Below are 55,720 nucleotides of genomic sequence, written 5' to 3' on the forward strand. Positions count from 1 at the left end.
CCCGCGCCGGCCTCGGCGCGGCCCTTGTCCTGCTCGCGCTCGTCTCCGCCGTGGAACTGGCCGACGGCCGGTCGGCGAACTACATCGCGCTGATGGTGGCCGCTCCGTTCCTGGCCGCCGCGCTGGCGTCCTGGCGGATCGTGCTCGGTGTCGGTGCCGCCGCCTCCGTGCTCGGCGCCTCGTTCGCGTTGGCCGAGGAGAACGTCTCGCTCTCCACCGCCGTCGCGGTGGCGGGCATCGCGCTGGGCACCGGGATCGCGGCGGCGGTGGCGGCGGTACGTCAACGACAGGCCGAGCAGATCGCCGAGTTGTCCAAGCTCGCCGCAGTGGCCCAGCAGGCGGTGCTGCGTCCGCTCGGTCCCCGGGTGGGCACGCTCGCGGTGGCCGGACGATACATCTCCTCCACCGCCAAGGCGGAGATCGGCGGCGACCTCTACGAGGCGATCGACACCCCGTACGGCGTACGCATGATCATCGGTGACGTACGCGGCAAGGGCCTGGAGGCGGTCCGGCTGGCCAGCATCGTGCTGGGCTCCTACCGGCACGTGGCGTACGAGCGGTCGGACCTGCGCGGGGTGGTCGCGGACCTGGACCGGGCGGTGGCCCGCAGCGTGGGTGACGAGGACTTCGTCACCGCCGCGCTGGTGGAGGAGCGGGGCGGCACGCTCACCATCGTCAACTGTGGACATCCGGCACCGCTGCTGCTGCGCCGGGGCGCGGTGATCCCGCTCGAACCGCCCGCGCCGGCACCGCCGCTGGGCTTCATGCCGGTGGTCCGGCCTCGCGTGGAGCGACTGGAGCCTGGTGACCGCCTGCTGCTGTTCACCGACGGGCTCGGCGAGGCCCGTCGGGACGGCGAGTTCTTCCCCACCGCCGACCGGGCCTGGCGGCTGCTCGGGCACGGCACGGTCGGCGACGGTCTGGCCTCGCTGGAGACCGCCCTGGTGGAGTGGGTGCACGGCCGGCTGGACGACGACATCGCGCTGGTCCTGATGGAGTACACGGGCTCGCCGGGTGGGGCGACTGCCGCGGTGCCGAGCTGGGAGGTCGGGGCGGCCGAGGGCTGACCCGAGCTGACCCGGAGACCGGTCGGTGGCGGCTGACCGGAACCTGAACGGCAAGTGTGTAATCCCTGTCACTTAGGTATGTGGGTTGTCGCTGCCTACCCGTCAGTAATAGAGTCTGGGGTTACTGATCGGTAACACGTCCGGAAGCGGGGCCAGCGACATGACCCACTACAAGAGCAACCTTCGGGACCTCGAGTTCAACCTGTTCGAGGTGTTCGGGGCGGACCGGTCGTTCGGCCAGGAGCCGTACTCCGAGCTCGACGTCGACACGGCGCGGAGCTTCCTCGCCGAGATGGACCGCCTGGCCCGCGAAGACCTTGCCGCCAGCTACACCGACGGTGACCGCAACCCGCCGGTCTTCGACCCGGCCAGCCACACCGCGCCGCTGCCGGAGTCGTTCAAGAAGTCGTACCAGGCGTTCATGGACTCCGAGTTCTGGCGGCTGGACCTCCCCCCGGAGCTGGGCGGCACCAACGCCCCCCGGGCGCTGTGGTGGGCGCTCGCCGAGCTGGTGCTCGGCTCGAACGCCCCGGTCTGGATGTACGCCTCCGGCCCGTCCTTCGCGCACGTGCTGCACGTCGAGGGCACCGAGCAGCAGAAGAAGTGGGCCAAGCTCTTCATCGACCGTCAGTGGGGCTCCACGATGGTGCTCACCGAGCCGGACGCCGGCTCGGACGTGGGCGCCGGTCGCGCGCGGGCCATCCCCCAGCCGGACGGCTCGTGGCACATCGAAGGCGTCAAGCGCTTCATCACCTCTGGTGAGCACGACCTGAGCGACAACATCGTCCACTACGTCCTGGCCCGCCCGGTCGGCGTGGAGGGCGTGGGTGGCCCCGGCACCAAGGGCCTGTCGCTGTTCGTCGTCCCGAACTATTTCTTCGACGAGGACAGCGGCGAGCTGGGCGAGCGCAACGGCGTCTTCGCCACCAACGTCGAGCACAAGATGGGCCTCAAGGTCTCCAACACCTGCGAGCTGACCTTCGGCGAGCACGGCGTACCGGCCAAGGGCTGGCTGCTGGGCGAGAAGCACGACGGCATCCGGCAGATGTTCATGATCATCGAGTACGCCCGGATGCTGGTCGGCACCAAGGCGATCGCCACCCTCTCCACCGGCTACCTGAACGCCCTGGAGTACGCCAAGAACCGGGTGCAGGGCGCCGACCTGGTCCAGCAGACCGACAAGAGCGCTCCCCGCGTCACCATCACCCACCACCCGGACGTCCGCCGGTCGCTGCTGCTGCAGAAGTCGTACGCCGAGGGTCTGCGCGCCCTGGTGCTCTACACCGCCTCCTGGCAGGACAAGATCGCCCTCGCCGAGGCGGCCGGTGACGAGAAGGCCACCAAGCTGGCGAAGCGGGTCAACGACCTGCTGCTGCCGCTGGTCAAGGGCGTCGGCTCGGAGCGGGCGTACGAGATGCTCGGGCACGAGTCGTTGCAGACCTTCGGTGGCTCCGGCTTCCTCCAGGACTACCCGCTGGAGCAGTACGTCCGGGACGCCAAGATCGACACCCTGTACGAGGGCACCACCGCCATCCAGAGCCTCGACCTGATCTTCCGGAAGATCGTCCGGGACAACGGCAAGGCGCTGATGGCGGTCGCCGGGGAGATCCAGGAGTTCATCACCACCGAGGCCGGCAACGGTCAGCTCAAGGAGGAGCGGCAGGCGCTCGGCAAGGCGCTCGCCGAGATCCAGAACATGATCGGTGTGATGACCGGCTGGCTGGGCGAGGCGCAGGGCGGCGACGCCCGGTCCCTCTACAAGGTGGGGCTGAGCAGCCGCCGGTTCCTGCTGGCGCTCGGCGACGTGGTGGTCGGCTGGCTGCTGCAGAAGCAGGCGGACGTGGCGCTGAAGGCGCTGGCCGGCGAGGTCTCCGCGACCGACAAGGCGTTCTACACCGGCAAGGTGGCCGCCGCCCGGTTCTTCGCCCGCGAGGTGCTGCCCCGCGTCGGCGCGGACCGGCGCATCGTCGAGGGCACCGACCTGGACATCATGGACATCCCGGAGGAGGCGTTCTGATCGGCCTGGTCGACACCGCGCGGTGACGTCGTCCGCGCTGTCTGGTGCAGCCGGTGGGGCATATGCCCCACCGGCTGTTGCTTTTTCGCGGTGGGGGCCCTTCGCGGTGTCAGGTTTCAGGTGTCCCGGGCCGATGACTTGGTCACAGCGGATAAAAGCCCCACATGTTCGGTGGGCGGCATGGGTTTCGATGGACTTGCCAGGGAGGTGGGGGGGGGGGGGGGGGGGGGGGGGGGGGGGGGGGGGGGGGGGGGGGGGGGGGGGGGGGGCGGCCGCCCGCCCCCCCCCCCCGGGCCGGGCGCCCTGCCCCGGCACGACCTGGGGGGGGGCCCCCCCCCCCCCCCCCCCCCCCCCCCCCCCCCCCCCCCCCCCCCCCCCCCGGCCCCCCCCCCCCCCCCCCCCCCCCCCCCCCCCCCCCCCCCCCCCCCCCACCTCCTATACCGGAAGCTTCGGAACGGGCCGGGATCACCGGACCACCGCGTCGTGTTCGCCGGTCGACGGCGCGGGTAACCCCGCGCCGGACGGGTAACCGTCGCTCACCAGTCCGAGTACGCCCAGAGCAACCGCACGGGGGAGTGCCGCGCACATGGGCATTGGTAGTGGAATCTTCCTGATCGCGATCGGCGCGATCCTGACGTTCGCCATCAGGGCCAACGTCTGGTGGGTCGACCTGCGGGCGGTCGGCTGGGTCTTCATCCTGGCCGGGCTGACCGTACTGCTCACCACGCTCTGGTTCTGGCAGGACCGCCGCAAGCGGGCCCGGACCCTGATCGTGGAGGAGAACCGGCTCTCCCATCCGACCGCGATGATGCCGCCGCCTCCCGATCCGCCACCGCCGACCGCGCCGCCGAGCTGATCCGTCCGCCGCCGACCGCGCCGCCAGCGTCGACGTCGCCGAGCTGATCTGCTCCGGGGCGGTGTCGCCGCGCTGGTTCGGCCCGGTCGGTGTCGTTGTGCCCGATCCGGCTCGGAGCGGTGTCGTTGTGCCTGATCCGGTCCAGGGCGGTGTCGTTGTGCCTGATCCGGTCCAGGGCGGTGTCGTTGTGCCCGACCCGGTCCAAGGCGGTGTCGCCGCGCTGATCCGGACCGTCGGCGGCACCTCGGTAGTGATGGGGCCGGTGTCGCCCCGGCCCGGTCAGCCGCGTGCGGTGTGTCGGACGTCGATCGGGGCCGTACCGCGTCCCAGCTCCGCCCAGGGCACCGTGGGCCGGTGCCGCACCAGGTCACTGGTGCGCAGCCCGTCCGGGTCGGCACCCTGTGGATCGAGCGACTCGGACAGCAGCGAGATGCCGGGGTTGTGGGCGATCAGCAGGACCGTGCCGATGGCCGGCTCGACCCGGCGCAGCAGCGTCAGCAAGTCCTCCGGGTGTGCCTCGTACGCGTCGGGTTCGTAGCGGACGATCGGGAACGGTCCGGCCGGTCCGCCCTCCGGCGGCGAGCCGGTCATGCCCATCTCGACGTGGTGCCAGGTCTGCCGCGTCCGCAGCGCGGCGGAGCAGATCACCAACTCCGGCAGCAGCCCGTGCCGGGCGAGCCAGAAGCCGGCGGCCGCCGCGTCGGCACGTCCTCGCGCACTCAGCGGCCGCTCGATGTCCGGGCCGTCCGCCGTGGGCTGTTCGGCCTTGGCGTGCCGTAGCAGCACGAGCGTGCGTGGCTGTCCCGAGGCGTCCGTCATGCCACCAGCTTGCCCGATTGGCGATCTCCGTGCCGGGGTATGTCCCTCGATGCCGCAACCTCATCCATGGCCGCGGCGGAGTGGAATGCAGCTTCGAGCCGAGGAGACGACGACATGGGCATCGGTGGCAGTATCTTCCTGATCGCGCTGGGCGCGATCTTCGCGTTCGCCGTGGAGGCGGACCTCGGTTGGCTCAACCTGAGCGTCGTCGGCTGGGTGCTGATGCTCGCCGGTGTGGCCGGGCTGCTCGTCACCCTCTATTTCTGGAACTCGCGGCGTCGTCCGGTCGTCGCTCCCGTGCGCGAGGAGCGGGTGGTCGCCGAGCGCGCCGTTCCCGTGCAGGACAACCGGGTGGTGCAGGAGTACCGCGAGGTGCGCCGACCCGACCCGATGGTCTGACCCCTCCGAGACGCAACCGGGGTGGCGGGAACGATCCGCCACCCCGTTGTCGTGCCACCCGCGTCCGCTCTGCTGTCCGCGTTCGTCGTGCCAGCCGCGTCCGTCGTGCCGCCCGCGTCTGCTCAGGCGAACAGCGCGAAGTAGATCGCGATGTGGTGACAGATCGCCGCGACCAGCGTGCAGGCGTGAAAGAACTCGTGATGACCGAAGACCGTGGGCCACGGGTTCGGCCGGCGCAGCGCGTAGAAGACCGCGCCGACGGTGTAGATGCCACCGCCCACGGCCAGCAGCACCAGGGCGGTGACCCCGCCGTGGCGCAGGATGTCCGGCAGCATTCCCACGGACACCCAGCCGAGTGCCAGATAGAGCGGAGCGGAGAGCCACCGTGACGCGTGCGGCCAGATCAGCTTCAGCGCCACCCCGCCCAGGGCCCCGCCCCAGACCAGCGAGAGCATGATCACGGAGGCGCGGGTCTCCAGCAACAAAACGCAGAACGGTGTGTACGTACCGGCGATGAACAAGAAGATCATCGAGTGGTCCATCCGGCGCATCACCTGGTACCCGCGTGTCGACCACACTCGACGGTGATAGAGCGCGCTGGTGCCGAAGAGGCCGCAGATGGTGAGGCTGTAGACGGCGGTGCTGATCAGGGGTGTCCAGCCGGGGCGGGCGGCGGCGATCGAGCAGAGCACGATGCCGCAGATCAGTGCGACGAAGAACGCGTACGTGTGCAGCCAGCCGCGCATCCGGGGTTTCCCGATGTCGACCGGCTTGAGCCGGGGCCGTGCTGAGGTGGTCACGGAATCAGGTTACGACACCGTAGGTTACCTTCGGGTAGTGCAACGCGTCACGCCGTCCGACCAGCAGTCGACGCACCGGTGGGCGGCCGTCGGCCAGGATGGCGACATGCGGATCAGACCGGTCGGCGCGCACGCCCTCCTGCTCGACCTCACCCCACCGCCGACACCCCGACCCGACGTCACCCCGGCCCCGAGCAGCGATGCCGACAACGGTTCCCCGGCCGGTGGCTTGCCTTCCGGCGGTTCCCCGACCGACGGCTCTCCGAGGGCCGCTTCCCCGGCTGGCGGTTCTCCGGCGGACAATTCCCCGAGGAGGGCTTTGAACGACGGCTCTCCGACGGGCAGTTCCCCGAGGGGCGGTTCTTCGGCGGAGGGTTCCCCGACGGGCGGTTCCCCGATGGGCGGTTCCCTGAGTGGCGGTTCTTCGGCGGAGGGCTCCCCGGCGGGCGGCTCACCGACCGGTGGCGGGACGGTCGCCGGGCTGGTCGAGGCGTGGCGAGCCGAGCTGTGGCGTCGCCGCGAGGAGGGTGACCTGGTCGCCGACGAGATCGTCCCGGCCGCCACAACCGTCCTGCTCGACGGCGTGCCGGACCTGGCGGCAACCGCCACCCGCATAGCCGACTGGACCCCCACCCTCCGACCCGCGCCCGAGCCTGACCCCGAGCCCAGCGCGGACTGCCCCACTTCACCCCGTCGATCATGGAGTTGTGGCTGCGACAAAGGGCCACACAACGACACAAATTCCCGACCACAACTCCATGATCGACGCGATGAACCCGCGACGGAGCACGAGCCCGCGACGGAGCACGAGACCGCGACGGAGGCTGCGGCGCTGGGGTCTTCGGTGGGGGCCGGGACAGGGGCCGGGACAAGAGGAAGGGCGGGGTGGGGCGGTGGTGGTGGGCTGGTCGAGGTGCCGGTCAGCTTCGACGGGGAGGATCTGCCGCGAGTCGCCGAACTCTGGCGGGTGGACGTACCGGCGGTGGTGCGTCGGCTGCGGGACACCGAGTTCCGGGTGGCGTTCTGCGGCTTCGCGCCCGGCTTCGGGTACCTGACCGGGCTGCCCGCTGAACTGGCGGTGCCCCGGCTGGCCACTCCCCGTGCCCGGGTGCCGGCTGGCTCGGTCGGGTTGGCCGGGCCGTACGCCGGGATCTATCCGACCGCCTCGCCCGGCGGCTGGCTGCTGGTCGGACGGACCGGGCTGACCCTGTTCGACGTGACGGCGGAGCCGCCCGCGCTGCTCACGCCCGGTACCCGCGTCCGGCTGGTGCCGGCGTGACCGGCGGAACGGCCCGTGGTCCGCAGCGCGCCGGGGCGGCGACCGTCGAGGTGCTGCGGGCTGGGGCGTTGACCACGGTGCAGGACCAGGGACGCGTCGGCTGGGCGCATCTCGGGGTGCCGCGTGCCGGTGCGCTCGACCCGGCGGCGTTGCGGCTGGCCAACCGCCTGGTCGGCAATCCGGAGTCGGCGGCCGGACTGGAGATCACCCTGACCGGCTGCGACCTGCGGATGAACCGGGCCGCCACGGTCGCGGTGGTGGGCGCCGAGGCCGACGTGTGGATCGGTACGCGGCCCGGCGACACCGGTCGTCCGCTGGCCGTACCGGGCGGGACGGTGCTCCGGATAGGTCCCGCCCGACGGGGTCTGCGCTGCTGGTTGGCGGTGGCTGGCGGCATCGCGGTGGACCCGGTGCTGGGCAGCCGGTCCACGGACACACTCGCCGGGCTCGGACCGGCACCGCTGCGCGACGGCGATCTGCTGCCGCTCGGTGTCGTGCCCGGTCCGCCCGCGCCCGTCGACCTCACCGTGCCGCCGCCGTTCCCGGCGGAGGTGCACCTGACGGTGCGGCTCGGTCCACGGCAGGACTGGTTCACTCCGGCCGCGCTGGACCGGCTGCTCGGCACGGCGTACCAGGTGAGTCCGTTGAGCAACCGGGTCGGCGCGCGACTGTCCGGCGCGCCGCTGCCCCGCGCGGTGGCCGGTGAACTGCCCAGCGAGGGCATCGTTCTCGGCGCGGTGCAGGTGCCGGCGGACGGCCAACCGCTGGTCTTTCTCGCCGACCATCCCACCACCGGCGGCTATCCGGTCATCGCGGTGGTGGACGACGTGACCCCGCTCGCGCAGGCCCGTCCAGGCACTACGGTCAGATTTCATGGACCTGAACGCTGACCTCGGTGAGGGATTCGGTATCTGGCCGCTCGGCGACGACGAGGCCCTGCTTGATTTGATCACCTCCGCCAACGTCGCCTGCGGCTTTCACGCCGGGGACGCGCCCACGATGCGTCGGGTCTGTGCCACGGCGGCGCAGCGGGGAGTGGCGATCGGTGCGCAGGTCGGCTACCGGGACCTCGCCGGATTCGGCCGGCGGGCCATCGCGTACGAATTCGCCGAGCTGCGGGACGAAGTGCTCTATCAGCTCGGCGCGCTCAACGCGTTCTGCCGGGCGTACCGCACCCGGGTCCGCTACCTCAAGCCGCACGGGGCGCTCTATCACGCGGCGGCGTGCGAGGAGATGCCGGCGGCGGCGATCGTCGCGGCGGTCGACGACTTCGACCGGGACCTACCGCTGCTCTGCCCGCCCGGTTCGGTGCTGGCCCAGCTCGCCCAGGGTGCCGGGATGCGCGTGGTGGCCGAGGGGTTCGCCGACCGCAACTATCTTCCCAACGGTCGGCTGGTGCCGCGTACCTCGCCCGACGCGCTGGTCAGCGGCCCTCAGGAGGTGGCGAACCGGGCGGTGCGGATGGCCACCGAGCGGGCGGTGACGGCCGTCGACGGGAGCGTGATCCCGTGTGTCGTCGAGTCGATCTGCCTGCACGGCGACAGCCCCGGCGCGGTGGCCGCCGCAGAACTCGTCCGCGCCGCCCTGATCGACGCCGGAGTGACGCCGACCGCGTTCAGCTGAGTAGATGTTAGGAGGGGTCCCCTGCTATACCGCAGGCGTTAGCAGGGGACCCCTCCTTTCACTTACACCGGTCAGCCGGCGTCCATGCCGCGCAGCACCAGCGGGAGGCGGGTCCCACCGTCGGCGACCACGCGTACCGGCACTCCCCAGTCCTGCCGGGTCAGGTGACAGGCAGCGTGCTCGACGTCCGCGTCACAGGTGGCCGCCTGGGCGGTCACCTGGAGCACGCCGTCGGTCACCGAACCGTCGATCACCAGTCGGCGGGACAGGTCGGTGCCGGTGCCCGCCCCCTCCAGCAGCAGCTCCGGCGGGGACGCGGAGACCACCAGGCGGGTCGACGGGCCGTACGTCTCGTCCAGCTTCTGCCCCGGCGCGGGAGTGAAGACGACGTCCAGCACGACCTCCCCGGCGGCCAGGTCGGTGGGCTTGCGCTCGGTGCGGTGCCGGGGGCCGTCGACGGTGTCCGCGCCGGCCGCCGAGAGCGCACCGGGGGCCAACCGGGTGATCCGGTGCGCGGACGACTCCACCACCAGCACCGCACCGTCGGGCGTGAGCACCAGGTCGCTCGGTTCGCCGAGTTCGGTGGCCACCGTGGAGACCCGCTCGGTCGCGGGGTCGTAGCGGCGTACCGCGCCGTTGTAGGTGTCGGCGATCAGCACCGACCCGTCGGGCAGCGCGCAGACGCCGAGCGGGTGCTGGAGCAGCGCCTGCGCCGCCGGCCCGTCCACGTGACCGAAGTCGAACAACCCCTGACCCACGGCGGTACGCAGGACGCCGTTCTCGACGTACCGGACGGCGCTGGTCTCGCTGTCGGCCACCCAGAGGCGGGTGCCGTCGGCGGAGACCGAGAGCCCGGACGGCTGGGCCAGCCACGCCTCGTCCAGCGGCCCGTCCCGCAGCGCCTCCACGGTGGTGCCGGCGTACATCCCGGCGGTGCGCTTGATCGGGTCGAACCACCAGAGCTGGTGGATGCCGGCCATCGCGATGACGATGCGGTCGTCGTACCAGGCGAGGTCCCAGGGAGAGGAGAGGTCGATCGAGAGGGCGTCGTGCGCGTGGTCGTCGACCGTGGAACGCCACTGACGGCCGGCGCCGGCCACGGTGACCACCTCGCCGGTGGCCAGCCGTACGCCGCGCAGCAGGTGGTTGACGGTGTCGGCGACGACCAGGTCGTAACCGGCGACCTCGGCGACGTGCTCGGGCAGCAGGCACAGGCCCTGCGGCTCGGAGAAGGTGGCGGCCTCGGCCGGTCCGTCGCCCCGGCCCCGGCTGCCGGTGCCGATGGTGCGGACCACCGTCTCGCCGTCGTCGGCCAGCTCGACCACCCGGTGCCGGGCCGAGTCCGACACCAGCAGGCCGCCGTCGGGCAGGGCCACCGCCTTGCCGGGGAAGCGCAGTGTCGTCCGTGGCTCGGCCGGCGGCACGTACGGGCCGTCGCCCCGCCGCAGGGTGCCCTTGGCCTCGTGGGTGGTGACCAGCTCGTCGATCAGTCGGGCCAGCCCTTCGGCGTGACCCTCACCGGCCATCGTGGCCACCACGTACCCCTCCGGGTCGACCACGGCGAGGGTCGGCCAGGCGCGGGCCGCGTACTGCTGCCACATGTCCAGCTCGGGGTCGTCGAGCACCGGGTGGTGCACGCCGTACCGCTCGACGGCGGCGGCCAGAGCGTCCGGGTCCTTCTCGTGCTCGAACTTGGGCGAGTGCACGCCGATCACGACGAGGACGTCGGCGTACTTCTCTTCGAGCGGCCGCAGCTCGTCGAGCACGTGCAGGCAGTTGATGCAGCAGAAGGTCCAGAAGTCCAGGACGGTGATGCGACCCCGCAGATCCGCCAGACGCAGGTCCTTGCCACCGGTGTTCAACCAGGCCCGACCCCGGAGCTCGGGTGCTCGTACGCGTGCACTCATGCACCCCATCGTGCCCTACCGGCGGGCACCGACCGGCCGGACCTCGATGCCCGTGTGCTGCGGGTACGAACACCGAGGGCGGGACACGGTGACCGTGCCCCGCCCTCGGTGTGACGTGATCAGCTCTCGGTTGCCGGCTTCAGGCAGAGGAACGGGTTCGACGAGACGCCCCGGAGCTCCACCAGCGGCATCGCCGGGTCGGGGCAGCTGTCCCGGGTCTCGACCTTGGACACCACGGTGAAGGCGTCGGCCTCGTCACAGTTGGCGGACACCGCACTGTTGCCGGACCGCTTGACGCAGGAGCCGACCGCCGGGTCGAAGGCACCTGCCTCGTTCGATCCACCGATCTTGCCGAGGAGCAGCAGCAGACCGAGCGGGATGGCCAGGATGAGCACTGCGGCGACCAGCACCGCGGCGAGGACCCGACCGTTGCGGACCTTCGGCGCCGGAGCCTCCGGAGCCGGTTCGGCCACCGGCTTGAAGGAGTCGAAGCGACCCTGCTCCGGATCGGACGGCCCGGAGCCGGTGCCGGCGTTCGCGCCCCACGCCGGCGGCGACTGCCCCGGCGGCGGGAACGCCGCGGTGTGGTCGGCGCCCGGCTCGGGACGCTTGGCACCGTAGGTGCCGCCCGGACGCTCGGACGGCCCACCGAAGGGCTCACCACCCGGAGCTCCGAAGCGGTCACCGCCGGGCGGAGCGCCGAACGGGTCGTTGCTGGGCGGAGCGCCGAAAGGGTCGTTGCCGGGGCCACCGAAGCGGTCACCGGGTGCGCCACCGAAGGAGGGGGCAGCACCCGGACCGCCGAACGGGTCGCCACCGGGGTGCCCGCCGAAGCGGTCGCCGCCGGGCGGGCCACCGAAGCCGTCGCCACCCGGAGGGCCGCCGAAGCCGTCACCGCCGTGCGGGCCGCCGAACGGGTCGGCGGGACGCTCGGGCTCCGGGTGCGGCTTGGTGCCGTTGACCGGGCGGTTGGTCGGCGGCGAGTCGGCGAAGGAAGGCATCCCGGCCGGGAAGGCCGGCGGTGCCACCGGGGAGCCGGGAGCAGCCGACCCGGAGTAGACGCCCGGCCCGCCGGCCGGCGGCTCGCGGTCGGTGAAGTGCGGCTCCGGGCTCTGGTCGAACCGGGGTACCGGCGGCTCGTCCCGCTCCGGAGTCGACTCGCCGGACTCGGGGCGGGCGGGGCGGCCGTACACCCGCGACTGCGCAGCGGGCGGCCCGGCGGGGTGTGCCGAGTGGTCGGCGGGCGGCGTCACCCGGCTGGCCAGCGGCACCGACGCGCTCGCGGAGACCCCGCCGGCGGCGGCCGTCGGCGGGACGGCCCGGCCGGCCTCGGGGCTGGTGCGGGGCGCGGGGATGACCGGGGCGGCCGAGGCCTGCGGGTCGTCGTGCCGTGGCTCGGGCTGTCCCCAGGCCATGCCACCGCCCGGCTGGTCGCCGGGGTGGTTGGCGGGCCCGGACTGGTCGGTGCCGTACGCCGGTGGCTGGCCGTAGTCGGCGGGCGGCCCGGCGGCCAGGCTGGCACCGGGCACCCGCTGCTCCTGCGGCGGCAACGGCACCTTGTTGCTCGGCGAGATGCCGGGGGCCGGCGCGGGCTGGTAGATCGGGGTGTCCCCGGACCGACCCGCTGCGGGGTCGACGTCGGCCCGACCGGAGTCCGCAGCGCCGCTGCTGCCCCACGCCTCACCGGGCGCCCACGGCTCCACGTCGGTCAGTCCGGGCCGGTCGGCGGCGGTACGCGAGGGCAGCGGCTCTCCGCCGGGTGCCCAGGTCGGGGGCGGACCGGCGTCGGCGGGTCGGGCCGATCCGGTGGCGGGCTCGGACGGGGCCCACGCCGGGGCGGACTGCTCCTGGGACGGCGTCGACCACTGCGGCCGCTCCTCGGCCGCCGCACGGGCGCTCGCCCAGTCGGCCGGTGCGTCCGGCTGCGGGGTGGCCCAGTCGGGCTGCGGCGGGCGGTCACCGCTCTGCTGCCAGCTCTCGGCCTGCTGGTCGCCGGGCCAGCCGGGGGCGGGCTCGCGCTGCTGGCCAGTGGCCCAGGCGGGCTGGTCCTGCTGCTCGGGCTGCCACGCGCCGGGTCGGCCCGGCTCGTCGACGCCGGGCTGGTGCGGTGCCGGGGGCGGCGGCACCTGCGCGGTGGCCCGTGCCGGCGGCTCGGCGCGTACCGGTGCCGGCGGGTCGGCCGGCGCCCACTCGGGCTGGGCCGGCTCGGGCGGGGACGCCGTGGCGGCCCAGCCAGGGGTGTGATCGTCGTCTCGTGGTGCGGTGGCCCACTCCGGCTGCTGTCCGCCACCCCAGCCGTTGGTCGGGCCGGACGTCGGCTGACCGGAGGTCGGTTGCGCGGTGGCCCAGTCGGGCTGCCCGGACGTGGGCTGGTGGGGCGTCCACTCCGGCTGCTGCGGAGCGTCCGATGTGGTGGGGGTGCCCCAGGTCGGGTTCTGCTGTCCGCCGGTGGCCCAGGCGGGCTGGTCCGGAGTGGACTGCGCGGGGGGCGTCGCCCAGGCCGGTGGGGCCTGGTCGGCCTGGCCCGGCCACTGCTGCGCAGGAGACTGGTCCCAATTGCCGGGGGGCGGGGCGTCCGCCTGTCGGGTCGCCTGCGCGCTGCCCCACTGGGCACCCTGCTGGTTCGCCCAGGAGGGTGCGGGTGCGTCGGGTCGCGCGGGCGGTGGGGGAGCCCAGCCGAGGTCGGGGGCGGTTGCGGTGTACCCGCCGTCCGGCTGAGCCGATCGGTCGCCGTATGGCGCCGGTCCGCCGCCCGGCGGCACCTCGTCCGGCTCCTGGCCGGGGCGGTGCGGGCCCTCGGACGTCATGTGTACGCCTCCTCCATCACATGTCGGCCGCCGTCGCCGATGGTCTCGGCAGGGCAGCCGGCGGTGCCGGCGTACCGGCCGTGCCGGCTCCCCGCACCGTATACCGGTGGCCGCCGATGGGCTCCCGGGGAGCGTCAGTCGTCACCGTCCGTCGCCGATCGGTGTCGAGGTGCTTCTATCGCCTCGACCACTCTCGGCCGTGGACGACGACCGTGCCCCACCGTACCGGGCGCTGCGGCGGGGCGGTATCCCGGTGTCAATGGCCGGTGGAACGCCGACGCCCCGCCCGGGGTGCCCGGGCGGGGCGTCGATCTGGAGGAGGTGATTAACGTCGTGTGGCGTCAGTGCATGTGACGCTGGGCGATGACGAGGATCTCGTCACGGACCGCCGGCGAGTTGGCGGAGCGCAGGGCCCGCTCGATGGCGCGGGCGCGGCGGCTGGCGTCGCGGCGGCTACGGATTCGCTCGATCATGCTCATGGGGGTTCTCCTCCTGCTATTCGGTTGTCGGCCCCTCGATGTCTCTATTCAACCGCAAGCAGGGCGGAACATCCAGCGATTATTAGGTGAGCTGAGCCACCAGCCTACGAATCATAGGTCGACTGCCTCCTGTGAAGAGGGTTTCGTCAACCAACGGCAACGGCCGGTGTGCCGGGCGTTCACCCGTGGCACACCGGCCGTCGTGGAGCGGATCAGGTCCAGGCGAGCAGCGCCGCCTCCGGGTCGGCGAGGAAGTCGCCGATGTCGCGCAGGAACTTCGAGCCCAGCTCACCGTCGATGATGCGGTGGTCGAAGGAGAGGCCGAGCGTGGTGACCAGGCGTGGCTTGACCTTGCCCTTGTGCACCCAGGGCATCTCCCGGACCGCGCCGAAGGCCAGGATCGCCGACTCGCCCGGCGGCAGGATCGGCGTACCGGTGTCCACCCCGAACACTCCGACGTTGGTGATGGTCAGGGTGCCGCCGGACATGTCGGCCGGCGAGGTCTTCCCGGCCTTGGCGGTCTGCACCAGGTCGGTCAACGCGTCGGCCAGCTCGCGCAGCGTGAGTCGACCGGCGTCCTTGACGTTCGGCACGATCAGGCCCCGCTCGGTGGCCGCCGCGATACCGAGGTTGACGTACTCCTTGACGACGATCTCGTCACCGGCCCACGTCGAGTTGACCATCGGGTGACGCTTGACCGCCAGCAGCATCGCCTTGGCGACCAGCAGCAACGGCGAGACGCGTACGTCCCGCCACTCCCGCCGACCGCGCAGCCGTTCCAGCGCCTTCATCGCCCGGGTCACGTCCACGGTCAGGAACTCCGTGACGTGCGGGGCGGTGAAAGCGGACCGGGACATGTTCTCGGCGGTGAGCTTGCGTACCCCCTTGACCGGGATGCGCTGCTCGCGGTCGGCGCCGAAGCTCGCCGCCGCCGGAGTCGAGGCGGTGACCGTGAGCGGCTCCGCCGCCGGGGTCGCCGCCCGCTGCACGTCCTCCCGGGTGATCGAGCCCGACGGCCCGGACCCGGTCAGCGTGCCCAGGTCCACGCCGAGATCCTTGGCGAGCTTGCGTACCGGCGGCTTGGCCAGCACCGCGCCCGCGAGTCGGCCGTTGCCGTTGACCGCCGGGGCGGGCGCGACCGGTGCGACCGGAGCCGCAGCGGGCGTGACCGGAGCCGGGGCGGGCGTGACTGCGGCGGTGGCCTGGGCCGGGACGGCGCCCTTGCGGGGACGGCGCTTCGCCGTGGTGGTCCGTGGGCCGTAGCCGACCAGGACAGCGGTCCGGCCACCCGGTGCCGGGCCGCCGATCAGGCCCGGCTCCACCGCACCCTCGGCCGGCGCCACCTCGACGGCGGCCAACGAGGCCGCCGAGGGAGTGGGCAGGTCACCGGCGGGCGCGCCGGTCGTCGAGGACTCGACTGGCCCGGCGCCCGGGTCGGTGTCGATCGCGATGATCGGCGTACCGACCTCGACCGTGGTGCCCTCCGGGTGGAAGATCGCGTGCACCTGACCGGCCCACTTCGCCGGGATCTCCACCGCTGCCTTGGCGGTCTCCACCTCGACGATCGGCTGGTTCAGTTCGATGGTGTCGCCCACCTTGACCAGCCAGCCGAGGATCTCGCCCTCGGTCAGGCCCTCGCCCAGGTCGGGCAGGTTGAACTCCTTGATCCGGGACATGCCGCTCACCAGCCGAAGGAGCGGTCGACGGCGTCGAGCACCCGGTCGAGGTCGGGCAGGTACTCCTCCTCCACCCGGGCCGCCGGGTAGGGGGTGTCGAAGCCGGTCACCCGCAGCACCGGGGACTCCAGTGAGTAGAAGCACTCCTCGGTGATCCGGGCCGCGATCTCCGCGCCGAGGCCCACGTTGGACGGTGCCTCGTGCACCACCACCGCGCGGCCGGTGCGCCGCACCGACTCGTAGACCACGCCGAGGTCCAGCGGGGAGAGCGTGCGCAGGTCGATGACCTCCAGCTCACGGCCGTCCTCGGCGGCGGCGGTCGCCGCGTCCAGGCAGGTCCGGACCATCGGGCCGTACGCGAGCAGGGTGACGTCGCTGCCGGCCCGCACCACCCGCGCCGAGTGCAGCGGGTACGCCTCGGACAGCGGGGCGTCCAGGTCGACCTGCCCCTTCTCCCAGTAGCGCCGCTTCGGCTCCAGGAACACGATCGGATCGTCCGAGGCGACCGCCTGCTGGATCATCACGTACGCGTCCTGCGGGCTGGCGCAGGAGACGACCTTCAGCCCGGCGGTGTGCGCGAAGTACGCCTCGGGCGACTCCGAGTGGTGCTCCACCGCGCCGATGCCGCCGCCGAACGGGATCCGGATCACCATCGGGATGTTGAGCTTGCCGCGCGAGCGGTAGTGCATCTTCGCCACCTGCGACACGATCTGGTCGTACGCGGGGTAGACGAAGCCGTCGAACTGGATCTCGCAGACCGGGCGGTAGCCGCGGATGGCCAGACCGACCGCGGTGCCGATGATGCCCGACTCGGCCAACGGGGTGTCGATCACCCGCTGGTCGCCGAAGTCCTTCTGCAGGCCGTCGGTGATCCGGAAGACGCCGCCGAGCTTGCCGACGTCCTCGCCCATGATGACGACCTTCGGGTCGTTCTCCAGGGCGCGACGCAGACCGGTGTTGAGGGCCTTGCCGAGGGTGAGCGTCTCCGTGGCCATCAGTGCGCGCTCCCCTCGAACGACTCCAGGTACCGGCTGAACTCCGCTCGCTGCTCGTCCAGCAGCGGCGACCCGTTGGGGTAGACGTGGTCGAAGAGCGTGGTGGGCTCCGGGTTCGGCATGGCCAGCACCCGCTCCCGCAGGTCCACGGCCTCGCGGCGGGCCTGCTCGTCGACCTCGGTGAAGAAGCCGGCGTCGGCGATCTTCTCGCGCTCCAGGAACGCCTTCACCCGGGCGATCGGGTCCTTGGCCTGCCAGGCCTCGACCTCGCTGGCGATCCGGTAGCGGGTCGGGTCGTCGGAGGTGGTGTGCGCCCCCATCCGGTACGTGTACGCCTCGATCAGGCTCGGGCCCTGCCCGTGCCGGGCGTTGTCCAGCGCGTGCCGGGTCACCGCGTACGTGGCCAGCACGTCGTTGCCGTCCACCCGGATGCCGGGGAAGCCGAAGCCGGCGGCGCGGCGGTAGAGGGGGATGCGGGTCTGCCGCTCCAGCGGCTCGGAGATGGCGTACTGGTTGTTCTGGCAGAAGAACACCAGCGGGGCGTTGAACACGCCGGCCCAGACGAACGACTCGTTGACGTCGCCCTGGCTGGTGGCGCCGTCACCGAAGTACGCGATGACCGCCTCGCCGTCGTCGGTGCCGGTCTTGCCGTCCATCGCGACGCCCATGGCGTACCCGGTCGCGTGCAGGGTCTGCGCCCCGATGACGATCGTGTACATGTTGAACTTGAACTCGTTCGGGTCCCAACCGCCCTGGTCGACCCCGCGGAACAGGCCCAGCGGCATGATCGGGTCGATGCCCCGGCAATAGAGCACGCCGTGCTCGCGGTAGGTGGGGAACGCCATGTCCTGGGTCCGCAGCGCCCGGCCGGAACCGACCTGGGCCGCCTCCTGGCCGAGCAGGCTCGCCCAGATGCCCAGCTCGCCCTGCCGTTGCAGGGCGGTCGCCTCGGCGTCCAGCTTCCGCACCAGCACGAGGTCGCGATAGAGGCCGCGGTACTCCTCGTCGGTGAAGTCGACGCGGTACTCGACGCCGTCCGGGCCGGTCACGCTGTCGACGCGCGCACCCTCGGGGGTGAGCAGTTGTACGAGTTCCGGGTCGCCGGTCGCGGCTTTCCTGGATCGGGGTGCGGCTCGCCGGCCGCGGGGGCCGGCCCCGGGGTCGCCCTTTGCCATCCGTCTCTCCCTGTCGTGTCTGCGTCGGCACCGGGGGGTCACCCGGCCGCGCGACTCGTGCGCCCGCCCCGGCTGGTGCCGGGATCGGTTCCTGGCGGCCACGCATAGCCCCGGTGGGGGTTGCCGCGCGGCGTGAGCCGGATTCTTGGCCGAACCCGGTTCGGGAGCGCCGACGCCCAGTCGCGCCTACCGCGTGGGTGCGCGGAGGTCCCGGCTGCGCTGCCGTCGTGACTCCATATTCGCATCAGAGGTGAGCCGTCCCACACTCCACCTGCCCCGCGTCCCAGGATGGGCCCGGTTCGTTACCTGAAATACCGGAGTGCGGGGTCGTGCGACGCGCGACCGATCCGGTGATGGTTTGCCACCATTCGGCCAGATAAGCGTGTCGACACGCGGTGTGGGGTTGGCCGACGCAGAGTCACTGAACCACGCTGGTCGGGCGGGCCCCCGAACCAGCTCAGGCGGTCCGCCGGGGCCGCGTCGACGGCACCGGTCAGGGTCGACGACGAGGAGTGCGCGGTGTCCGAACCAGGTGAGGGTCCCGGGGGGCCGTTCCTCGGCCGACACCGGGCACCCGGCGGCTATCGCCGGGTGGTGGGCGCCCACCGTGCCGCGCGTACCGCCACGCCGTCGCGGGGCTACCTGCTGACCGTGGCGCTGCTCGCCGGTACGGCCTCGATGCCGGTGCTGGCCGCGATCAGCACCGGGTCGGCGACGGTCGGCAGCACCGCCCTGCCGGGCAGCAGTACGCCGCCGTTCATCCCGACGCCCTCGGTCGGCCCGGTGGTGATTCCGCCGCCGCCCGGCGGTATCCCGACGTCCGTGGCGCCCGCGCCGCCGTCGGTCGGCCCGGCCGTGCCGCCCGCCGACCCCGGGCCGGAGCGGCGTCCGATGCCGGCCGCCCTGCCGTACGCGCCGCCGCCGGGCCACCGCCCGGAGCCGCCGGCCCCGCTGCCCGCGCCCCGGCCGCCCGCCACCACGCCGGCCCCGGTGCCCATCCCGACGCCGAGCCGTACGCCGAGGCCCACCCCCTCGCCGAGTCCGTCGCCGCCGACCGCCTCGCCCTCGCCGTCGCCCTCGCCGACCGATCCGCCCTCCTCCCCGACGGCGTCGGTCGACCCGAGCATCTCCACCGACCCGGGCACCACGCCGGACCCGTCGGAGTCCACCGGCCCGACCGCCTCGACCGATCCGACCACCTCGGACGGACCGACGGAGACGGGTGACCCGCCGTCGGGCGGCCCGACCACATCGGGTGACCCGGCCGATCCGACCGACCCGCCGTCCAGCCTCCTGCCTGGGCCGGTGCTGCCGCCGTCCGACGGCAACGGCCACGCCCGGTCGCGCGCCCGGTTCCGGGTGCGGAAGCGGGGGTGTGCGTCGGAGTCCACCGGGCCCGCGTCCGAGCGTTGAGGGCCGCCTGAACGGCCGGAGCCACGCGCGCACAAGCCGGCGGAGCGCTGCGGGTCCGGTGCTTCAGCCCTCGCTCGGGCGCGGTGGGTCGGGCCGCAGCATCGGTGGGTGCAGGATCACGGCCGGTCCGCGCCGGAACAGTTGTGCCGGTCGACCCCGTTCGCCCTCGGTGGAGCGGCCGACCGGGTCCAGGAAGCCCGGTGTGCTGGTCACCTTGCGGTGGAAGTTGCGCGGGTCGAGGGACGTCCCCCAGACCGTCTCGTAGACCGCCCGGAGCTGGGCCACCGTGAACTCGGGCGGGCAGAACGCGGCGGCCAACGGGGTGTACTCCAGTTTGGCCCGGGCCCGTTCCAGGCCGTCGGCCAGGATCCGCTCGTGGTCGAAGGCGAGCTGACCGGGGACCAGCCGCGCCAGCGGGAGCCAGTCGGCCGAGGCGGCGTCCGTACCGGCCACCGGGTTGGCCTGGTCGGGCAGGAGCGCCAGCCAGGCCACGGTGACGACCCGGCCGCGCGGGTCCCGGTCGGGACGGCCGTACGTGCCGAGTTGCTCCAGGTGCCCGGCCGGCTCGGCCAGGCCGGTCTCCTCGGCCAACTCCCGGGTGGCGGCGGCGGCCAGGTCCTCGTCGATCCCGACGAACCCGCCGGGCAGCGCCCACCTGTCCAGGTACGGCTCGATGCCGCGCCGGACCAGCAGGACGCAGAGCTGCTCCGCGCGCACGGTCAGCACGACCAGGTCGACGGTCACCGCGAACGGCGGGTACTCGGTCATCTCTTTATCACCACCTTGACGACAAAGTAGCAGACCCTTTATCGTCATAGAGACGACAAAGGGAGGCGAGAGTCATGGCCGACGTGACGAGGCGACTGTTCCTGCGCCACCTGCGTGGCACTCCGACCAGTTGGGTGCGCCTGCACGTGGGTGGCCGGATCCGTCGCGAGGGAGTGGGCCAGTCGTTCTGGTACCGCCCACTGCGCGCCGTGCTCAGCGAGGTGCCGGTGGACGACCGCGAGCTGCCGCTGCTCTTCCACGCCCGCACCGGCGACTTCGCCGACATCACCGTGCAGGCCACCGTCACCTACCGCGTCGCCGACCCGGCGCTGGCCGCCGGTCGGCTCGACTTCTCGGTCGACCCGCGCACCGGCAAGGCCCGGGCCCGCCCGCTGGACCAGGTGGCCACCCTGCTGGCCGAGCTGGCCCAGCAGCCCGCGCTCGACCTGCTCGCCCGGGTGCCGCTGGCCGAGGCGCTGACCACCGTCGCGCCGGTCCGCGAGGCGGTCTCCGACGCGCTGGCCACCGAGGCCCGGCTGGCCGACATCGGGGTGGCCGTGGTCAGCGCCCGGGTGGTGGCGATCCGGCCCGAGCCGGAGCTGGAACGCGCCCTGCAGACCCCCACCCGGGAGGCGGTGCAGGTCCAGGCCGACCGGGCCACGTACGCCCGTCGGGCGCAGGCCGTCGAGCAGGAACGCGCGATCGCCGAGAACGAACTCCAGAACAAGATCGAGCTGGCCCGGCGTGAGCAGCAACTCGTCGAGCAACACGGGGCGAACACCCACCGCCGGGCCGAGCTGGAGGCCGCCGCCGAACTGGCCGCCGCCCAGGGCCGGGCCGAGCGGGACAAGGTGACCGACGCCGCTGCCGCCGACCGGGCTCGGGTGCTCGCCGCCGCCGAGGCCGAGAAGGACCGGATGCTGGCCGCCGCGAAGGCCGAGGGCGTACGCGCCGTCGGGCACGCCGAGGCCGAAGCGGAGGCGGCCCGCCTGGCCGCGTACGCGGAGCTGCCGCCGGAGGTGCTGCGGGCCCTGACCGTCCGGGAACTCGCCGGTCAGTTGCCGCAGATCGGCCAGCTCACCGTCACGCCGGACATGCTGACCGACCTGCTCGGTCGGCTGGCACCCGGCCGATGAGCGCCGACCGGGGCCCCGACGGGTGGGCCGGGCCGGGGCTGGCCCCCCGCGTGGTGGTGGTCAGCCGGCGCAGCGAGCTGGACGAGCTGCTGGCCCGGCACGGCACCCGGGCCGCCGCCGAGTGGTACCTGGCCGCCCGGGGACGGTCGCTGACCGAGGTGATCGACCGGCACGAGGCACTGGCGGCGGCGCTGACCACCGTCGGCGCCGCCGTGCCGGCGGACTGGCGACGCGGCGCGGTGGACCGCGACGACCTGCCGCGCTTCCTGTTCGCGCCGGAGGACGTCGTGGTCGCCGTCGGGCCGGACGGTCTGGTCGCGAACGTGGCGAAGTACCTGACCGGGCAGCCGGTGATCGGGGTCGACCCGGAGCCGGGCCGCAACGCCGGAGTGCTGGTTCGGCACCGGGCGGACGGGCTGGCCGCGCTGCTGCCGGCGGTGGCGGCGCAGCGCGCGACGACCCGATCCCGGGCGATGGTCCGCGCCGCCCTGGACGACGGGCAGGAACTCCTCGGCCTCAACGAGGTGTACGTCGGCCACGCCTCGCACCAGTCCGCCCGCTATCTGCTCTCGGTGCCGGTCGACGGGCGGGAGCGCCGGGAACGGCACTCCTCCTCCGGCGTGGTGGTGGGCAGCGGTACGGGGGCGACCGGCTGGTGCGCGTCCATCGCGCGGGACCGTCCGGGGGCGCCGCGCCCACCCGCGCCGGAGGAGGCGGCCCTGTGCTGGTTCGTCCGGGAGGCGTGGCCGTCCCCGGTGACCGGGGTGAGTCTCACCGCCGGCCGCCTCGACGACGGCGACCGGCTGGAGTTGACCGCCGAGTCCGACGGCCTGGTGGTCTTCGCCGACGGGCTGGAGGCCGACCGGCTCACGCTCGACTGGGGGCAGCGCCTCACCGTCGACGTCGCACCCCGCCGACTCACCCTGGTCGAGCCGTGACGCGGTCAGCCGTCGTCGGCGAGGCGGTGCCGGTTGGCCTCGATCCAGGCGTCCAGGGCGGCCGGGTCGTCCGGGTCGACGCCGTCGGCCATCAACTGGGCGACGGCGGCGGTCGCCGGGCTGCGCCGCTCACCGGTGGCGTAGAGCCGGACGAACTCCGGCACCATCTCCTCGATCCCGGTGTCCGTCGCGGACACCGCCGACGCCGGCAGTCCCCGCTTGCGGGCCGCGTACGCGGTGAACGCGCGCAACACCCGGGGCAGCATCGCCGCGTCGTCCATGTCCAGTACGGCCCGGCGGTGCACCCAGTCGAGCAGGAACAGCCCGGCCACGGTGGGGCTCCACCGCAGCGGGTCGGTGTCCGGGAAGGTGGCCGCATGGTCGAGCAGCAGGCCCAGGCAGAAGTGCAGGGAAGCGAGATCCCCGCCGTCGATGCTGTCCAGCCCGGCCCGCGCCGCCTCGGGCGAGGCCAGGAAACGTCGGATCAGGTCGGACCGCTCGGTCTCCGTGAGCGGTTCGTCGTCCGGCCGGTCCGATGCCGACGGTGTGGCCGGTAGCAGCGCCAACCGGGCCCCGACCAGGGCGCGGTCGGTGGCCAGCGAGCCCGCGCCCGGCAACTGCCCCAGGCGGTCGGTCACCGCCAGGTGGCGGCCCACCTCGTCACGCATCCGGGCCGGGTCCTCCTCCCGGAACCAGGTCAGCTCGTCGTCGGCGCAGAGTTGCCGGACCTGGTCGAGGATCCGGGCGGCCGGCCCGCCGACGAAGACGTCCTTGGTGATGCCGATGTTGTGGTCGACCAGGGCCACCAGCGCGTGCTCCGGCCCGCCGGTGGCGTCGTCGTAGGCGAAGGTGGCCAGGTAGGAGGTCTGGTCGCCGTACACGTCGCCGTACGCCCAAGCGCCGGTGAGGTGCACCTTGCCGAGCTGCCCGGACCAGGCCGGTGCGGTGGCGCCGGGGCGTACCCGGTCGGCGCCGGTGGCGTCCGGGACCAGAGCGGCGAAGACCGCGCGGACGGTGGTCGCCGCGGCGGTCCGCCGTCGCGAGGTGGCGGCGAGGAAGCCGCCCACGAACTCGCGGATCGCCGTCTCCCGGTCGGTCTCCGCCACCTCGTAGACGCTGCCCAGCAGTGCCGCGCCGAGCATCTCCGCGTCCAGCGCCGTCTCGAGCTTGGTCACGTCGCGAGCGGCGTGCAGCACCGCGTCGTAAGGGGTCTGTGGCGTGGCCATGACCCGACACTACGCCGCCGGTCACGCGGTCATGTGCCGAGCCAACCGACCGGCGTGGCCCCGACCGAGGCTCAGCGGTGCCGGGCGACCTCCAGCACGGTCCGGGCGTCGGCGTGCGCGGCGATCACGGCTCGCACCGGTGACAGCACGTACTCGTCGCCGACCTGGCCCATCGCCCTGGTCAGCCGGTCCTCGGCCCGACGGCGCGCGCGGCGGGCGGCCCACCGGCTGATCGGCCGGGTCAGGGCGGCCAGCATCAGCCCGGACAGCAAGCCGCCGAGCAGCAGCAGCGTCGGCACCGGCACCGCGCCGACCATCGGATGCTCCAACTCGGGCAGCCCCAGGATCCGCAGCGCGTAGCCCAGGAACAGCCAGCCCAACCCGGCCACCGCAGCGATGGTCACCACCCACTGCAATCCGCCGACCAGGCGCCACCAGGTGCGGGGACGGTGCAGTCCCAGGTCGGTGCCGGCGAGCGCGCGGTCCAGCGCGTCCGGCAGGTCGGCGAGGCGCGAGCGGGCCGCCGCGCTCACCGCCGCCGGCCAGGCGCTCGGCAGTCCCTCACCGGCCCGCTCCGCCACCGTACGCAGCGCCAGGGCCAGCGCCGACTTGTCGGCCGCACCGGGCTCGGGTACGGACGTCGCGGCGGCCAGGACCTGCTCGGGGTCGTCGGCACCGGGTTGCGGACCGGTCAGGTGCAGTCGGCGCAGCGGATCGGGGCGCAGCCGCCGCCAGAACCGCACCAGCGGCCAGCCGGTGCGCGACGCGGCCCGGTGCCGGTACGCCTGCTCGACCGCACTGAGCACGGTCGGCACCCCGGCCACCGCGCTCAACGCACGGTCCAGCTTGGCCACTGCGGGATCGTCGGCGGCGAGGGCCGACCGGGGTGCCCCGACCATGCCGTCCAACGTGTCCACGACCGCGTCCAGGTCGCCGGTGAGGCGGCGCAGTGCCGCCTGCCGTTCGGCGACCGTGCGTTCCAACTCCGTCCGCAGCACCTCGTGGCCGCTCGGGTCGACGATCGTGGTGGCCAGCAGCGGCACGCCGTCCAGTCCGTCCGCGTCGAGCAGTCGGCGCAGGTCGGCCAGCACCCGGGGCACCTCGGCGGGGGGCAACCGGTCGGCCTGGTTGAGCACGACCAGGGTGACGTCCCGGTGCCGCTGGAACTCGCGCAGGTAGGCGGCGTGCACCACCCGGTCGGCGTACTTCTCCGGGTCGACCACCCAGATCACCAGGTCGACCAGGCCGAGCAGCCGGTCCACCTCCAGGCGGTGCGCGTGCTGCACCGAGTCGAAGTCCGGCAGGTCGAGCAGGATCAGCCCGTGCAGGGTGGACTCGTCGTCGCCGTCGAGCAGGCTCTCCCGGACGAACCGGTGCTTGGGCAGCACGCCGAGCCAGTCGAGCAACCGGGCGCCGCCGTCGAGCGGGCCCCACACGCAGGCGTGGGTCACGCCGGTGGTGGGGCGGCGTACCCCGACCGGCGACAGGTTCCTGCCGGCCATCGCGTTGAACAGGCTCGACTTGCCACTGCCGGTGGCACCGGCCAGCGCGACGACGGTGTGGTCGCGGGAGAGCGACAACCGGGTGCCGGCCCGTTCCACCAGGGTGCGCGCCGGGCTCAGCGGGGTGTCGGGAAGGTATCCGTCGACGAGGCCGAGGAAGCGGTGCACCGCCTCCAACCGGGCCACCAACTGGTCCGCGTCCACCCGTCCGTCGCTGATCCGCAACGCCTCGCGGAGGCGTCCCCCCATGCCCATCACGCCGCCGCCCCACTGCGATCGTCCGTGGCGAAACCGCTGCGCGTCCGGGCCGCCTCCACCTGGGTGGCCGCCTCGCGCAGCGCCGTCGCGTGCCGGGCCGCCGGCCGGGCCTGGTCGGTCCGGCCCAGATACCGGGCGGCCTCCTCGTCGAGCAGCGCGCGTACCCGGTCCAGCAGGTCCTCCCGAGCCTTCGCGGCCAGCGTACGCACGGCCTGGTCACCGAAGATCGCCTGAAGTACGGCCTGGCCGGCGACGGTGGTGCCGGCCCCGGTGGCGACCTCCAGGCCGGTCGGGATGAACGCCGTCGAGGCGAACACCGCGATCATGACGGCCAGCCCGGTGGCGTTGACCGCGTACGCCGCCGTGCGGGCCACGAAACGCCGGTCACCACCCTCGGCCCGGACCAGCTCCAGCACCCCGCGTTGCCAGTCCCGGACCAGCCGCTCGGCCCGCTCGGGCAGGTCGGCCGAGTGGTGTGCCAGATCCGGCGTGAGCAGTGCGGCACCCGCCGGATGCGCCTTCCACCCGGTGTGCGCGTGCTCGGCCGCCTCGGCCGCCACGCCCCGCAGCAACGTCGTCAACTGGGACTCGATGGCGTCGCGCAACTCCACGGCGGGAGCCGGGCGTCGGCTGAACGTCGCCGTGAGGCGGTCGCGCAGCCGCCCGATCCGCGCCTCCAGGCTGCGGAAGAAGTCGCTGGTGCCGATGAACTCCTGCCACCGGGCCAGCACCTCGCCCCGGAGCAGCCGCCCGTCGCGCAGGCCCTGCTCGACCATCCGGTTCGCGGCCCGGTAGGCGGCCAGCACCCGTTCGTCCAGGGCGTCGGCGGCGGTCACCTGCTCGTCGGCGGCGACGGCCAGACTCTCGACCGACGGCGCCAGCGCGGCCAGCGCGCCACCCAAGGTCTGCCGGACCACCGCCGCGCGGGCGTCCGCGTCGGCGGCCAGCCGGGCGAACCAGTCCGCCAGCGGCGCGGTGACCCGGTCCGGCAGCAGCCCCTGGCCGTCGACCCAGGTCTCCGGCAGGACGAACAGCGGTGCCGCGCCGAGGTCCTGCTCTGCCAGCATCTCGGCGAGATGGGCGGCGACCTCGTCGGTGGCCTCGGCGGGCACCCGGTCGAGCACCAGCGCGATGACCGCGCCCCGGGACCGCGCCCCGTGTAGCAGCTCCCAGGGCACGGCGTCGGCGTACCGGGCGGCGGTGGTGACGAAGAGCCAGAGGTCGGCGGCGGCGAGCAGTTGGTTGGCCAGCGCGCGGTTGGCGTCGACCACCGAGTCGATGTCGGGGGCGTCCAGGAACGCCAGCCCGGGGGCCAGGGCCGGGGCGGTGACCAGATGCAGCGAGCGGGGGTCGTCGCTGGGCTGGTTCGTGCGGGTCAGCCCGGGGAGGAGTTCCCCGCGACGGAACCAGGGCGAGTCGGCCGGATTGCAGACCAGGACCGGCGAGCGGGTGGTCGGCCGCAGCACCCCGGCGGCGCTGACCCGCGCCTGGACCAGGCTGTTCACCAGGGTCGACTTGCCGGCGCCGGTCGATCCGCCGACCACCACCAGCAGCGGCGCGTCGAGGCGGGAGAGCCGGGGTATCAGGTAGTCGTCGAGCTGGTCGGCGAGAGCGGCGGCGGTCCGGCCGGCAGGCTCCGCCGAGGGCAGGACCAGCGGGAAACGCGCCGCTCCGATCGCGGCCCGCAGGCTGGTCAGCGCGTCGGGCAGGGCGTCGTCCCCGAATGCCGCGGGCCGGTCCTCCCCGCCGGTGGAGCCGGTGCGGGCTGCGACGGCGGGCGTGCCGAAAGGTGAGGCGGAATCGCCGTTCGTCGTCACCGCTAAAGCGTGCCCGACCGACACAAGGTAAGACAACCAGTCGGTATCGAACGGTGACTTGCGCCAACCCGACTCAACCTTGACTTGACGATTCCGGGAGGCGTGGCACTATTGAGTCAAGTTCACTCAACTTGAGGTGGGGTCGCTGTGGGCGGCGCCGCCGGTCAGGGCGACGGGGGGCCCGTCACCTGCACAACGTTACGAAGCGAGGAAGCGAAGATGGCACGTGCGGTCGGTATCGACCTCGGCACGACGAACTCCTGCGTCAGCGTCCTGGAGGGCGGTGAGCCCACCGTCATCGCCAATGCCGAGGGCTCGCGGACGACCCCGTCGATCGTCGCGTTCGCCCGCAACGGCGAGGTGCTCGTCGGCGAGGTGGCCAAGCGCCAGGCGGTGACGAACCCGGACCGGACGATCCGCTCGGTCAAGCGGGAGATCGGCACCAACTGGTCCGTCGACATCGACGGCAAGAAGTACACCCCGCAGGAGATCTCGGCCCGGACGCTGATGAAGCTCAAGCGGGACGCCGAGGCGTACCTGGGCGAGCAGATCACCGACGCGGTGATCACCGTCCCGGCGTACTTCAACGACGGCCAGCGTCAGGCCACCAAGGAGGCCGGCGAGATCGCCGGCTTCAACGTGCTGCGGATCGTGAACGAGCCGACCGCGGCCGCCCTGGCGTACGGCCTGGACAAGGGCTCCAAGGAGCAGACCGTCCTGGTCTTCGACCTTGGTGGCGGCACCTTCGACGTGTCGCTGCTGGAGCTGGCCGAGGGCGTCATCGAGGTCAAGTCGACCAGCGGTGACAACCTGCTCGGCGGTGACGACTGGGACCAGCGCATCATCGACCACCTGGTGAAGACCTTCCGGGGCGAGCACGGCATCGACCTGTCGCAGGACAAGATGGCGCTCCAGCGGCTCAAGGAGGCCGCCGAGAAGGCCAAGATCGAGCTGTCCGCCGCCACCACCAGCAACATCAACCTGCCGTACATCACCGCTGGCTCCGCCGGCCCGCTGCACCTGGACGTGACGCTCAGCCGCGCCGAGTTCCAGCGGATGACGCAGGACCTGCTGGACCGCTGCAAGGGCCCGTTCGAGCAGGCGGTCAAGGACGCCGGGATCAAGGTCTCGGACGTCGAGCACGTGATCCTGGTCGGTGGCTCGACCCGGATGCCGGCCGTGACCGAGCTGGTGAAGCAGCTCACCGGCCGCGACCCGAACAAGGGCGTCAACCCGGACGAGGTCGTCGCCGTCGGCGCCGCCCTCCAGGCCGGTGTGCTCAAGGGCGAGGTCAAGGACGTCCTGCTGCTCGACGTGACCCCGCTGAGCCTGGGCATCGAGACCAAGGGCGGCATCTTCACCAAGCTGATCGAGCGCAACACCACCATCCCGACCAAGCGGTCCGAGGTGTTCACCACCGCCGACGACAACCAGCCGTCGGTGCTGATCCAGGTCTTCCAGGGTGAGCGCGAGATCGCCGCGTACAACAAGAAGCTCGGCACCTTCGAGCTGACCGGTCTCCCGCCGGCCCCGCGTGGCGTGCCGCAGATCGAGGTCACCTTCGACATCGACGCCAACGGCATCGTCAACGTGCACGCGAAGGACCTGGGCACCGGCAAGGAGCAGAAGATGACCATCACCGGCGGCTCCTCGCTGCCGAAGGATGACATCGAGCGGATGCGCCGGGACGCCGAGGAGCACGCCGAGGAGGACAAGCGTCGTCGCGACGAGGCCGAGAGCCGCAACGTCGCCGAGGCCCTCCAGTGGCAGACCGAGAAGTTCCTCGCCGAGAACGGCGACAAGCTGCCCGCCGAGAACCGCGACAAGCTGAACGAGGCGCTCGGTGAGCTGCGCGGCGCACTCGGTGGCAGCGACATCGATAAGATCAAGTCGGCACACGAGCGGTTGGCGCAGGTCTCGCAGGAGGCGGGCTCGCTGCTCTACGCGCAGCAGGCCGAGCAGGCTCCGGGCGGCGAGGCGGGCGGCGCGGCCGGCGCGGCCGGCGCGGCCGGTGCTGCCGGTGCCGGTGCGGCCGGTGCCACCGGCGGTCCGGCCGGCGGTGCACGGCCCGGCCAGGACGATGTGGTCGACGCGGAGATCGTGGACGAGGACAAGAAGTGACGGTCCTGGTCGAGGCGATCTGCACGGGCAAAGGGATGAGGTAGTCGTATGACGGAGAAGCCACGAGCCGCTGACCCGGGCGACACCGGGTCGGCGCCGGGTGGCTCGGCGTCCGAGCCGACCGCCGGCGAGACGCCGCGCGTCGTCATCCGCAACAACCGCAAGATCAACCAGACCCGCGAGTCGGAGGGGACGGCGGCTGACGCCGGCTCCGACGTTTCGGCCGAGGGACTGGTCGAGGACGCCGAGGTGGTGGTCGACGCGATCGAGGTCGAGGCCGAGGCGCTGAGCGAGCCGACCACCGAGGGCCCGCCCGTGGTGGACTCCCCGGCCAAGCCGGTCGGGCAGCCGTCCGAGGCAGCCGGTCGCGGGCTCGGTGCCGAGGTGGAGGCGCTCCGCGCCGACCTGGAGGAGCGCACTCGGGACCTGCAACGGGTGACCGCCGAGTACGCCAACTACCGCAAGCGGGTCGAGCGGGACCGTGGTCTGGTCACCGAGCAGGCGACCGGCTCGGTGCTGGCCGCGCTGCTGCCGATCCTGGACGACCTGGACCGGGCCCGGGAACACGGCGACCTGGTCGGTCCGTTCGGTTCGGTGGCCGAGCAACTCACCACCGCGCTGGGCAAGTTCGGGCTGACCCCGTTCGGGGAGCAGGGCGACCCGTTCGACCCGACGCTGCACGAGGCCGTGGCGCACCAGACCTCGGCCGACGTCACCGAGCCCACCTGCGTGCAGGTGATGCGTCGGGGCTACCAGATCGGTGAGCGGCTGTTGCGGCCCGCGATGGTCGCGGTCGCCGACCCGGAATAGTGCACGACGGTGACCGGGCCGTTCCACCCGACGAACTCCGGCGGGCGGGACGGCCCGGAGCCGGAGGTGGGGAGGAGGTGGACGGTTGAGTTCCAAGGACTGGATCGAGAAGGACTACTACGCGGTCCTGGGCGTGGCGAAGACCGCCTCCGCTGACGAGATCAAGAAGGTGTACCGCAAGCTCGCCCGCGAGTCGCACCCGGACCACAACCCCGGTGACCCCAAGGCCGAGGAGCGCTTCAAGTCGGTCTCCGAGGCGTACGCGGTGCTCGGTGACGACGCCAAACGCCGCGAGTACGACGAGATGCGCTCGCTGTTCGGCTCGGGCGCGTTCCGGCGCGGTGCACGCCCGGGTGGCCAGCCCGGCGGCATGCCGTTCGACGTCTCCGACCTGTTCGGCAACGCGCAGTCGGCCGGCGGTGGCCGGTTCGCCGGTGGCGGCATCTCGGACCTGTTCAGCTCGATCTTCTCGGGCGGCGCGGGTGGTGCAGGCGCTACCGGCCCGGCCCGGGGACGCGACATCGAGACCGAGGTGGCGCTCGACTTCGACGACGCGGTCCGGGGGGTGACCCTGCCGCTGACGTTGCGGGCACCGGGGGTCTGCGACACCTGCCACGGCAACGGTGCGAAGCCGGGCACGGTGCCGAGGACCTGCCAGGTCTGCCACGGTGCCGGGGTGAACCACCGCAACCAGGGTGCGTTCAGCCTCGCCGAGCCCTGCCGCAACTGTCAGGGCGCCGGGACCGTGGTCGACGAGAAGTGCCCGGAGTGCCAGGGCACGGGCGGCGTCACCAAGGCCCGTACGCTCAACGTCCGTTTCCCGGCCGGAGTGGCCGACGGACAGCGGATCCGGCTGGCGGGCCGGGGCGAGCCGGGCGAGCGCGGCGGCCCGGCGGGAGACCTGTTCGTGCACGTCAAGGTGCGGCCGGACGAGCTGTTCGGGCGCTCCGGTGACGACCTGACGCTGACCGTGCCGATCACCTTCACCGAGGCGGTGCTCGGCACCGACCTGCGGGTGCCGACGCTCGACGGCGCGGTGACCCTGCGGGTGCCGGCGGGTACGCCGAGCGGGCGGATCCTGCGGGCCCGGGGCAAGGGGGTCAGCCGTCGGGACGGCCAGACCGGGGACCTGCTCGTCACGCTCGACGTGGTGGTGCCGGCCCGGGTCTCCGACGAGGCACGCGCGGCCCTGGAGACGTTCGCCGAGCAGACCCCGCCGGCGGCGCGGGAACATCTCGACGCGCGGGTGCGTCGGAGCGGATGATCGGTGAAGCGGTGCGGAGGTGAACGGGATGGACGGGTTCGTCGGTTCGGATGACCCCACCTACGAGGCCAAGGTGCTGATGATCTCGGTCGCGGCGCGGATGGCGGGGATGCACCCGCAGACGTTGCGACAGTACGACCGGCTGGGCCTGGTGCAGGCCGGCCGGGCGGCCGGCGGCGGTCGTCGCTACAGCGTGCGGGACGTGGTCCTGCTGCGCGAGGTGCAGCGGCTCAGCCAGGACGACGGCGTCAACCTGGCCGGGATCAAGCGGATCATCGGCCTGGAGCGGCTGTTCGAGCAGGCCCAGCAGCGGGTCGCCCACCTGGAGGCCGAGCTGGAGGCCGCGTACCGCCGGATCGCCGAGCTGGAGTCGCTGGCCCGCTTTCCCGGGCGTGACCTGGTGCCGACCAACCAGACCTCCACGGCCCTGGTGGTCTGGCGTCCCCGACGCAGCCCCGGCCGCTGACGATCGATATCCGGCCCCGGTGCGGTGACAACCGCGCCGGGGCCGTCTCGTGTCCGCGCTCGGGGCGGGATCGTGTGCACGGCCCGGCCGAATCCACCCCGTCCCCAGCCCGTCTCCGTTACCCTGAAATCAGGTCCAAACAACTCAATCCAGACTTCGGCGCTGGCGGGGGGAGCCATGACGGACGCGGCGAAGAAGGTGGCCGAGCAGGCGGAACATCGGCTCGACAGGTTGTCCGAGAACGTCCAACGGCGATTCGACCGGATCACCAAGGGGCGGTTCGCCGACCAGGTCCGCAGTGGTCGTTTCAGCGGCCAGGGCGGCCGGTCCACCGGCCCTGCCCCGTCGGGCGACCGGTCCGTCGGCCCAAGCCAGAGCCGTGCCGGTCACGGCGCCGGCCGGGTACGGACCGACCAGCACCGCCGAGAACACGGCGGCCCACCCCGCTGAAACCCACAGACGTACGGGCCGGGAGCCACGGGGGTTCCCGGCCCGTCCCCGTCCCACCGCACGTAACGGCACTTCGCCTACCGCAAGCGGCACCCCCGCCCGGCCCCCCGACAGACGTCAACCCTCCCGAGGCCGGCAGGCGACGGCACGTCCGCCGGGTGTGGCCCTACCGTGCCCGGCGCAGGGATCAAGCCTGACCGCCCGGAGCCGGGCACGGTAGGGCCACACCCCCCCACAGCAACCACCTAAAGCCGCCGACCCTCGCGCACCAACCCACCTTCGCACCACTCGCGATACACGAACAGTTCCGGCCGGGACAGCAGCACCCGGCTGTTGTGCGCCCAGGTGCGCATCATCTCGTCGCCGTTGCGCTCGGCCTGGTCGACCAGCTTGCGGAAGCGTCGCTTCGGGTGTGCCCGGAAGTTCGTCCGGATCCCGTCGGCGGCATAGATGTAGAGGCAGTGCAGCGCGAACCGGCGGGCCGGGCAGTGCGCGTCCATCGCCAGGTCGAACAGCGTCATCACCAGCCGGTCGCCGGAGACCAGCAGGTCCCAGTCGGGTGGCATGGACGTCAACGGCACCGAGTCGGGCTGGTACGCCCACGATCGCAACTCCGCCGGACTCGGGTCGACGGGGTTGGCGAAGCCGTGGAACGTTGATTCCTGCACGCTCACCGGCCAACCTTCCGTTCGCGTCGGCGCCGAGGCGTCCGCCCCCCGCGAACCCCGGCTGCTGGGGCGAAACGGTAACGCGGTACCCGTGAGTACGGGTAGCCCCTACGGAAAGCAATTCGGCATCGGTTGCCTGGCCGGGGTGGCCCGCACGGCCTGCGATCACTTTCAGTCAAGGCGTCGTTACCGGTCATGGTCGATCCGGCGTTGCCGCCCCGGCTTGCTGCGTCGCCGCCCGCCGCCGCGACCAGCGCTTGAACCAGGCGGCATCGGGCAGTCGGGCCAGCACCGGACCGGTCACCACCGTGATCAATACGTACGTGGCGGCCAAAGCGGCCAGTTTCGGCGAAACGGTGCCGGCGCTCACCGCGAGGCCGGCGATGACGATGGAGAACTCCCCTCGGGGCACCAGGGTCAACCCGGCCCGCCAGCGTCCCGGTTCGGTGATGCCGACCCGCCTCGCGGCCAGGTAGCCGGTCAGCGTCTTGGTAGCGATGGTGACCAGGGCGAGCAGGACTGCGGGCAGCAGCACCGGCGGAATGTGCCGGGGGTCGGTGGCGAGCCCGAAGAAGACGAAGAAGACGGCGGCGAACAGGTCGCGCAACGGCGTCAGCAACTCGGTGGCGTGATGGGCCACCGGCCCGGAGAGCGCGATGCCGACCAGGAAGGCGCCGACCGCCGCCGACACCTGGAGCTTCGCGGCGACCCCGGCGACCAGCAGGGTCAGCCCGAGCACGCCCAGCAGCAGCGACTCGGGGTGGTCGGCGGACATGGCCCGGGAGACGAGATTCCCGTACCGGAGCGCCACCACCAGCACGACGACCACCGTCAGCACCGCGACGCCGAGCGCGACCCCACCCTTGACCAGCCCGACCCCGGCCAGCAGCGCGGTCACCAGAGGCAGGTAGAACGCCATCGCGAGGTCCTCGACCACCAGCACCGACAGGACCACCGGCGTCTCCCGGTTACCGAGCCGACCCAGGTCCGACAGGATCTTGGCGATCACCCCGGAGGACGAGATCCAGGTGATCCCGCCGAGCACCACCGCGGCCACCCAGCCCCAGCCGAGCAGCAGCGCGAACGCCGCACCCGGCAGCGCGTTGAGCACCGCGTCGAGCACCCCTGCCGGTGCGGCCGAACGTAGGTTGCCGACCAGCTCGTCGGCCGAGTACTCCAGGCCGAGCATCAGCAGCAGCAGGATCACGCCGATCTCCGCGCCGATCGCGAAGAAGTCCTCGCTGGCGTGCAGCTCCAGCACGCCGCCGTGGCCGAGGACCAGACCGGCCAACAGGTAGAGCGGGATCGGCGAGAGCCCGATCCGCCGGCCGAGCCGACCGAGCAACCCGAGCAGGAACAGCAGCGCGCCGACCTGGATGAGCAGGTTGGTGAAGTCGTGCATCCGGGGCTCAGCCGACCGGTGAGCGCACGGCGGACGACCGGGACGCGCCGAGGACGTCCCGGTGGGAGAGTGCCCCCAGCGGGTGGCCGAATTCCGTCATCATGTCGTGGCGTACGCTGGTGCTCGGTTGAGCGGTCTGCTCGACGCGTGCTCGCACGGGCTCAGGCTACTCTCGCGACGGAGGCCGCATGACCGCCCGACGAACTCGTTGCCTGGCAGTTCTCCCGCTGTTCACGCTGCTCGCGGGATGCTCGATCGGGGACATCCGGCGCAGCGCCCCGGCCCCCGAACCACCGCAGGTCACGGCCACCCCCGCGCCGACCACCACGCCGGTCGCGGAGACCCGCACCACCCGCCTGGCCGTGCCGCAGCGGTACGCGCCGCCGTTCGTCGAGTTCGTCGACGCCGAGAACGGATATGCCCTCTTCGCCGCCTGCGACGACCAGACGCCCGCTTCGGACTGCCCGGCCCTGCTCTGGTCGACCCGGGACGGCGGCCGCTCCTGGCAGCAACTGCGCCACCCACAGCCGGATACCACCCCGCAGCGGGACGGCGACGTCCAGCAGCTCTACACCGCCGAAGGCATCCTGGCCCTGTACGCCCCGCAGGTGGGATGGTGGACGTCCACCGATCGCGGGGACACCTTCCGGCGCACTCCGGGCGAGGCACCGCCCCGGGCATGGCAGGCGGCCCAGGGACGCTTCCAGCTCATCGAGAGTTCGGGAAAGGTGGGCCGCTGGACGGGACGCACACTCCGCCCGCTGCCTGTCCAGCCGAAGCTGCCCGTGGTGCAATCGGTGGTGGAAACTGACTGGCAGTTCAGCAGTAAGGAAAGCTCAGGGCCGTTGGTGGCAGCCGGAGCCGACGATGACGGCCGGCCGTACGTCGCGATCTCCGTTGACGAGGGACGGAGTTGGCGGCCGACCCCGGTGGAGTTCGACGGTGCGGTGGGTGTGCTCCGAGTGGTGCGCGCACAGAGTGAGCTGTGGCTGGTCGGTGAACGTCCCGATCGCACCGGGTTTCCGGCGGTGTGGCGGCATGGTCCCGCCTGGGAGAGGATGCCTGACGAAGGGCACCCGGAGACGGGGCAGGTCGTCCCGTTGGGTTTCGGAGTGGCTGCGGTCGTCGGTCCACGGGGCGCCGGTGCGCTGATCGGCAGCGGGTACGTCGATCTGCCCTGGCCGCTGACCGACGAACATCACCTGCGGATGCTCCCCGACAACACTCTCGTCGCCACTGGGCCACAGTCCGTCCTGCTCGGCACCGGCCATGCCGGCGACCGCACTTGGAAAGCAGTGATCATCGAGACGGAGTGACCCGCGTCGAGGAACCGCTCGGGTCCTACTCGGATGGCTTTCGGACGTAGGTGCCCTTGCCCTGGTGGCCTTCGATCAGGCCCTCGGCCTGCAGAATCAGGAGGGCGGACCGCACTGGTTCTGCCGAGACGCCGTAGTGCGCGGTCATCTCACGCAGGGACGGCAACTTGGCTCCGGGCGGGTAGTCCCCAGAGCGGATCTTGTCTCGGATGTCCTGCGCGATGCGCTGGCGGTCGGAAACTCGGTGCATGGCAACAACTCCTGGTAGGCGCCGATCCCTCCAAGGGCATCCCGTCCCAGGACCTACTGTTTGTCGGCCACGAAGACGCCGACACCCTCCAGCGTCTCGGTGAGACCAGTCGCGCGCAGGATCATCATGGCCTTGCCGACCACGGTGTCCGAGACGCCGTACTCCTTGCAGAGCTGGGCTCTGCTCGGCAGCTTCGTGCCGGGCGACCACTCGCCTGATTCGATCTTGCTACGCAGTTCGTCTGCGAGCACCTGGTACTGCTGCTTGGGCATACACACTCCCCGGATGGCATGCCCATTCGATCACGCAGGCGGCCTGCTCGCGGGCCCTGCTGTCGTACTGCCGAATTGGGCTGCGGTGGTAGGGCGGGGCGGTCCGGTCGATCGACGGTGCCGGGCCGGGCCGCCCATCCAAATCTCGGGCACCGTGGAGAGGCGAGGTCACGTGCTGAGGACGTTGCTGCGACCGTTCCTGCGTCGGGGCGGGGCGTCAGCCGACGCATCGGGTCGGCGTCGGAGCGTCGACGAGTCGTCCAAGGGGTGGGACCTACCGCTCGGACGCGTACCTTCCGTTGCGGTCGGGGCAGGTGCGGACCCGCACCTTCACGATGCGCCGGCGCGGTGCGGACCCGGCCGAGGTCGCCGCGTTCCTCGACCGGGTCGCGAACGACCTGGATGCGCTGTACGCGGCGCTGGCCGACAGTCGGGGTGAGGCCGATCGGTTTCGGCTGGCGCTACGCGACTGGCAGTCGCAGTTGGCTCGTGCGAAGCACCTGTCGTGACCGGGCGGTTCGTGATCCACTTGCCGGTCGCCGCCGCCGACCTGAACCGTGCCAGAATCCTCGCCCGGGTGGCCGGGCGCGCACTGCGATTCGTCGCGCCGATCGAACTGGGCGGCATCACCGTCTCCGCCGAGGACGAGCAGCACGTCCGGCACTGGGTCTTCTGCGACCGTCCGCTCGATGGTGGGCGGCGCTGCGTCCTGCACACGGACCATCGGAGCCCCTGTGCGACCCGACTGCCACGTTGACGGCACAGACTTCAGCTCGACAGGGCTCCCGGCCCACGTTGACCAGCGGCGGAGGTTCCGGACGTGAGCAGCGCCCGATGTCCACCGCCCGGAGGAGTGGTGGATGTCACACCTCCAGGGTTGAGCGGAATGGGCTCAACTCTGGTTCTGTCGGTACCAGTGGACACACCGATCCAGGGGAGCCCATGAACACCGAACGCCTCACCACCAAGAGCCGCGAGACCATCACCGGTGCCGTCGCCCTGGCCAACCAGCGCGGCCACGCCACCGTGGAGCCGTGGCACCTGCTGCTGTCGCTGCTGGACACCGAGGGCTCGACCGCTGCCGGCCTGCTGCGCGCCGTCGGGGCCGACCCCGCCGAGCTGCGCCGGGCCGCCCAGCGGGCGGTCGACGCGCTGCCCGCCGCGCGCGGCTCCAGCATCGCGGAGCCCACCCTGGCCCGCGAGTTCGTCAACGCCATCGGGGCTGCCGAGCAGATCGCCCGGCCGCTCGGCGACGAGTACACCTCCACCGAGCACCTGCTGGCCGGGCTGGCCCGGGTCGGCGGCGCCGTCTCCGGTGCGCTCAAGTCCGCCGGTGCCACCGAGGAGACCCTGGTCGCCGCGTTCCCGACCGTGCGCGGCGGGGACCGTCGGGTCACCACGGCCGACCCGGAGCAGACCTACCAGGCGCTGGCCAAGTACGGCGTCGACCTGACCGCGAGCGCGCGGGACGGCAAGATCGACCCGGTGATCGGACGGGACTCCGAGATCCGCCGGGTGATCCAGGTGCTGTCCCGGCGTACCAAGAACAACCCGGTGCTGATCGGCGAACCCGGTGTCGGCAAGACCGCCATCGTCGAGGGCCTGGCCCAGCGGATCGTCGCCGGTGACGTACCCGAGTCGCTGCGGGACAAGAAGCTCGTCTCGCTCGACCTCGGCGCGATGGTCGCCGGTGCGCAGTACCGGGGCCAGTTCGAGGAGCGCCTCAAGTCCGTCCTGGAGGAGATCAAGAACTCCGACGGGCAGGTCATCACGTTCCTCGACGAGCTGCACACGGTGGTCGGCGCGGGCAAGGGCGAGGGCTCGATGGACGCCGGCAACATGCTCAAGCCGATGCTGGCCCGGGGCGAGCTGCGCATGGTCGGCGCGACCACGCTGGACGAGTACCGCGAGCACATCGAGAAGGACCCGGCCCTGGAGCGGCGCTTCCAGCCGGTGCTGGTCGGTGAGCCCACCGTCGAGGACACCATCGGCATCCTGCGCGGGCTCAAGGAGCGCTACGAGGTCCACCACGGCGTACGCATCACCGACGCCGCCCTGGTCGCCGCCGCCGCGCTCTCCGACCGGTACATCACCGACCGCTTCCTGCCGGACAAGGCGATCGACCTGGTCGACGAGTCCGCGTCCCGGCTCCGAATGGAGATCGACTCGCGGCCGGTCGAGGTGGACGAGATCGAGCGGGCGGTCCGCCGGCTGGAGATCGAGGAGATGGCGCTGGCCAAGGAGCCGGACGCCGCATCCGCCGAGCGCCTGGAACGGCTGCGCAAGGAGCTGGCCGACAAGCGTGAGCAGCTCACCGTGCTCTCCGAGCGCTGGCACCTGGAGAAGAGCCACATCACCAAGCTCTCCACCGCCAAGGAGGAGTTGGAGCGGTTGGGTGGCGAGGCCGAGCGGGCCGAGCGTGACGGCGAGCTGGAACGCGCCGCCGAGCTGCGTTACGGGCGCATCCCTTCCCTCCAGGCCGAGCTGACGAAGGCCGAGGAGGAACTGGCCCGGTTGCAGTCCGCAGGCGCGATGCTCAAGGAGGAGGTCGGCGCGGACGACATCGCCGCGGTCGTCGCCTCCTGGACCGGCATCCCCGCCGGTCGACTGCTGGAGGGGGAGACCGCCAAGCTGCTCCGGATGGAGGAGTCGCTGCGCGAGCGTGTCGTCGGCCAGCCCGAGGCGGTCGGCGCGGTCTCCGACGCGGTACGCCGGGCCCGTGCCGGTGTCGCCGACCCGGACCGCCCCACCGGCAGCTTCCTCTTCCTCGGCCCGACGGGTGTGGGCAAGACCGAGCTGGCCAAGGCGCTCGCCGAGTTCCTCTTCGACGACGAGCGGGCGATGGTCCGCATCGACATGAGCGAGTACGGCGAGAAGCACTCGGTGGCCCGTCTGGTCGGCGCTCCGCCCGGCTACGTCGGCTACGAGGAGGGCGGCCAGCTCACCGAGGCGGTGCGTCGCCGGCCGTACTCGGTGATCCTGCTCGACGAGGTGGAGAAGGCCCACCCGGACGTCTTCGACATCCTGCTCCAGGTACTCGACGACGGCCGGCTCACCGACGGCCAGGGTCGTACCATCGACTTCCGCAACGCGATCCTGATCCTCACCTCGAACCTCGGGTCGGCGGTGATCAGCGACCTGACGCTCGCCGAGGAGCAGCGCCGGGAGGGCGTCCTCGCGGTGGTCCGGTCGCACTTCAAGCCGGAGTTCCTCAACCGGCTCGACGACATCGTGGTCTTCGCCGCACTCCAGGGCGACGACCTGCGCTCCATCGTGGACATCCAGTTGGCCCGCCTGCGCAAGCGACTGGCCGACCGCCGGCTCTCGCTGGACGTCACCGACGCGGCGCGGGGCTGGCTCGCCGAGCACGGGTACGACCCGATCTACGGTGCCCGGCCGCTGCGTCGACTGGTCCAGTCGGCGATCGGCGACCAGCTCGCGAAGGCGCTGCTCGCCGGCCAGATCCGGGACGGCGACACGGTGCGGGTGGAACTCGCCGACGCCAAGGACGGCCTGTCGGTGAGCGCCGCCTGACCCGTACCCACGACGTCGGACCTCCGCCGCCGCCCCGCCTCAGCGGGCGGCGGCGGGCCGGCCGGGTGAGGATGGAGACATGTTCGGGATCGGGCGCAAGAAGGACCCGGAGCTGACCGCCGCCGTCACGGCGCTCGCCGAGGCCGGTCGCGTCGCGTTCGGCGGGGTCGGGATCGCGGGCGCGACGCTGCCGGAGACCGAGGCCTACCAGCGCGTCGCGGCGATCGCGGCGGACCACCCCGACGAGGTACGCGGGCAGCTCGACCGCCTACTCACCACCGGCTCCCCGGCGGCCCGGGTGTACGCCGCCACGCTGCTCGAACAGCTCGACCCGGCGGCCGGACGGACGGCCTGGACCAGGCTGCGTTCCGACCCGGCGGAGGTGGACACCGCCGTCGGTTGCGTGCTGGACCGCACCACGGTCGGCGAGTACGCCGCCCGACGACTCGACGATTCGTGATCCGACGGCCAGTCGGCTCCGTCCGATCGGTGCTGCCGGATCTTGTCCGGTCCTCCTACGCTCCGTGCCATGACTGCGACCGCCGAGGATTCGGCCGCCGTACCTCCGCCTCGCCCGCCTCGCCCCGGTACCGTCACCGCGGCCTTCTGGTTGCAGCTCACCATCGCGCTGATCCTCTTCGGACTCGTGGCGCTGGTGGTCGTCGAGGCGTTCCAGTGGGATGCCGCGATCGACCGGGCGGCACGCCAGGTGCCGAACGCCGACCCCGACGAGGTACGCGCCGAGCGGGTCAGCAGCGTCAGCATGTCGCTGGTCTTCGGCCTCCCCGCCTTGGCCCTGGGACTCTGGATGGCGCTGACCGCCGTCGGCGTACGGCGGGGCAGCAACGTCGCCCGGGTCATGGTCTTCGCGGCCAGCGGTGCCGAGCTGCTGCTTTGCTTCTTCCAGGCGTGCGCCGGCATCTTCTTCGTCCCGTTCATCGCGTTCGCCGCCACCGGGGCGGTGGATGTCGGGGAGGCCCCACCGCCGGACGACGAGTTCTGGCAGGAGTCGGAGTTCTTCGAGGTGCTGTACGGCGAGCCGCGCACCTTCGAGATGGTGTTCTTCCCGCTGGCGGGTCTCGGTGTGCTGACGGTGCTGGCCCTCACCGTGGTGGTCGTGCTGCTGTTGACGATTCCGCCGGCCAACCGTTGGTTCGTGCCGAAGCCCGAGGCGGCCGTGCCACTGACCGCTGGAGGCGACATCCCGAACGCCTACCTCGCCACCTACCCCCTGCCGACGCCCTACCCCGCACCCGGCTATCCCGCACCCGGCTATCCGGTGCCTGGCTATCCGGTGCCTGGCTATCCGGTGCCGCCCGGCTTCCCGGTCCCGCCCGGCCAGCCCGCGCCGTTCGGCGGTCCCGTCCCGACCGGCGACGTCGTGCCCCCGGGCTATTCGGTGCCCCCAGGCTTTCCCGTGCCTCCGGGCTTTCCCGTGCCTCCGGGCTATCCGGTGCCTCCGGGCTATCCGGTGCCTCCGGGCTATCCCGTGCCCACTGGCCATCCGGTCCCGCCGGGCGAGCAGTCGGCGTTGCCGGACGGGCAACCTGCGCCGTCGGGTGAGCAGGCCGCACCCTCGGCCGCTGACCCGGGCGCCGCTGACCGGGGCGACCGATCGGCTCCGGATTCGGGCGGGAACGGGCGATAGTCGGCCGGCGACGACTCCACCCGCGCCGGTCACGGATACCGTCGTCACCGACGTACCTGGGGAGGTGACGGGTGGACGACGTGACGGCGTACCTGGTGATCGCGCTCGGGTGTCTGCTGGCCGCGCTGGCCGTCGTCGCGGTCGTGGCGCGGCGGCGCGGCCGGCGTCGGCCGGCGGCCGGGCCCGGCCGGCGTGCCACCGGCGGGCCGAGGACCGATCCGCGTCGCATCGAGGTCGGCGACATCGTCGAGATCGGTGACCTGTCGTACGTGGTGCGCGGATCGATCCGGTTGGTCGAGGGCGAGTGGAGCTGGGCCGAGCACCTGCTCGACGACGACAGCGGGCGGTACCGGCTGTCGGTGGCCGAGAACCCGGAGTTCGAGCTGGTGCTCTGGGAGCCTCAGCCGGGGAGGGTGCGGACCGTCGGGGCCCCGGCGGTCGACGCCGCCGGGCGACGGTACGTCTGGCACGAGTCCGGCCAGGCCCGGTACACCGCGACCGGTGTGACCGGACTCGCCCCGAGCGGGACCGTGCGCTACCACGACTATCGGGCACCGGGCGGAGCGCGGCTCACCTTCGAGGCGTACGGCGAGTCGGGCTGGGAGGTCGCCCTCGGCCACCGGTTGGATCCGGGCGACGTGACCGTGTACCCGCAGGGGCGCGGCTCGTGAGAGCGGATCCGGTTCAGCTCGACAGCGACCTACGACGACATCACCGAGGACGGATCTGGGTACACCGCTCCTGAGCCGACGCGCCCGCCCAGACGGCGTCGTGCCGTGCCGGGTTGGCCAGCAGCCGATACGGTGAGTCGCGTTCCACGGAGGGAGAAAGATGGTCGACCCGCAGAACACCCCGGTCCGGCAGCGGCCGGGTGTGGTGACGATATCCACCTACTTGCTGTTGCTCTTCGCGATCTGCCAACTGATCAGTGTGGTCGTCACGCTGGCCACGATCGGCACGGTCCGTGACGTGATGGACGAGGCGTACCGCGGCACCAGTGTCGAAGGAGCGGAGAACCTCGCCGACGTCGCCGTCGTCTTCGGCGTCGCCACCGCCATCTTCCTGCTCGTCGTGGCGCTCGCGTTGTTCGGCCTCGGCCTGCTGAACCTGCGCGGAAAGAACGGTGCCCGGATCGCCACCTGGGTCGTCGGCGGCATCATGCTCTGCTGCACCGGTTTCAGCCTGCTCAGCGGGCTGGCCGGCGGCATGAGCATGCCCGGTGGCGAGACCAGCGGCGACATGCCGAGCGCCGACGAGGTCCAGCGCCGGTTGGAGGAGGCACTACCCGGCTGGGTCACCCCGGTCAGTCTCCTGCTCGGTGTGATCAGCCTGCTCGCGCTGCTGGCCGCGCTGATCCTGCTGGCGCTGCCGAAGGCGAACGAGTTCTTCCGAAAGCCGACCCAGCAGTGGGAGCCGCCCATGCCCGGCGGCAACTACCCGAACCAGCCCGGTTACCCGCAGGCGCCCGGCTACCCGGGTGCCGCGCCGCAGTCGGCCGATCCGAGCTACCCCCCCACTCCCGGTCAGCCGCCCGCCGGTGGCCCTGGTGCGCAGCCTCCGCAGTCCGGCGGTCCGGGACACCCCGGCGATCAGCCGCCGACCGACCGGCCGAACTGACCGCCGGTGAGTTAGGCGCGACTGCGACGGTCCCTCCGAGTAGGTTGCAACCCGAACACCTACCGGAGGGACTCGTCGTGTCGTACCCCGAACAGGCGTCGCCGCGCCGGCCGGCCGTGGTCGTGACGGCCGTGGTGGTGCTGGCGGTGATGGCGGTGGGCGCGCTCGGGTACGCCGTGGCCGGCCTGAGCCTCGTCGGTGGCACCGTGTCCCGGTTCCGCGCGGCGGCCGTGGGTACGTCGGCCGACTCCGCCCAGGTCGACGCGATGGTGACCCTGCTGCGGGGGGTGGTGGTCGGGGCCGCCGTGCTGAGCGTGCTCGCGGCCCTGCTCCTCGCCGGTCTCGCGGTGGGCCTGATCGGCGGTCGGCCCGCCGCCCGGGTCTCCACCTGGGTGGTCGCCGGGCTCGGGATGCTCCTCGGTTGCTGCGGCATCGGAACCCTCCTGGTCCAACGCGCCACCCCCCTGGACTTCGGCGACGACCAGGCCGCCGCCGAACTCGTTGCCCTGGTGTCGGACGCCTACCCGTCGTGGTGGATTCCGATCACCACGACTCTTTCGGTCGCGCAGGTGCTCGGTTACCTTGTGGTAGCCGTACTGCTGGCGATGCCGTCCGCCCACGCCTGGTTCCGTCGCCGCCCGGTGCCCCCGCACCACCCCCAGCCGCCGTCGTACCCACCCGTGCACCACCAGCCGTCCGCGTTTCCGCCGCCGGTCGCGCCGCACCAGACCTATCCGCCGCCCGGGGCGCCACCGTCGTCCCCGTACCCGCCGAGGTGAGCAGACCAGTGACGCCCGACCAGTCGAGCAGCGAGCGATGGGCGTTGATCACCGGTGCGACGGCAGGGATCGGAGCGGCCTTCGCTGATCGGCTCGCCTCCGACGGATGGCACCTGGTGCTGGTCGCCCGGGACGCTGAGCGACTCGCCGCGCAGGCCGCCGAGCTGACCGGCCGGTACGGCGTCGAGACCGAGACCGTGCCGGCCGACCTGTCCACCGACGACGGCTGCGCCGAGGTGGAGCGACGGCTCGCCGCCGCCCCGCCGGTGGGGCTTCTGGTCAACAACGCGGGGATCAGTCTGAACAAGCCGTTCCTCAGGTCGAGCCTTGAGGACGAGACCCGACTGCTCCGGCTCAACGTGCACGCGGTGATGCGATTGACACTCGCTGCGCTGCGTACGATGACCGAACGGCGAGATGGGGCAGTGATTAATGTCTCTTCCGTCGCTGGTTTCGGTGCGATCATGCCGGGATCGACGTACTCCGCCAGCAAGGCGTGGGTCACGAACTTCAGCGAGTCCGTCGGCCAGTCCGCCCGCCCCTTCGGCGTACGTGTGATGGCGCTCTGTCCCGGCTACACGCGGACCGAATTTCACCAGCGAGCCGGCATCGACATGTCGAAAACTCCCGAGTGGTTGTGGCTCGCCGCGCCCGACGTGGTCGCGGAAGCCTTGCGTGACCTGCGAAAAGGCAAGTTGGTCAGCGTTCCATCGTGGAAATACAAACTGGCCGTCGCCGGTCTGCGGCACGCCCCACGCGGATTGCTCGACCGGGTGGCCCGGGACACCCGTGGGCGCATCGGCCGCGATCGCGGTTGACCGCCACGCGTCGTCGACCGGCGCGGCGGCGGCGAGCGCGACATCACTCGATCCGGACCGCTGATCGACGTAGCGTAGTCGGACATCGCCACTCATCTGTCCCCCGGAAGGGTTGCCCGGGGTGGCCCGTCCACCCGGCACACAGACTTGCGCAGTACCCTCTATCGCCATGGGGGACCACGACGACCTGCGTAAATTCATCTCCGACCTGGCTGTGGTCCACGGCCGGGTAGTGCTCTCCTCCGGGCAGGAGGCTGACTGGTACGTCGATTTGCGTCGCATCACGCTCCATAACCGGGCGGCCCCCTTGGTCGGTCGGGTGATGCGGGAGTTGACCGCCGACTGGTCGTACGACGCGGTCGGTGGCCTGACATTGGGTGCCGATCCGATCGCCATGTCGATGCTGCACGCGACCGGCCGTCCGTTGGACGCGTTCGTGGTGCGGAAAGCGGGCAAGGCGCACGGATTGCAACGCCGAATCGAAGGCCCCGACGTGACCGGACGTCGGGTGCTGGCGGTGGAGGACACCTCCACCACCGGCGGAAGTGTGATGACCGCCGTCGAGGCCCTTCGCGAGGCCGGGGCCGACGTGGTGGGGGTGGCGGTTATCGTTGATCGTGGCGCCGGCGACGCGGTGCGAGCCGCCGGACTGCCCTATCGGGCGGCCTATACGTTGGCTGACCTCGGCCTTGTGGCGTAAAAGTCTGCCGATTCGGATCTGCTGATATGCAGCCGGATCGATGCTGCTGGTGGAAGGATGGAATACGTGGGAACTGCGTTGGCCGAAATGACTATGCCTCAGATCTCGCCGCTTGCCGGCGAGCCGATCGAACGCGCCGACGCCGAGCGGCTGGCAGGGGTCCTCAAGGCCCTTGCCGACCCCGCCCGGCTGCGGCTGCTCAGCCTGATCCAGTCGGCGCCCGAGGGTGAGGCGTGCGTGTGCGACTTGACCGCACCGCTCGGACTCTCCCAGCCGACCGTCAGCCACCACCTGCGTATCCTCACCGAGGCCGGCTTGCTGGAGCGGGAGAAGCGCGGTGTGTGGGCCTACTACCGGCTGGTCCCGAGCGCGATCGCGACGATCGCCGACCTGCTGACTCCGCCGCGGAAGCGGGCCACCAAGAAGGCTCGCTGAACCGAAACCGCTTGGTGGCCGCCCAGCCGGGCAGCCACCAAGCGGTGGACGTCAGCGCACCTGCGTCGGCTCGTACGCCTCGGTGAGCGCCTGGGCGGCCCGGTTCACCCGGCGCCGTTCGGCAATCACCATGGCCAGGACCACGGCGAAGCCCAGCAGGAACAGCGCGGTGATGGCCAGGATGCCGTCGCCGGGCGCCTGCAGGGTCCGGTCCTCGGACTGCCATGGCCACAGCGAGCGCAGGCTGCCGATCAGCGCGCCGGACATCACCGCGAGAGTCATCCGGCGATGCTTGTCCAGCAGCCACTGGAGCAGCTTGACGAAGAGCGACAGGCCGATGACCATGCCGGAGGCGAAGATCGCCAGGTAGCCCCAGTCCCGGTCGTTGAGGGCGGCGATGGTCGGTTCGTAGAGACCGACGGTGAGCAGCAGGAACGATCCGGAGACGCCGGGCATCACCAGCGCGCAGACCGCCACCGCCGCCGCGATCAGCAGGATCATCGGGCGTGGTTCGAGAGTGGCCTGTGGCAGGCCGGTGAGCGCGAACGCGGCCGCCGCGGCGATCACCAGGCCGACCACCTCGCGTCGCCGCCACGGCTTGCCGACCATCGAGACCGGCACCAGCACCGAGGCGAGCACCAGGCCGAGGAAGAGGCCACGGGTGTGTTCGGGGTAGCCGGTCAGTAACGGCTCCAGCAGCTTCGCGGCGAGCAGCAGGCCGGGCACCATCCCGATCATCAACGGGATCACCACGTCCCAGTGGGCCTGCCGCATCTGGTGTCCCGACCGCGTCCAGCCACGCCCCCGAGGTACGTCCGACGCCGCGTACCGGACGGCGTTCACCACGTGGCCGGCGGACACGATCAGCCGTTCGTACACCCCGGTGACCAGCGCGATGGTGCCACCGCTGACCCCCGGCACGGCCTCCGCCACGCCGATGGCCCCACCGCGCAGGACATGGCCTACCCGTTCGCCCAATGCCATTAAGAATCGGTCTCCTGCCTCGCTCGCCCGGTCGCCTGGATGGCGCCCGCCACGGCCGCCCAGGTTACCGGGGTCGCGAGCCATGCCCTGGTGGCGTCAGAGGCGGGGGTCCACCGGCTCGGACTCGCACGCCAGGATCGCGAACACCAACTCGTGTCGACGCCACAGCGGAGCGCCGTCGACCAACGCGTCCAACGCGGCCAGTCCGAGCCCGTGCTCCCGCAGCGCCATCCCGCGTTTGCGTCCCAGGGACCGCTTGCGCAGCGCGGCCAACTCCGCCGGCTCTGTGTAGCCGGGACCGTAGATGATCCGCAGGTACTCCCGTCCCCGGCACTTGATGCCCGGCTGGAGCAGCGAGCCCCGCTCGCTGCGGGCCGCCGGACCGGCGTACGGCTTGACCACCATGCCCTCGCCGCCGGCCTCGGTCAGCTCCAGCCACCAGCGGGTCGCGGCCTGGACCGCGTCCGCGTCGCCGAGGTCGACCACCTGGCGTCGGGTCGGGGTGAAGAACTCCGGGTCCGCCGCGCAGAGCCGGTCGGCCTGGGCCAGGTGCCAACCGTGGTCGCGGTCGGCGTACCCGGCAGAACCGCCGGCCAGCACCGCGAACGGGGCCAGCGTCACCCCGCGCAGTCCGTCGGTCGGCCCCACGTACGCCCGGTAGGCGGACGTGTAGGCGAGTACGTCGTCCAGGCGGCGGGCGGTCCGTTCGCGTAGCGCGGTCACGTCCAGCCCGCGCGCGGCGGCGGCGTCCACCGCGGTCAGTGTCGCCGGCAGGGCGGCCCGGCCGGCGGCACCCACCCCGGCGTACTGCTCCCGGATCAGGCCACCTGCCTTGGCCGACCAGGGCAGCAGCTCACAGTCGAGCAACAGCCAGTCGGTCTCCAACTCCGCCCACAGCCCGGCGGCGGTCACCGCCGCGCGGACCCGGTCGAGCAGTTCGGTGTCCAGCGGCCCGCCGAAGAACGGCCGTCCGGTGCGGGTGTGCACCATCCCGCCGCCCGGCCCGAACGGACCACCGTCCGGCTCCCGGCAGACCAGCACCACCGCGCGGGAGCCCATGTGCTTCTCCTCGCAGACCACCCGGTCCACCCCGGCCGACCGGTAGTCGGCGAACGCCTCCGTCGGGTGTTCCAGGTAGCCGTCCAGACGGGACGTCGAGCTCGGCGCCATGGTCGGCGGCAACCAGACCAGCCAGCGCGGGTCGACCGCGAAGCGGCTCATCACCTCCAACGCGGCGGCGGCGTTCTCCGCCGGCACCGTCAACGAGCCGTACTTGTGCTCCACGTGCCGCCGACCGGCCACGTCGGTCAGCTCCAGCACCGCGTCCGGGCGGGACGGGGCGGCGACGAGCGGGCGCACCGGCGCGTACCACTCGCGTTCCGCCGGCACCGAGACCAGCTCGCGCTCCGGGTAGCGCAGCGCGGTCAACCGCCCGCCGAAGACGCACCCGGTATCGACGCAGATGGTGTTGTTGATCCACTCCGGCTCGGGGTTGGGGGTGTGACCGTAGACGACCGTGGCGGCACCCCGGTACTCGCGAGCCCACGGGTAGCGCACCGGCAGGCCGTACTCGTCGGTCTCGCCGGTGGTCTCGCCGTAGAGCGCGAAGGCGCGTACCCGGCCGGAGGCCCGGCCCTGATACTCCTCCTTGAGCCCGGCGTGCGCGACCACCAGCCGGCCGTCGTCGAGCAGGTAGTGGCTGACCAGCCCGTCGACGAAGGAGGCCACCTCGGCGGTGAACTCGGCCGGCTCGGCCGCCAACTGGTCCAGCGTCTCGGCCAGCCCGTGCGCCACCTTCACGTTGCGCCCGCGCAGCTTGCGCAGCAGCTTCTGCTCGTGGTTGCCGGGTACGCAGAGCGCGTGCCCGGCCGCGACCATCCCCATCACCAGACGGAGCACCCCGGGCGAGTCCGGGCCGCGGTCCACCAGGTCACCGACGAACACGGCGGTACGCCCCGACGGGTGGGTCGCGTCCACCGCGCGGCCCGCCTCGTCGTGGTGCAGTCGCCAGCCCAGCCGGAGCAGCAGCGTCTCCAGTTCGGCCCGACAGCCGTGCACGTCACCGACGATGTCGAACGGCCCGGTCAGCTCCCGCCGGTCGTTGAACATCCGCTCGTACCGGATCTCGGCGCGGTCGATCTCGTCGGTCCCGCGCAGGACGTGCACCTTGCGGAAGCCCTCCCGGGCCAACTGGCCGTAGCTGCGACGCAAGTCACGGGACATCCGGGCGAGCACCTGCCGACCGAAGGTGCGGTCGCTGCGCGCCTCGGTACGCTCCCAGGCCAGCGCCTCGGGCACGTCCAGCACGATCGCCACCGGCAGCACGTCGTGTTCCCTGGCGACCCGGACCAGGGCGGCCCGGGCGTGCGGCTGGAGGTTGGTGGCGTCGACCACGGTGAGTCGACCGGCGCGCAGTCGCTTGGCGGCCACGTAGTGCAGCGCGTCGAAGGCGTCGGCGGAGGCCGACTGGTCGTTCTCGTCGTCGGCGACCATCGCCCGGAACGCGTCGGAGGAGAGCACCTGGCTGGGCGCGAAGTGCCGGCCGGCGAACGTGGACTTGCCGGAGCCGGAGACTCCGACGAGCGCCACCAGGGCCAGCTCGGGAATGTCCAGGACGCTCATCACCACTCCTGCTCGGTGGTAAGGAAGGGCACCTTATTAACGCCTCCGGTAGAGCAAGGGCCCTTGTTAACAGTCAGATCCGGGTGAACACGGCGAGTTGAGTGGGTGCGCCCACCTCCGGGTCGTCGTCGCCGACGCCGGACGAGGCAGCCGTGTAGCCGTACGTCGCGCAGACTCGGCGTACCCAGTCGGCGAACTCGGCGCGGGACCACTCGAAACGGTGGTCGGGATGCCGGAAGGCACCCGGCGGCAACCCCTCGTACCGCACGTTGTGCTCGACGTTCGGCGTGGTCACCACGACCGTCGTCGGTCGGGCGTACCCGAACACGCTGTCCTCCAGCGCCGGCAACCGAGACGGATCGACGTGCTCGACCACCTCCATCAGCACCGCCGCGTCGTACCCGTGCAGCCGGTCGTCCCGGTAGGTCAACGCGGACTGCCGCAACGTCACCCGGTCACGCTGACGCTCCGGCAGCCGGTCCAGCCGCAGCCGCCGGGCGGCCGACGCGAGCGCCTGGGCGGAGACGTCGGTGCCGACGATCTCGGTGAACCGGCGGTCCCCGATCAACGTGGCCAGCAACGCGCCGCCGCCGCAGCCCAGGTCCAGCACCCGATGCGCCCCGGACTCCGCCAGCGCGGCGTGCACCGCCGTCCGGCGTCGCGCGGCCAACGACGCCCGGTTCCCGGCCCGGTGGGCAGACACGTCGTCCGCGTCGTCGTCCACCGCCGGCTCGTCGGCGGGCCGCTGGGCGGCCAGCCGCTCCAACGCCGCACCGGCCAGCGCCCGCTGGTGCGCCAGATAGCGGCGGACGATCAGCGCCCGCTCCGGGTGCTCACCGAGCCAGCCCGCACCCGCCCGTAGCAGCTTGTCGACCTCGTCCGGGGCCACCCAGTAGTGCTTCGCGTCGTCCAGCACGGGCAGCAGGACGTACAGGTGGTTGAGCGCGTCGGCCACCCGCAGCGTGCCGGTGAGCGTCAGGTCGACGTACCGGCTGTCGCCCCACTCCGGGAACTCCTCGTCGAGCGGGACGGTGGTGGCGGTGACGGCCCAACCGAGCGGAGCGAAGAGGCGTACGGCCACGTCGGCGCCGCCCCGGCAGCGCAGCACCGGCACCCGTACCTCCAGCGGGATGGCCGTACCGGCCAACTCCGAGCGGTCCCGCGACTCGCCGCGCAGCGCCGACCGGAACACCCGCGACAGCGCCGAGGCGAGCAGGCTGGACGCGGCGTACTGCCGGTCGTTGACGTACCGCCCGAGGGTGAAGGTCTCCGGCGCGGTGGCCGAGTGCCGACCCCGACCCCGGCCCTGCGCGGCCAGCTTCGCCGGGTCGACGTCGAGCAGCAGCGCGGCGGTGCAGCGTCGCTCGTCGGCCTCGGGATAGAAGACGTGCGCGGTGCCGACGGGCACGTCGAAGGCGTGCGTCCGGTCGGGGTGCTTGACCAGCAGATGCCCCAGGTCGGTCGCGGGGTGATGCGTGGTGGTCAGGGTGAGCAGCACGCGGCTCATCGTGCCAGGTTCGTCGATCTTGCGCTGTTTGGTTTTTCTGGGGGTGGTTGCGGTGGGGTTTCCGGGGAGCCCCACCCGCTCCGGGCGGTCAGGCTTGATCCCTGCGCGGGTGGGGCTCCCCGGAAACCTGACGTGCGCACGCGCCGTCGGAGGATTCGGGGAGTCGCGTTGCGCGGTGGGGAGGGTGTGCTGCTCAGTGGGAGCTTGCAGGGCGGGCTGCTGCTCAGAGGGGGAGCTTGTAGGCGGGCTGTGGCTCAGTGGGAGCTTGCGGGGTGGGCTGCTGCTCAGCGGGAAGCTGGGGGGAGGGGTGGTGCGGGAGGGTCAGCGGTAGTCGTCTTCGTCGGGGGCTACCACCCGGGCCTGCTCCATGGCGTCCCAGTCGTCGACCTCCAGGCCGCGGTGCGGTTCGTCCTCGACCTCCGCGGGGTTGACCACCGTGGCCTGCTCGACCGCGTCGGCCGGCTCGGCCTCCAGGTCGCGTTCGTCAGCGCTGAGGTGGTCGCCGGGGGCGAAGTCCTCGCCGGGCTGGCCCATTCGGTGCCTCCGGGATGTCGGTGGACGGTACCCGCTCCACGGTACGGGCTGTGCCGGTGTCGCGCTGGGAACCGGCACGCCAGCCGGCGGGGCGAAGGGTACGCCGGAGGTACGGCCCAGTCGGGCGAATCGCCCCACCGGCGGCTCGCCCCGATGCCAGGATGGTCCCGTGGGCTTCCTCATCCGGCTGGTGACGACCGCCGTCGCGCTGTGGATCACCACTCTGATCGTGCCCGGGGTCGAGGTGACCGGGCGGACCGGCTACGACACCGTGTTCACCCTGTTGATCGTTTCGTTGATCTTCGGCGTGATCAACGCGGTGCTGAAGCCGTTGATCAAGGTGGTGGGCTGCGTCTTCTATCTGTTGACCCTGGGCCTGTTCGCGCTGGTGGTCAACGCGTTGTTGTTCCTGCTGACGGACTGGATCGCCGGCACCCTCCGCCTGCCGTTCCACGTGGACGGCTTCTGGCCCGCCTTCTGGGGAGCCATCGTGATGGCGGTGGCCACCTGGCTGATCAGTGTCGTGGTGCCGGACCGCACGGATCGTCGGTGAGCCGTCCGGCACCGGGCCGGTTGTGCCGGGCCGGTCCAGCTACGGGATACTTCCCGCGTAGGACAGCGCGGTCCGGCGCACCAATGGAGATCAGGCGGCCATCCGGCCGACCGCCAACGGAGTTTCGCGCGGCTGCCCGGCCGACCGTCGACAGGCGGCCGATCGGCCGGCGCAAGAAGAGCGGCGGCCGCACGGCCGTCAGCGGCAAGTAAGGAGCGTTCGACATGCCCATCGCTTCCCCCGAGGCTTACGCCGAGATGCTGGACCGCGCCAAGGCCGGCCGGTACGCGTACCCGGCGATCAACGTGACGTCGTCGCAGACGCTCAACGCGGCGCTCAAGGGCTTCGCCGACGCGGAGAGCGACGGCATCATCCAGGTCTCCACCGGTGGCGCCGAGTACCTCTCCGGCCCGTCGGTGAAGGACATGGTCACCGGCGCGGTGGCGTTCGCCGCGTACGCGCACGAGGTGGCCAAGAAGTACCCGGTCAACATCGCGCTGCACACCGACCACTGCCCGAAGGACAAGCTGGACAAGTTCGTCCGGCCGCTCATGGCCATCTCGCAGGAGCGGGTCAAGAACGGCCAGGAGCCGCTCTTCCAGTCGCACATGTGGGACGGCTCGGCCGTGCCGGTCGCGGAGAACCTAGAGATCGCCGAGCAGCTTCTCGCCGAGGCCGCCAAGGGCAAGATCGTCCTGGAGATCGAGGTCGGCGTCGTCGGCGGTGAAGAGGACGGCGTCGAGAACGCCATCAACGACAAGCTCTACACCACGGTCGAGGACGGTCTCGCCATGGTCGAGGCGCTCGGCCTGGGTGAGAAGGGCCGCTACATGGCCGCCCTGACCTTCGGCAACGTGCACGGTGTCTACAAGCCGGGAAACGTCAAGCTGCGGCCCGAGGTGCTGAAGCAGATCCAGGACGCCGTCGGTGCCAAGTACGGCAAGGACAAGCCGCTCAGCCTGGTCTTCCACGGTGGATCCGGCTCGCTGCTCTCCGAGATCCGCGAGTCGCTGGACTACGGCGTGGTGAAGATGAACATCGACACCGACACCCAGTACACCTTCTCCCGTCCGGTGGCGGACCACATGTTCCGCAACTACGACGGCGTACTCAAGGTCGACGGCGAGGTCGGCAACAAGAAGCTGTACGACCCCCGGGTGTGGGGCAAGGCCGCCGAGGCCGGCATGGCCGCCCGGGTCGCGGAGGCCTGCGAGCACCTGCGCTCGACCGGCACCACGATGACCAAGTGACGTCCTGACGTCGCCGACGACGGCGGCCGGTTCCTCCCACGGAGCTGGCCGCCGTCGCGTTTCTGGGCTTCGTGTAAGGAGGGGACCCCTACTAACGCCTGGTGTATAGCAGGGGTCCCTTCCTTACACCCAGGTCCGTCACGACGACGAGCGAAGGAGCAGGCGGACCGCCTCGTGCACGTCGTCGGTGAGGTGCACGGTGCCGGACAGGTCGCCGAAGGGTGACGTGGCCAGCAGCGGCTTCAGCAGCGACTCCACCGGCAGTTCGGTCGTCCAGTACTCGCGGTCCAGGAACACGTACGCCCCGCTGGCCCCGTCCGTGCCGTAGTAGGTCTTGGTGGCCGCCTGGAACACCTCCTGCACGGTGCCCGCCCGACCGGGCGCGAAGACGATCCCGCCCCGGGCCAGCCGCAGGATGGTGTCCTCGCGGATGGCGTTGGAGAAGTACTTGGCGATCCGGCCGGCGAACAGGTTCGCCGGTTCGTGGCCGTAGAGCCAGGTCGGCACGGCCAGCCCGCCGCAGTTGGCCCAGTCCAGGTCGCCGGTGGTCAGCGCGGCCGAGTCGGCCCGGTATGCGACGGCCGGCTCGGCACCGTCCTCCGGTGGCGTGACCGAGCGGCCGTACAACTCCCGGACCCGCAGCGCCGCCGCCGTATAGCGGTCGTGGTCGGTGAAGTCGGGTGCGGTGGCGAGCAGGTCGATGGCGGCGGTCAGGTCCTCGGCCGGTCGGGTCGACAGGTACGCGCCCAGGTTGGCGGCCTCCATCACACCCGGGCCGCCGCCGGTCACCACCAGACGGTGGGCCCGCGCCAGCTCCCAGCCCAGCACTGCGGCCGTCCGGTAGGGCGCGCTGCCCCGGCGTACCGCGTGCCCGCCCATCACCCCGACCACGGACTGCGGCCCGTGCGTGGTCAGCCAGGCCCGGGTGGCGTCGGCCAGCGCGTTGTCCACACCGTGGTCGTGCAGTCGCTGACCGAGCGCCTCACGTACGTCGGGCTGCGCCCCGCCGTGGTCGCGGAAGTGCGCGTACACGCGGCTGTCGTACATTGCCTCGAAGCCGCCCTCGGCGAAGCCGGCGGCCAGTTCCTCCGAGGTGTAGAGGTGCGGCGGCTGGGTCGGGTACGGCAGGCCGGAGAAGGGCGGCACCACGTTCGCGCCCCGCCGGACCAGATCGGCGCCGACCTGCCGGGAGGCGAAGCGGCAGCCGACGAAGAGGGTTCCGGCGACCTCGATGCCGCTGAGGTCGGGGACCGGGTCCAGGTCCAGCCGGAGCCCCTGGACGGTCAGCCCGACCAGGGTTCCGTCGGCCAGCCGCCGGTCGAGTTCGGCCCGGGTCTGGATCTCGTTCAACCAGGTGTGCGGCTCGATGACGTCCGCAGGGGGTGGGGTCGGCACCCGGCCATCCTGCCCGGTTGCCGCAACCGCGCCCGAGCTGGCCCCGGCCCGACGAGACAATAGGGCGGGAGCCCGGCGGCCTGGCCGAGCTCCCGCAACTCCGGTTCCTGGGGAGGCTCCGGTCATTTAGTTGTAGTGGAAAGGACCGGGCGGCGGCATGGGCCGCAGGCGTGACGGACCTCTCGGCCGTTCAGTCAGCCGGCTCGCCGGACCCCCTCGCGGGCTCTGGCCGGAAGCGGGTTGAATGGGACGATGCAGAACCTCTTGCCGGAGCCCCCGGCCACGCTCCTGCCCGCACACGACGAGGCCGACTCCACGCTGGCCACGGCCGAGCAGGACGGCGGCGACGAGGCGTTGGCCGCGGTGGCCGCCCGGTTCCCGACGCACAGCGCCGCCTGGGCCGCGTTGGCAGCCAAGGCCCTCGCCGAGGGCCAGGTCGTCGCCGCGTACGCGTACGCCCGCACCGGTTACCACCGGGGACTCGACCAGTTGCGCCGCAGCGGCTGGAAGGGGCACGGGCCGGTGCCCTGGTCGCACGAGCCGAACCGGGGCTTCCTGCGCTGCCTCTATGTGCTGTCCCGTGCCGCCGACGCGATCGGTGAGGCGGACGAGGCCGCCCGTTGTGCCCAGTTCCTCCGCGACTGTGACCCGGCTGCCGCCGACGCGCTGGCCAGTAACTGACCGTCCGCCGAGCCGCCGGCTCGGAGCAGATGCTCCGTGGGCCGGCGGTTCGACGTGACGCCCACCGCCGAGACTCCGCAGTCAGAGCGGTGGTCTAGAGCCCCTCGGCGACCGAGGCGGCGATCTTGAGCCAGGCGTCCCGGGTCGCCGACGAGAGCTGGGCGTACCGGATCGGCTCGCCGGTGTCGATGAGCCGCTCGTACGGAGCCAGCAGCACGCCCCGGGTACGCGCGGCGAAGTGCTCCTGGATCGCGGGCAGGTCGATCTCCTTGCGGGACGGCGGCATGGAGACCACCGTGACCGCCTGCCGGACCAGCCGTTGCCGACCGCTCTGCTCCAGGTGGTCGAGCATCCGGGCGGCGGTCTCGGCCGAGTCGTTACGGGCCGACATGGTGACCACCAGTTGGTCGGTGGCGTCCATCGCGGCCTGCCAGTTCTGCGCCCGTACGTTGTTGCCGGTGTCCACGAAGATCAGCTTGTAGAACCGGCTGACCACCTCTCGGATCTCGCCGAAGGCCGAGGCGGTGAGCATCTCGCCGCCGGTGGCCGACTCGTCGGAGGCGAGGACGTCGAACATCCCCTCGCCCTGCGAACGGACGTACTGCGACAGGTCACCGACCCGCCCGTGGGCGCCGTGGAACTGCCCCAGGTCGCGTAGCAGGTCCCGCACCGTACGCGAGTGGAAGT

53 protein-coding genes (2 of these 53 running past the window's edge) are annotated in these 55,720 nt (G+C 72.2%); 29 read left to right on the forward strand and 24 right to left on the reverse strand.

The annotated features are described in order from the left end of the window. From ACIBO1_RS11050 to ACIBO1_RS11060, 3 genes are all read left to right on the forward strand, one after another. Window positions 1–1,067: the 3' portion of a PP2C family protein-serine/threonine phosphatase gene (locus ACIBO1_RS11050; protein ID WP_396744011.1), read on the forward strand. It extends 61 nt beyond the left edge of the window; 1,067 of the gene's 1,128 nt are visible here — the last part of the coding sequence; its start codon lies off the left edge, out of view; it ends in the stop codon at window positions 1,065–1,067. 160 nt (window positions 1,068–1,227) lie between these two features. Then, entirely contained in the window at window positions 1,228–3,084 is a 1,857-nt protein-coding gene (locus tag ACIBO1_RS11055; RefSeq protein WP_396744014.1) for an acyl-CoA dehydrogenase, read from the forward strand. 586 nt (window positions 3,085–3,670) lie between these two features. Next, window positions 3,671–3,940: a DUF6458 family protein gene (locus ACIBO1_RS11060; RefSeq protein ID WP_221086904.1), complete on the forward strand. Its 270-nt coding sequence runs from the start codon at window positions 3,671–3,673 to the stop codon at window positions 3,938–3,940. Window positions 3,941–4,219: 279 nt separating this feature from the next. Here ACIBO1_RS11060 and ACIBO1_RS11065 read toward each other — a convergent pair whose 3' ends face one another. Beyond that, window positions 4,220–4,759 carry a SixA phosphatase family protein gene (locus tag ACIBO1_RS11065; RefSeq protein WP_396744017.1) on the reverse strand — a complete coding sequence of 180 codons (540 nt, stop codon included), beginning with the start codon at window positions 4,757–4,759 and terminating at the stop codon, window positions 4,220–4,222. A 114-nt stretch (window positions 4,760–4,873) separates the two neighbouring features. Here ACIBO1_RS11065 and ACIBO1_RS11070 point away from each other — a divergent pair, with 114 nt between their 5' ends. After that, the gene (locus ACIBO1_RS11070) at window positions 4,874–5,158 is read left to right on the forward strand and encodes a DUF6458 family protein (protein ID WP_131051719.1); all 285 of its coding nucleotides are present in this window, start codon (window positions 4,874–4,876) and stop codon (window positions 5,156–5,158) included. A gap of 122 nt (window positions 5,159–5,280) precedes the next feature. Here ACIBO1_RS11070 and ACIBO1_RS11075 read toward each other — a convergent pair whose 3' ends face one another. Beyond that, window positions 5,281–5,958: a hemolysin III family protein gene (locus tag ACIBO1_RS11075; RefSeq protein WP_396744020.1), complete on the reverse strand. Its 678-nt coding sequence runs from the start codon at window positions 5,956–5,958 to the stop codon at window positions 5,281–5,283. Between the two features lie 481 nt (window positions 5,959–6,439). On the opposite strand from ACIBO1_RS11075, the gene ACIBO1_RS11080 reads away from it, so the two are divergent. The 3 genes from ACIBO1_RS11080 to ACIBO1_RS11090 are packed head-to-tail and all read left to right on the forward strand — an operon-like array spanning window position 6,440 to window position 8,860. Then, complete coding sequence (locus ACIBO1_RS11080; protein ID WP_396744185.1) at window positions 6,440–7,237, forward strand: allophanate hydrolase subunit 1; 798 nt, start codon at window positions 6,440–6,442, stop codon at window positions 7,235–7,237. Beyond that, window positions 7,234–8,127 carry a biotin-dependent carboxyltransferase family protein gene (locus ACIBO1_RS11085; protein ID WP_396744023.1) on the forward strand — a complete coding sequence of 298 codons (894 nt, stop codon included), beginning with the start codon at window positions 7,234–7,236 and terminating at the stop codon, window positions 8,125–8,127. Before ACIBO1_RS11080 ends, ACIBO1_RS11085 begins: the two co-directional genes overlap by 4 nt. Next, window positions 8,111–8,860 carry a LamB/YcsF family protein gene (locus tag ACIBO1_RS11090; RefSeq protein ID WP_396744026.1) on the forward strand — a complete coding sequence of 250 codons (750 nt, stop codon included), beginning with the start codon at window positions 8,111–8,113 and terminating at the stop codon, window positions 8,858–8,860. Before ACIBO1_RS11085 ends, ACIBO1_RS11090 begins: the two co-directional genes overlap by 17 nt. A gap of 71 nt (window positions 8,861–8,931) precedes the next feature. Here ACIBO1_RS11090 and ACIBO1_RS11095 read toward each other — a convergent pair whose 3' ends face one another. The 8 genes from ACIBO1_RS11095 to ACIBO1_RS11130 form a co-directional block, all read right to left on the reverse strand. Then, the gene (locus ACIBO1_RS11095; RefSeq protein WP_396744029.1) at window positions 8,932–10,767 is read right to left on the reverse strand and encodes an NHL domain-containing thioredoxin family protein; all 1,836 of its coding nucleotides are present in this window, start codon (window positions 10,765–10,767) and stop codon (window positions 8,932–8,934) included. A 119-nt stretch (window positions 10,768–10,886) separates the two neighbouring features. Beyond that, window positions 10,887–13,574: a hypothetical protein gene (locus ACIBO1_RS11100; RefSeq protein ID WP_396744032.1), complete on the reverse strand. Its 2,688-nt coding sequence runs from the start codon at window positions 13,572–13,574 to the stop codon at window positions 10,887–10,889. A 341-nt stretch (window positions 13,575–13,915) separates the two neighbouring features. Next, window positions 13,916–14,053 (reverse strand): hypothetical protein, encoded by a 138-nt coding sequence (locus tag ACIBO1_RS11105; RefSeq protein ID WP_162854370.1) that lies wholly within the window; start codon window positions 14,051–14,053, stop codon window positions 13,916–13,918. A gap of 212 nt (window positions 14,054–14,265) precedes the next feature. Beyond that, the gene (locus ACIBO1_RS11110; RefSeq protein WP_396744188.1) at window positions 14,266–15,729 is read right to left on the reverse strand and encodes a dihydrolipoamide acetyltransferase family protein; all 1,464 of its coding nucleotides are present in this window, start codon (window positions 15,727–15,729) and stop codon (window positions 14,266–14,268) included. 5 nt (window positions 15,730–15,734) lie between these two features. Beyond that, window positions 15,735–16,724, reverse strand: a complete 990-nt coding sequence (locus ACIBO1_RS11115) for an alpha-ketoacid dehydrogenase subunit beta (protein WP_396744035.1) — start codon at window positions 16,722–16,724, stop codon at window positions 15,735–15,737. After that, the gene (gene pdhA, locus ACIBO1_RS11120; RefSeq protein ID WP_396744038.1) at window positions 16,724–17,899 is read right to left on the reverse strand and encodes a pyruvate dehydrogenase (acetyl-transferring) E1 component subunit alpha; all 1,176 of its coding nucleotides are present in this window, start codon (window positions 17,897–17,899) and stop codon (window positions 16,724–16,726) included. The genes ACIBO1_RS11115 and pdhA overlap by 1 nt, the downstream gene beginning before the upstream one ends. A gap of 638 nt (window positions 17,900–18,537) precedes the next feature. Beyond that, window positions 18,538–19,290: a hypothetical protein gene (locus ACIBO1_RS11125; RefSeq protein ID WP_396744041.1), complete on the reverse strand. Its 753-nt coding sequence runs from the start codon at window positions 19,288–19,290 to the stop codon at window positions 18,538–18,540. A gap of 85 nt (window positions 19,291–19,375) precedes the next feature. Further along, on the reverse strand, window positions 19,376–20,080 hold the full coding sequence (locus tag ACIBO1_RS11130) for an NUDIX domain-containing protein (RefSeq protein ID WP_396744044.1): 705 nt from the start codon (window positions 20,078–20,080) through the stop codon (window positions 19,376–19,378). A 74-nt stretch (window positions 20,081–20,154) separates the two neighbouring features. On the opposite strand from ACIBO1_RS11130, the gene ACIBO1_RS11135 reads away from it, so the two are divergent. Both ACIBO1_RS11135 and ACIBO1_RS11140 read left to right on the forward strand, forming a co-directional pair. Continuing rightward, on the forward strand, window positions 20,155–21,216 hold the full coding sequence (locus ACIBO1_RS11135) for an SPFH domain-containing protein (protein WP_396744047.1): 1,062 nt from the start codon (window positions 20,155–20,157) through the stop codon (window positions 21,214–21,216). Continuing rightward, on the forward strand, window positions 21,213–22,154 hold the full coding sequence (locus tag ACIBO1_RS11140; protein ID WP_396744050.1) for a hypothetical protein: 942 nt from the start codon (window positions 21,213–21,215) through the stop codon (window positions 22,152–22,154). The genes ACIBO1_RS11135 and ACIBO1_RS11140 overlap by 4 nt, the downstream gene beginning before the upstream one ends. 5 nt (window positions 22,155–22,159) lie before the next feature. Here ACIBO1_RS11140 and ACIBO1_RS11145 read toward each other — a convergent pair whose 3' ends face one another. The 3 genes from ACIBO1_RS11145 to ACIBO1_RS11155 form a co-directional block, all read right to left on the reverse strand. Next, window positions 22,160–23,380: a hypothetical protein gene (locus ACIBO1_RS11145; RefSeq protein WP_396744053.1), complete on the reverse strand. Its 1,221-nt coding sequence runs from the start codon at window positions 23,378–23,380 to the stop codon at window positions 22,160–22,162. 71 nt (window positions 23,381–23,451) lie between these two features. Continuing rightward, window positions 23,452–25,131, reverse strand: coding sequence for a GTPase family protein (locus ACIBO1_RS11150; RefSeq protein WP_396744055.1), 1,680 nt, complete (start codon window positions 25,129–25,131; stop codon window positions 23,452–23,454). A gap of 5 nt (window positions 25,132–25,136) precedes the next feature. Beyond that, window positions 25,137–26,957 carry an ABC transporter gene (locus ACIBO1_RS11155; protein WP_396744058.1) on the reverse strand — a complete coding sequence of 607 codons (1,821 nt, stop codon included), beginning with the start codon at window positions 26,955–26,957 and terminating at the stop codon, window positions 25,137–25,139. A 219-nt stretch (window positions 26,958–27,176) separates the two neighbouring features. Here ACIBO1_RS11155 and dnaK point away from each other — a divergent pair, with 219 nt between their 5' ends. The 5 genes from dnaK (at window position 27,177) to ACIBO1_RS11180 (ending at window position 32,068) form a co-directional block, all read left to right on the forward strand. Beyond that, entirely contained in the window at window positions 27,177–29,078 is a 1,902-nt protein-coding gene (gene dnaK / locus ACIBO1_RS11160; RefSeq protein WP_396744061.1) for a molecular chaperone DnaK, read from the forward strand. 48 nt (window positions 29,079–29,126) lie between these two features. After that, window positions 29,127–29,888: a nucleotide exchange factor GrpE gene (gene grpE, locus ACIBO1_RS11165; protein ID WP_396744064.1), complete on the forward strand. Its 762-nt coding sequence runs from the start codon at window positions 29,127–29,129 to the stop codon at window positions 29,886–29,888. A gap of 85 nt (window positions 29,889–29,973) precedes the next feature. After that, complete coding sequence (gene dnaJ / locus ACIBO1_RS11170) at window positions 29,974–31,152, forward strand: molecular chaperone DnaJ (protein ID WP_396744066.1); 1,179 nt, start codon at window positions 29,974–29,976, stop codon at window positions 31,150–31,152. 28 nt (window positions 31,153–31,180) lie between these two features. Continuing rightward, window positions 31,181–31,618 carry a heat shock protein transcriptional repressor HspR gene (locus ACIBO1_RS11175; RefSeq protein ID WP_350697629.1) on the forward strand — a complete coding sequence of 146 codons (438 nt, stop codon included), beginning with the start codon at window positions 31,181–31,183 and terminating at the stop codon, window positions 31,616–31,618. Window positions 31,619–31,795: 177 nt separating this feature from the next. Next, window positions 31,796–32,068 (forward strand): hypothetical protein, encoded by a 273-nt coding sequence (locus ACIBO1_RS11180; RefSeq protein WP_396744070.1) that lies wholly within the window; start codon window positions 31,796–31,798, stop codon window positions 32,066–32,068. A 245-nt stretch (window positions 32,069–32,313) separates the two neighbouring features. On the opposite strand, the gene ACIBO1_RS11185 is transcribed toward ACIBO1_RS11180, so the two are convergent. From ACIBO1_RS11185 to ACIBO1_RS11195, 3 genes are all read right to left on the reverse strand, one after another. Further along, entirely contained in the window at window positions 32,314–32,742 is a 429-nt protein-coding gene (locus ACIBO1_RS11185) for a hypothetical protein (RefSeq protein WP_350697627.1), read from the reverse strand. 187 nt (window positions 32,743–32,929) lie between these two features. Beyond that, the gene (locus ACIBO1_RS11190) at window positions 32,930–34,138 is read right to left on the reverse strand and encodes a cation:proton antiporter (RefSeq protein ID WP_396744073.1); all 1,209 of its coding nucleotides are present in this window, start codon (window positions 34,136–34,138) and stop codon (window positions 32,930–32,932) included. Window positions 34,139–34,145: 7 nt separating this feature from the next. Next, window positions 34,146–34,295, reverse strand: coding sequence for a hypothetical protein (locus ACIBO1_RS11195; RefSeq protein ID WP_396744077.1), 150 nt, complete (start codon window positions 34,293–34,295; stop codon window positions 34,146–34,148). A gap of 31 nt (window positions 34,296–34,326) precedes the next feature. Here ACIBO1_RS11195 and ACIBO1_RS11200 point away from each other — a divergent pair, with 31 nt between their 5' ends. Continuing rightward, on the forward strand, window positions 34,327–35,454 hold the full coding sequence (locus tag ACIBO1_RS11200) for a hypothetical protein (protein ID WP_396744080.1): 1,128 nt from the start codon (window positions 34,327–34,329) through the stop codon (window positions 35,452–35,454). 25 nt (window positions 35,455–35,479) lie between these two features. Here ACIBO1_RS11200 and ACIBO1_RS11205 read toward each other — a convergent pair whose 3' ends face one another. Both ACIBO1_RS11205 and ACIBO1_RS11210 read right to left on the reverse strand, forming a co-directional pair. Then, window positions 35,480–35,704, reverse strand: a complete 225-nt coding sequence (locus ACIBO1_RS11205) for a winged helix-turn-helix domain-containing protein (protein WP_396744083.1) — start codon at window positions 35,702–35,704, stop codon at window positions 35,480–35,482. Between the two features lie 53 nt (window positions 35,705–35,757). Then, a complete protein-coding gene (locus ACIBO1_RS11210; RefSeq protein WP_396744086.1) occupies window positions 35,758–35,976 on the reverse strand; it encodes a winged helix-turn-helix domain-containing protein in 219 nt (72 codons plus the stop codon). Window positions 35,977–36,275: 299 nt separating this feature from the next. On the opposite strand from ACIBO1_RS11210, the gene ACIBO1_RS11215 reads away from it, so the two are divergent. From ACIBO1_RS11215 to ACIBO1_RS11265, 11 genes are all read left to right on the forward strand, one after another. Then, window positions 36,276–36,485, forward strand: coding sequence for a DivIVA domain-containing protein (locus ACIBO1_RS11215; protein WP_396744090.1), 210 nt, complete (start codon window positions 36,276–36,278; stop codon window positions 36,483–36,485). Further along, complete coding sequence (locus ACIBO1_RS11220) at window positions 36,482–36,733, forward strand: hypothetical protein (protein WP_396744092.1); 252 nt, start codon at window positions 36,482–36,484, stop codon at window positions 36,731–36,733. Before ACIBO1_RS11215 ends, ACIBO1_RS11220 begins: the two co-directional genes overlap by 4 nt. 185 nt (window positions 36,734–36,918) lie before the next feature. Then, window positions 36,919–39,510: an ATP-dependent chaperone ClpB gene (gene clpB / locus ACIBO1_RS11225; protein ID WP_396744095.1), complete on the forward strand. Its 2,592-nt coding sequence runs from the start codon at window positions 36,919–36,921 to the stop codon at window positions 39,508–39,510. Between the two features lie 79 nt (window positions 39,511–39,589). After that, window positions 39,590–39,970 carry a hypothetical protein gene (locus ACIBO1_RS11230; RefSeq protein WP_396744098.1) on the forward strand — a complete coding sequence of 127 codons (381 nt, stop codon included), beginning with the start codon at window positions 39,590–39,592 and terminating at the stop codon, window positions 39,968–39,970. Window positions 39,971–40,039: 69 nt separating this feature from the next. Next, on the forward strand, window positions 40,040–41,158 hold the full coding sequence (locus ACIBO1_RS11235; protein ID WP_396744101.1) for a hypothetical protein: 1,119 nt from the start codon (window positions 40,040–40,042) through the stop codon (window positions 41,156–41,158). A 71-nt stretch (window positions 41,159–41,229) separates the two neighbouring features. Further along, window positions 41,230–41,829, forward strand: coding sequence for a DUF4178 domain-containing protein (locus ACIBO1_RS11240; RefSeq protein WP_396744104.1), 600 nt, complete (start codon window positions 41,230–41,232; stop codon window positions 41,827–41,829). A gap of 160 nt (window positions 41,830–41,989) precedes the next feature. Continuing rightward, window positions 41,990–42,775 (forward strand): hypothetical protein, encoded by a 786-nt coding sequence (locus tag ACIBO1_RS11245; protein ID WP_396744107.1) that lies wholly within the window; start codon window positions 41,990–41,992, stop codon window positions 42,773–42,775. A 77-nt stretch (window positions 42,776–42,852) separates the two neighbouring features. Beyond that, entirely contained in the window at window positions 42,853–43,554 is a 702-nt protein-coding gene (locus tag ACIBO1_RS11250) for a hypothetical protein (RefSeq protein ID WP_396744110.1), read from the forward strand. An 8-nt stretch (window positions 43,555–43,562) separates the two neighbouring features. Beyond that, the gene (locus ACIBO1_RS11255) at window positions 43,563–44,372 is read left to right on the forward strand and encodes an SDR family NAD(P)-dependent oxidoreductase (protein WP_396744191.1); all 810 of its coding nucleotides are present in this window, start codon (window positions 43,563–43,565) and stop codon (window positions 44,370–44,372) included. Window positions 44,373–44,541: 169 nt separating this feature from the next. Continuing rightward, window positions 44,542–45,072, forward strand: coding sequence for an orotate phosphoribosyltransferase (locus ACIBO1_RS11260; RefSeq protein WP_131055681.1), 531 nt, complete (start codon window positions 44,542–44,544; stop codon window positions 45,070–45,072). Between the two features lie 57 nt (window positions 45,073–45,129). Beyond that, window positions 45,130–45,507, forward strand: a complete 378-nt coding sequence (locus ACIBO1_RS11265; RefSeq protein ID WP_007454255.1) for a helix-turn-helix transcriptional regulator — start codon at window positions 45,130–45,132, stop codon at window positions 45,505–45,507. A 51-nt stretch (window positions 45,508–45,558) separates the two neighbouring features. On the opposite strand, the gene ACIBO1_RS11270 is transcribed toward ACIBO1_RS11265, so the two are convergent. The 4 genes from ACIBO1_RS11270 to ACIBO1_RS11285 all read right to left on the reverse strand — a co-directional run bounded on the left by ACIBO1_RS11270 (window position 45,559) and on the right by ACIBO1_RS11285 (window position 51,154). Continuing rightward, window positions 45,559–46,491: a DUF368 domain-containing protein gene (locus ACIBO1_RS11270; RefSeq protein WP_396744113.1), complete on the reverse strand. Its 933-nt coding sequence runs from the start codon at window positions 46,489–46,491 to the stop codon at window positions 45,559–45,561. Window positions 46,492–46,587: 96 nt separating this feature from the next. Then, entirely contained in the window at window positions 46,588–49,113 is a 2,526-nt protein-coding gene (locus tag ACIBO1_RS11275; RefSeq protein ID WP_396744116.1) for a polynucleotide kinase-phosphatase, read from the reverse strand. Between the two features lie 73 nt (window positions 49,114–49,186). Then, window positions 49,187–50,611, reverse strand: a complete 1,425-nt coding sequence (locus ACIBO1_RS11280) for a 3' terminal RNA ribose 2'-O-methyltransferase Hen1 (RefSeq protein WP_396744194.1) — start codon at window positions 50,609–50,611, stop codon at window positions 49,187–49,189. A 330-nt stretch (window positions 50,612–50,941) separates the two neighbouring features. After that, a complete protein-coding gene (locus ACIBO1_RS11285; protein ID WP_350697609.1) occupies window positions 50,942–51,154 on the reverse strand; it encodes a hypothetical protein in 213 nt (70 codons plus the stop codon). 169 nt (window positions 51,155–51,323) lie between these two features. Here ACIBO1_RS11285 and ACIBO1_RS11290 point away from each other — a divergent pair, with 169 nt between their 5' ends. Then, window positions 51,324–51,707 carry a phage holin family protein gene (locus ACIBO1_RS11290; RefSeq protein WP_396744120.1) on the forward strand — a complete coding sequence of 128 codons (384 nt, stop codon included), beginning with the start codon at window positions 51,324–51,326 and terminating at the stop codon, window positions 51,705–51,707. A gap of 224 nt (window positions 51,708–51,931) precedes the next feature. Further along, on the forward strand, window positions 51,932–52,957 hold the full coding sequence (gene fbaA, locus ACIBO1_RS11295) for a class II fructose-bisphosphate aldolase (RefSeq protein ID WP_350697607.1): 1,026 nt from the start codon (window positions 51,932–51,934) through the stop codon (window positions 52,955–52,957). A 138-nt stretch (window positions 52,958–53,095) separates the two neighbouring features. On the opposite strand, the gene ACIBO1_RS11300 is transcribed toward fbaA, so the two are convergent. After that, window positions 53,096–54,352: an LOG family protein gene (locus ACIBO1_RS11300; protein ID WP_396744124.1), complete on the reverse strand. Its 1,257-nt coding sequence runs from the start codon at window positions 54,350–54,352 to the stop codon at window positions 53,096–53,098. Window positions 54,353–54,604: 252 nt separating this feature from the next. On the opposite strand from ACIBO1_RS11300, the gene ACIBO1_RS11305 reads away from it, so the two are divergent. Next, on the forward strand, window positions 54,605–55,033 hold the full coding sequence (locus ACIBO1_RS11305; RefSeq protein WP_396744127.1) for a DUF3151 domain-containing protein: 429 nt from the start codon (window positions 54,605–54,607) through the stop codon (window positions 55,031–55,033). Between the two features lie 94 nt (window positions 55,034–55,127). Here the strand turns inward: ACIBO1_RS11305 and ACIBO1_RS11310 are convergent, their stop codons facing one another. Next, on the reverse strand, window positions 55,128–55,720 hold the 3' end of the coding sequence (locus ACIBO1_RS11310) for a chromosome partitioning protein (RefSeq protein WP_396744130.1). Its footprint extends 1,726 nt past the window's final position; 593 of the gene's 2,319 nt are visible here — the last part of the coding sequence; its start codon lies beyond the right edge, outside the window — the gene reads right to left on this strand; the stop codon is at window positions 55,128–55,130.

Source organism: Micromonospora sp. NPDC049903 (assembly GCF_044460945.1).
Taxonomy (GTDB): Bacteria; Actinomycetota; Actinomycetes; order Mycobacteriales; family Micromonosporaceae; genus Micromonospora.

What these genes read in the sequence shown, in the direction of transcription:
- fbaA (WP_350697607.1), top strand. Translation starts at nt 51,932, where the DNA reads ATGCCCATCGCTTCCCCCGAGGCTTACGCCGAGATGCTGGACCGCGCC.
- ACIBO1_RS11105 (WP_162854370.1), bottom strand. Translation starts at nt 14,053, where the DNA reads ATGAGCATGATCGAGCGAATCCGTAGCCGCCGCGACGCCAGCCGCCGC.
- ACIBO1_RS11190 (WP_396744073.1), bottom strand. Translation starts at nt 34,138, where the DNA reads ATGCACGACTTCACCAACCTGCTCATCCAGGTCGGCGCGCTGCTGTTC.
- dnaK (WP_396744061.1), top strand. Translation starts at nt 27,177, where the DNA reads ATGGCACGTGCGGTCGGTATCGACCTCGGCACGACGAACTCCTGCGTC.
- ACIBO1_RS11130 (WP_396744044.1), bottom strand. Translation starts at nt 20,080, where the DNA reads ATGACCGAGTACCCGCCGTTCGCGGTGACCGTCGACCTGGTCGTGCTG.
- ACIBO1_RS11100 (WP_396744032.1), bottom strand. Translation starts at nt 13,574, where the DNA reads ATGACGTCCGAGGGCCCGCACCGCCCCGGCCAGGAGCCGGACGAGGTG.
- ACIBO1_RS11305 (WP_396744127.1), top strand. Translation starts at nt 54,605, where the DNA reads ATGCAGAACCTCTTGCCGGAGCCCCCGGCCACGCTCCTGCCCGCACAC.
- ACIBO1_RS11065 (WP_396744017.1), bottom strand. Translation starts at nt 4,759, where the DNA reads ATGACGGACGCCTCGGGACAGCCACGCACGCTCGTGCTGCTACGGCAC.
- ACIBO1_RS11180 (WP_396744070.1), top strand. Translation starts at nt 31,796, where the DNA reads ATGACGGACGCGGCGAAGAAGGTGGCCGAGCAGGCGGAACATCGGCTC.
- ACIBO1_RS11150 (WP_396744055.1), bottom strand. Translation starts at nt 25,131, where the DNA reads ATGGGGGGACGCCTCCGCGAGGCGTTGCGGATCAGCGACGGACGGGTG.
- ACIBO1_RS11135 (WP_396744047.1), top strand. Translation starts at nt 20,155, where the DNA reads ATGGCCGACGTGACGAGGCGACTGTTCCTGCGCCACCTGCGTGGCACT.
- ACIBO1_RS11145 (WP_396744053.1), bottom strand. Translation starts at nt 23,380, where the DNA reads ATGGCCACGCCACAGACCCCTTACGACGCGGTGCTGCACGCCGCTCGC.
- ACIBO1_RS11095 (WP_396744029.1), bottom strand. Translation starts at nt 10,767, where the DNA reads ATGAGTGCACGCGTACGAGCACCCGAGCTCCGGGGTCGGGCCTGGTTG.
- ACIBO1_RS11230 (WP_396744098.1), top strand. Translation starts at nt 39,590, where the DNA reads ATGTTCGGGATCGGGCGCAAGAAGGACCCGGAGCTGACCGCCGCCGTC.
- ACIBO1_RS11070 (WP_131051719.1), top strand. Translation starts at nt 4,874, where the DNA reads ATGGGCATCGGTGGCAGTATCTTCCTGATCGCGCTGGGCGCGATCTTC.
- ACIBO1_RS11245 (WP_396744107.1), top strand. Translation starts at nt 41,990, where the DNA reads ATGGTCGACCCGCAGAACACCCCGGTCCGGCAGCGGCCGGGTGTGGTG.
- ACIBO1_RS11265 (WP_007454255.1), top strand. Translation starts at nt 45,130, where the DNA reads ATGGAATACGTGGGAACTGCGTTGGCCGAAATGACTATGCCTCAGATC.
- ACIBO1_RS11055 (WP_396744014.1), top strand. Translation starts at nt 1,228, where the DNA reads ATGACCCACTACAAGAGCAACCTTCGGGACCTCGAGTTCAACCTGTTC.
- ACIBO1_RS11200 (WP_396744080.1), top strand. Translation starts at nt 34,327, where the DNA reads ATGACCGCCCGACGAACTCGTTGCCTGGCAGTTCTCCCGCTGTTCACG.
- ACIBO1_RS11175 (WP_350697629.1), top strand. Translation starts at nt 31,181, where the DNA reads ATGGACGGGTTCGTCGGTTCGGATGACCCCACCTACGAGGCCAAGGTG.
- ACIBO1_RS11110 (WP_396744188.1), bottom strand. Translation starts at nt 15,729, where the DNA reads ATGTCCCGGATCAAGGAGTTCAACCTGCCCGACCTGGGCGAGGGCCTG.
- ACIBO1_RS11210 (WP_396744086.1), bottom strand. Translation starts at nt 35,976, where the DNA reads ATGCCCAAGCAGCAGTACCAGGTGCTCGCAGACGAACTGCGTAGCAAG.
- ACIBO1_RS11260 (WP_131055681.1), top strand. Translation starts at nt 44,542, where the DNA reads ATGGGGGACCACGACGACCTGCGTAAATTCATCTCCGACCTGGCTGTG.
- ACIBO1_RS11060 (WP_221086904.1), top strand. Translation starts at nt 3,671, where the DNA reads ATGGGCATTGGTAGTGGAATCTTCCTGATCGCGATCGGCGCGATCCTG.
- ACIBO1_RS11115 (WP_396744035.1), bottom strand. Translation starts at nt 16,724, where the DNA reads ATGGCCACGGAGACGCTCACCCTCGGCAAGGCCCTCAACACCGGTCTG.
- ACIBO1_RS11090 (WP_396744026.1), top strand. Translation starts at nt 8,111, where the DNA reads ATGGACCTGAACGCTGACCTCGGTGAGGGATTCGGTATCTGGCCGCTC.
- grpE (WP_396744064.1), top strand. Translation starts at nt 29,127, where the DNA reads ATGACGGAGAAGCCACGAGCCGCTGACCCGGGCGACACCGGGTCGGCG.
- pdhA (WP_396744038.1), bottom strand. Translation starts at nt 17,899, where the DNA reads ATGGCAAAGGGCGACCCCGGGGCCGGCCCCCGCGGCCGGCGAGCCGCA.
- ACIBO1_RS11235 (WP_396744101.1), top strand. Translation starts at nt 40,040, where the DNA reads ATGACTGCGACCGCCGAGGATTCGGCCGCCGTACCTCCGCCTCGCCCG.
- ACIBO1_RS11140 (WP_396744050.1), top strand. Translation starts at nt 21,213, where the DNA reads ATGAGCGCCGACCGGGGCCCCGACGGGTGGGCCGGGCCGGGGCTGGCC.
- ACIBO1_RS11270 (WP_396744113.1), bottom strand. Translation starts at nt 46,491, where the DNA reads ATGGCATTGGGCGAACGGGTAGGCCATGTCCTGCGCGGTGGGGCCATC.
- ACIBO1_RS11205 (WP_396744083.1), bottom strand. Translation starts at nt 35,704, where the DNA reads ATGCACCGAGTTTCCGACCGCCAGCGCATCGCGCAGGACATCCGAGAC.
- ACIBO1_RS11275 (WP_396744116.1), bottom strand. Translation starts at nt 49,113, where the DNA reads ATGAGCGTCCTGGACATTCCCGAGCTGGCCCTGGTGGCGCTCGTCGGA.
- ACIBO1_RS11285 (WP_350697609.1), bottom strand. Translation starts at nt 51,154, where the DNA reads ATGGGCCAGCCCGGCGAGGACTTCGCCCCCGGCGACCACCTCAGCGCT.
- clpB (WP_396744095.1), top strand. Translation starts at nt 36,919, where the DNA reads ATGAACACCGAACGCCTCACCACCAAGAGCCGCGAGACCATCACCGGT.